General features: G+C 64.8%; 47 protein-coding genes, 2 tRNA genes and 3 pseudogenes (1 of these 52 running past the window's edge). 11 read left to right on the top strand and 41 right to left on the bottom strand.

Annotation, left to right across the window (positions count from 1 at the left end):
- From fsrB to ACIPUD_RS19720, 7 genes are all read right to left on the bottom strand, one after another.
- On the bottom strand, nt 1-626 hold the 5' end (the start) of the coding sequence (fsrB, locus tag ACIPUD_RS19750) for a siderophore utilization protein FsrB (protein WP_247390664.1). It extends 667 nt beyond the left edge of the window; the window shows 626 of its 1,293 coding nt (coding positions 1-626); its start codon is at nt 624-626; its stop codon lies beyond the left edge, outside the window.
- 51 nt (nt 627-677) lie between these two features.
- Nucleotides 678-2,666, bottom strand: a complete 1,989-nt coding sequence (locus tag ACIPUD_RS19745; protein WP_446481379.1) for a TonB-dependent siderophore receptor — start codon at nt 2,664-2,666, stop codon at nt 678-680.
- Between the two features lie 518 nt (nt 2,667-3,184).
- Nucleotides 3,185-3,850 (bottom strand): methionine ABC transporter permease, encoded by a 666-nt coding sequence (locus ACIPUD_RS19740; RefSeq protein ID WP_018457839.1) that lies wholly within the window; start codon nt 3,848-3,850, stop codon nt 3,185-3,187.
- On the bottom strand, nt 3,840-5,006 hold the full coding sequence (locus ACIPUD_RS19735) for a methionine ABC transporter ATP-binding protein (RefSeq protein WP_446481378.1): 1,167 nt from the start codon (nt 5,004-5,006) through the stop codon (nt 3,840-3,842). The genes ACIPUD_RS19740 and ACIPUD_RS19735 overlap by 11 nt, the downstream gene beginning before the upstream one ends.
- A 226-nt stretch (nt 5,007-5,232) precedes the next feature.
- Entirely contained in the window at nt 5,233-6,705 is a 1,473-nt protein-coding gene (locus tag ACIPUD_RS19730; protein ID WP_018457837.1) for a DASS family sodium-coupled anion symporter, read from the bottom strand.
- A gap of 116 nt (nt 6,706-6,821) precedes the next feature.
- Entirely contained in the window at nt 6,822-7,628 is an 807-nt protein-coding gene (locus ACIPUD_RS19725) for an enoyl-CoA hydratase/isomerase family protein (protein ID WP_085349814.1), read from the bottom strand.
- 33 nt (nt 7,629-7,661) lie between these two features.
- The gene (locus ACIPUD_RS19720) at nt 7,662-8,420 is read right to left on the bottom strand and encodes a hypothetical protein (RefSeq protein WP_247390645.1); all 759 of its coding nucleotides are present in this window, start codon (nt 8,418-8,420) and stop codon (nt 7,662-7,664) included.
- Between the two features lie 62 nt (nt 8,421-8,482).
- Between ACIPUD_RS19720 and nthA the strand changes: the two genes are divergently transcribed.
- The 3 genes from nthA to ACIPUD_RS19705 are packed head-to-tail and all read left to right on the top strand — an operon-like array spanning nt 8,483 to nt 10,142.
- Nucleotides 8,483-9,106, top strand: a complete 624-nt coding sequence (gene nthA, locus ACIPUD_RS19715) for a nitrile hydratase subunit alpha (RefSeq protein ID WP_446481377.1) — start codon at nt 8,483-8,485, stop codon at nt 9,104-9,106.
- Nucleotides 9,103-9,762, top strand: a complete 660-nt coding sequence (nthB, locus tag ACIPUD_RS19710) for a nitrile hydratase subunit beta (protein ID WP_377790848.1) — start codon at nt 9,103-9,105, stop codon at nt 9,760-9,762. Before nthA ends, nthB begins: the two co-directional genes overlap by 4 nt.
- The gene (locus tag ACIPUD_RS19705) at nt 9,762-10,142 is read left to right on the top strand and encodes a nitrile hydratase accessory protein (protein ID WP_018457832.1); all 381 of its coding nucleotides are present in this window, start codon (nt 9,762-9,764) and stop codon (nt 10,140-10,142) included. The genes nthB and ACIPUD_RS19705 overlap by 1 nt, the downstream gene beginning before the upstream one ends.
- Nucleotides 10,143-10,300: 158 nt before the next feature.
- Here the strand turns inward: ACIPUD_RS19705 and queC are convergent, their stop codons facing one another.
- On the bottom strand, nt 10,301-11,014 hold the full coding sequence (queC, locus tag ACIPUD_RS19700) for a 7-cyano-7-deazaguanine synthase QueC (RefSeq protein WP_247368375.1): 714 nt from the start codon (nt 11,012-11,014) through the stop codon (nt 10,301-10,303).
- Between the two features lie 139 nt (nt 11,015-11,153).
- Between queC and mazG the strand changes: the two genes are divergently transcribed.
- Nucleotides 11,154-12,008, top strand: a complete 855-nt coding sequence (mazG, locus tag ACIPUD_RS19695; RefSeq protein WP_446481376.1) for a nucleoside triphosphate pyrophosphohydrolase — start codon at nt 11,154-11,156, stop codon at nt 12,006-12,008.
- Nucleotides 12,009-12,028: 20 nt separating this feature from the next.
- On the opposite strand, the gene hflX is transcribed toward mazG, so the two are convergent.
- The 4 genes from hflX to ACIPUD_RS19675 form a co-directional block, all read right to left on the bottom strand.
- On the bottom strand, nt 12,029-13,411 hold the full coding sequence (gene hflX, locus ACIPUD_RS19690; protein WP_446481375.1) for a GTPase HflX: 1,383 nt from the start codon (nt 13,409-13,411) through the stop codon (nt 12,029-12,031).
- 11 nt (nt 13,412-13,422) lie between these two features.
- Complete coding sequence (hfq, locus tag ACIPUD_RS19685; protein ID WP_007591126.1) at nt 13,423-13,671, bottom strand: RNA chaperone Hfq; 249 nt, start codon at nt 13,669-13,671, stop codon at nt 13,423-13,425.
- A 237-nt stretch (nt 13,672-13,908) separates the two neighbouring features.
- Nucleotides 13,909-15,279: a nitrogen assimilation response regulator NtrX gene (ntrX, locus tag ACIPUD_RS19680; protein WP_007591127.1), complete on the bottom strand. Its 1,371-nt coding sequence runs from the start codon at nt 15,277-15,279 to the stop codon at nt 13,909-13,911.
- Nucleotides 15,280-15,294: 15 nt separating this feature from the next.
- Entirely contained in the window at nt 15,295-17,688 is a 2,394-nt protein-coding gene (locus tag ACIPUD_RS19675) for an ATP-binding protein (RefSeq protein WP_446481374.1), read from the bottom strand.
- A 173-nt stretch (nt 17,689-17,861) separates the two neighbouring features.
- On the opposite strand from ACIPUD_RS19675, the gene ACIPUD_RS19670 reads away from it, so the two are divergent.
- Nucleotides 17,862-18,008: a hypothetical protein gene (locus ACIPUD_RS19670; RefSeq protein ID WP_018457826.1), complete on the top strand. Its 147-nt coding sequence runs from the start codon at nt 17,862-17,864 to the stop codon at nt 18,006-18,008.
- Between the two features lie 166 nt (nt 18,009-18,174).
- Here the strand turns inward: ACIPUD_RS19670 and ntrC are convergent, their stop codons facing one another.
- The 3 genes from ntrC to dusB are packed head-to-tail and all read right to left on the bottom strand — an operon-like array spanning nt 18,175 to nt 21,800.
- Nucleotides 18,175-19,617: a nitrogen regulation protein NR(I) gene (ntrC, locus tag ACIPUD_RS19665; protein ID WP_007610301.1), complete on the bottom strand. Its 1,443-nt coding sequence runs from the start codon at nt 19,615-19,617 to the stop codon at nt 18,175-18,177.
- Nucleotides 19,618-19,626: 9 nt separating this feature from the next.
- Nucleotides 19,627-20,802: a two-component system sensor histidine kinase NtrB gene (locus ACIPUD_RS19660; RefSeq protein ID WP_026233448.1), complete on the bottom strand. Its 1,176-nt coding sequence runs from the start codon at nt 20,800-20,802 to the stop codon at nt 19,627-19,629.
- Nucleotides 20,799-21,800: a tRNA dihydrouridine synthase DusB gene (dusB, locus tag ACIPUD_RS19655; protein ID WP_018457824.1), complete on the bottom strand. Its 1,002-nt coding sequence runs from the start codon at nt 21,798-21,800 to the stop codon at nt 20,799-20,801. The genes ACIPUD_RS19660 and dusB overlap by 4 nt, the downstream gene beginning before the upstream one ends.
- Nucleotides 21,801-22,081: 281 nt before the next feature.
- Between dusB and ACIPUD_RS19650 the strand changes: the two genes are divergently transcribed.
- Together ACIPUD_RS19650 and ACIPUD_RS19645 are read left to right on the top strand one after the other, a co-directional pair.
- Complete coding sequence (locus ACIPUD_RS19650) at nt 22,082-23,263, top strand: bifunctional 2-C-methyl-D-erythritol 4-phosphate cytidylyltransferase/2-C-methyl-D-erythritol 2,4-cyclodiphosphate synthase (protein ID WP_446481373.1); 1,182 nt, start codon at nt 22,082-22,084, stop codon at nt 23,261-23,263.
- Between the two features lie 3 nt (nt 23,264-23,266).
- The gene (locus tag ACIPUD_RS19645) at nt 23,267-23,866 is read left to right on the top strand and encodes a CinA family protein (protein WP_446481372.1); all 600 of its coding nucleotides are present in this window, start codon (nt 23,267-23,269) and stop codon (nt 23,864-23,866) included.
- A gap of 153 nt (nt 23,867-24,019) precedes the next feature.
- On the opposite strand, the pseudogene ACIPUD_RS19640 reads toward ACIPUD_RS19645, so the two are convergent.
- Nucleotides 24,020-24,113: pseudogene (locus tag ACIPUD_RS19640) on the bottom strand (mechanosensitive ion channel family protein); the annotation flags it as partial.
- Between ACIPUD_RS19640 and ACIPUD_RS19635 the strand changes: the two are divergent.
- Nucleotides 24,095-24,208: pseudogene (locus tag ACIPUD_RS19635) on the top strand (c-type cytochrome); the annotation flags it as partial. The pseudogenes ACIPUD_RS19640 and ACIPUD_RS19635 overlap by 19 nt on opposite strands.
- Nucleotides 24,209-24,349: 141 nt before the next feature.
- Here ACIPUD_RS19635 and ACIPUD_RS19630 read toward each other — a convergent pair.
- Together ACIPUD_RS19630 and lipA are read right to left on the bottom strand one after the other, a co-directional pair.
- Nucleotides 24,350-24,820, bottom strand: coding sequence for a type II toxin-antitoxin system RatA family toxin (locus ACIPUD_RS19630; protein WP_018457820.1), 471 nt, complete (start codon nt 24,818-24,820; stop codon nt 24,350-24,352).
- A gap of 6 nt (nt 24,821-24,826) precedes the next feature.
- The gene (gene lipA / locus ACIPUD_RS19625; protein ID WP_018457819.1) at nt 24,827-25,783 is read right to left on the bottom strand and encodes a lipoyl synthase; all 957 of its coding nucleotides are present in this window, start codon (nt 25,781-25,783) and stop codon (nt 24,827-24,829) included.
- Nucleotides 25,784-25,913: 130 nt separating this feature from the next.
- Between lipA and ACIPUD_RS19620 the strand changes: the two genes are divergently transcribed.
- Nucleotides 25,914-26,516, top strand: a complete 603-nt coding sequence (locus ACIPUD_RS19620; protein ID WP_446481371.1) for a DNA-3-methyladenine glycosylase — start codon at nt 25,914-25,916, stop codon at nt 26,514-26,516.
- Nucleotides 26,517-26,518: 2 nt separating this feature from the next.
- Here ACIPUD_RS19620 and ACIPUD_RS19615 read toward each other — a convergent pair whose 3' ends face one another.
- The 13 genes and pseudogenes from ACIPUD_RS19615 to ACIPUD_RS19555 form a co-directional block, all read right to left on the bottom strand.
- Entirely contained in the window at nt 26,519-29,395 is a 2,877-nt protein-coding gene (locus ACIPUD_RS19615; protein ID WP_085349819.1) for a valine--tRNA ligase, read from the bottom strand.
- 139 nt (nt 29,396-29,534) lie between these two features.
- Nucleotides 29,535-30,308 (bottom strand): PopZ family protein, encoded by a 774-nt coding sequence (locus tag ACIPUD_RS19610; RefSeq protein WP_446481370.1) that lies wholly within the window; start codon nt 30,306-30,308, stop codon nt 29,535-29,537.
- Nucleotides 30,309-30,613: 305 nt separating this feature from the next.
- Nucleotides 30,614-32,005, bottom strand: coding sequence for a TolC family outer membrane protein (locus ACIPUD_RS19605; RefSeq protein WP_018457815.1), 1,392 nt, complete (start codon nt 32,003-32,005; stop codon nt 30,614-30,616).
- A 203-nt stretch (nt 32,006-32,208) separates the two neighbouring features.
- Nucleotides 32,209-32,871 carry a protein-L-isoaspartate O-methyltransferase family protein gene (locus ACIPUD_RS19600; RefSeq protein WP_018457814.1) on the bottom strand — a complete coding sequence of 221 codons (663 nt, stop codon included), beginning with the start codon at nt 32,869-32,871 and terminating at the stop codon, nt 32,209-32,211.
- A 136-nt stretch (nt 32,872-33,007) separates the two neighbouring features.
- Nucleotides 33,008-33,187, bottom strand: coding sequence for a hypothetical protein (locus tag ACIPUD_RS19595; RefSeq protein WP_026233446.1), 180 nt, complete (start codon nt 33,185-33,187; stop codon nt 33,008-33,010).
- 176 nt (nt 33,188-33,363) lie between these two features.
- Nucleotides 33,364-33,438 (bottom strand) — tRNA-Asn (locus ACIPUD_RS19590).
- Nucleotides 33,439-33,572: 134 nt separating this feature from the next.
- The gene (locus ACIPUD_RS19585; RefSeq protein WP_018457812.1) at nt 33,573-33,941 is read right to left on the bottom strand and encodes a hypothetical protein; all 369 of its coding nucleotides are present in this window, start codon (nt 33,939-33,941) and stop codon (nt 33,573-33,575) included.
- 975 nt (nt 33,942-34,916) lie between these two features.
- On the bottom strand, nt 34,917-35,300 hold the full coding sequence (locus ACIPUD_RS19580; protein WP_026233445.1) for a RidA family protein: 384 nt from the start codon (nt 35,298-35,300) through the stop codon (nt 34,917-34,919).
- 16 nt (nt 35,301-35,316) lie between these two features.
- Nucleotides 35,317-37,650: an acetamidase/formamidase family protein gene (locus ACIPUD_RS19575; RefSeq protein ID WP_018457810.1), complete on the bottom strand. Its 2,334-nt coding sequence runs from the start codon at nt 37,648-37,650 to the stop codon at nt 35,317-35,319.
- 259 nt (nt 37,651-37,909) lie between these two features.
- Nucleotides 37,910-39,151 (bottom strand): acetamidase/formamidase family protein, encoded by a 1,242-nt coding sequence (locus tag ACIPUD_RS19570; protein ID WP_204511177.1) that lies wholly within the window; start codon nt 39,149-39,151, stop codon nt 37,910-37,912.
- A gap of 49 nt (nt 39,152-39,200) precedes the next feature.
- Entirely contained in the window at nt 39,201-40,823 is a 1,623-nt protein-coding gene (locus ACIPUD_RS19565) for an amino acid ABC transporter permease/ATP-binding protein (protein ID WP_204511176.1), read from the bottom strand.
- Complete coding sequence (locus ACIPUD_RS19560; protein WP_026233444.1) at nt 40,823-41,740, bottom strand: ABC transporter substrate-binding protein; 918 nt, start codon at nt 41,738-41,740, stop codon at nt 40,823-40,825. Before ACIPUD_RS19560 ends, ACIPUD_RS19565 begins: the two co-directional genes overlap by 1 nt.
- Nucleotides 41,741-42,172: 432 nt before the next feature.
- A pseudogene (locus tag ACIPUD_RS19555) lies at nt 42,173-42,435 on the bottom strand (hypothetical protein).
- Between the two features lie 256 nt (nt 42,436-42,691).
- On the opposite strand from ACIPUD_RS19555, the gene ACIPUD_RS19550 reads away from it, so the two are divergent.
- Nucleotides 42,692-42,904 (top strand): hypothetical protein, encoded by a 213-nt coding sequence (locus tag ACIPUD_RS19550; protein ID WP_085349828.1) that lies wholly within the window; start codon nt 42,692-42,694, stop codon nt 42,902-42,904.
- A gap of 87 nt (nt 42,905-42,991) precedes the next feature.
- Here the strand turns inward: ACIPUD_RS19550 and ACIPUD_RS19545 are convergent, their stop codons facing one another.
- From ACIPUD_RS19545 to ACIPUD_RS19505, 9 genes are all read right to left on the bottom strand, one after another.
- Entirely contained in the window at nt 42,992-43,138 is a 147-nt protein-coding gene (locus ACIPUD_RS19545) for a hypothetical protein (protein ID WP_247296782.1), read from the bottom strand.
- Between the two features lie 188 nt (nt 43,139-43,326).
- Nucleotides 43,327-43,400: transfer RNA gene (locus tag ACIPUD_RS19540), tRNA-Cys, on the bottom strand.
- A 58-nt stretch (nt 43,401-43,458) separates the two neighbouring features.
- On the bottom strand, nt 43,459-44,211 hold the full coding sequence (locus ACIPUD_RS19535) for an ABC transporter ATP-binding protein (RefSeq protein ID WP_085349829.1): 753 nt from the start codon (nt 44,209-44,211) through the stop codon (nt 43,459-43,461).
- Nucleotides 44,212-44,221: 10 nt separating this feature from the next.
- The gene (locus ACIPUD_RS19530; RefSeq protein WP_085385242.1) at nt 44,222-44,938 is read right to left on the bottom strand and encodes an ABC transporter permease; all 717 of its coding nucleotides are present in this window, start codon (nt 44,936-44,938) and stop codon (nt 44,222-44,224) included.
- Nucleotides 44,939-45,135: 197 nt separating this feature from the next.
- Complete coding sequence (locus ACIPUD_RS19525) at nt 45,136-45,870, bottom strand: tRNA-uridine aminocarboxypropyltransferase (protein WP_018457801.1); 735 nt, start codon at nt 45,868-45,870, stop codon at nt 45,136-45,138.
- Nucleotides 45,871-45,911: 41 nt separating this feature from the next.
- Entirely contained in the window at nt 45,912-49,016 is a 3,105-nt protein-coding gene (locus ACIPUD_RS19520) for an efflux RND transporter permease subunit (protein ID WP_446481369.1), read from the bottom strand.
- Nucleotides 49,016-52,165, bottom strand: a complete 3,150-nt coding sequence (locus tag ACIPUD_RS19515) for an efflux RND transporter permease subunit (protein WP_085349831.1) — start codon at nt 52,163-52,165, stop codon at nt 49,016-49,018. Before ACIPUD_RS19515 ends, ACIPUD_RS19520 begins: the two co-directional genes overlap by 1 nt.
- A 36-nt stretch (nt 52,166-52,201) precedes the next feature.
- Entirely contained in the window at nt 52,202-53,611 is a 1,410-nt protein-coding gene (locus ACIPUD_RS19510; protein ID WP_247338011.1) for an efflux RND transporter periplasmic adaptor subunit, read from the bottom strand.
- Complete coding sequence (locus ACIPUD_RS19505) at nt 53,601-55,085, bottom strand: efflux transporter outer membrane subunit (RefSeq protein WP_026233443.1); 1,485 nt, start codon at nt 55,083-55,085, stop codon at nt 53,601-53,603. Before ACIPUD_RS19505 ends, ACIPUD_RS19510 begins: the two co-directional genes overlap by 11 nt.
- 723 nt (nt 55,086-55,808) lie before the next feature.
- Here ACIPUD_RS19505 and ACIPUD_RS19500 point away from each other — a divergent pair.
- Nucleotides 55,809-56,843, top strand: coding sequence for a cysteine synthase A (locus ACIPUD_RS19500; protein ID WP_204511168.1), 1,035 nt, complete (start codon nt 55,809-55,811; stop codon nt 56,841-56,843).
- A gap of 21 nt (nt 56,844-56,864) precedes the next feature.
- On the opposite strand, the gene ACIPUD_RS19495 is transcribed toward ACIPUD_RS19500, so the two are convergent.
- On the bottom strand, nt 56,865-57,398 hold the full coding sequence (locus ACIPUD_RS19495) for a DUF805 domain-containing protein (protein ID WP_018457795.1): 534 nt from the start codon (nt 57,396-57,398) through the stop codon (nt 56,865-56,867).
- Nucleotides 57,399-57,671: the final 273 nt, after the last annotated feature.

Here is a 57,671-nt window from a genome sequence, read left to right as displayed (position 1 = left end):
GCCGGCGCCCAGCGCGCCCAGAAGCCGCGTTCGAGCTGGCGCGTGACCTGGGGTGCCCGCGCCGCCCGGGCGCGCCGGCGCGAGGGCAGCGTCAGGTAGAAGCCGACGAAGCAATCGATGGTCCAGATGATGGCGATCACGCCGAGCAGGCGCATGCCCCAGCGGTCGCTGCCCCAGAATTCCGGGATGTGCATGGTGTAGTGCAGCTTGTACAGGAACGAGACGAAGTTTTCGCGCGTCACCGGCCACACCGCGCCCCAATAGCGCCGGCCGAGCTCCGCGCCGGTGTTGGGATCGAGGAAGATCTGATTGTAGTCGAGCGCGTAGCGCTTGCCGGTCGCGGGATCAATCCGCGGCATGACGAAGAACCACAGCGAGTGGCCCTTCTCCGGCGTCATGAACAGGTAGACAACGCGCGCACGGGGATCACGCTGCTCGATCATCTTCGCGAGATCGATCGAGGGAATCGCCGGGCCCTTGCTGCTGACATCGAACAGATGGCTGTTCAGGACCTCGTCGATCTCGTGATCCCAGGAGATGATCGCCCCGGTGATGCCGGAGAAGAACAGGAATCCGGCCGTGAGCAGTCCCGCCCAGCGATGCAGCTTGCCGAATATCGCTCTCATCGTCTTCTCTCATCAAGCGGGCCCGGCCGCCATTGCCGACCGTTCTAGACCTCACCACCGATACGTCAGCTTGCCGATGGCCTTGCGTCCCTCCGCGTAGAAGCAGCCCGACAGGCTGTAGCAGGCGGCGACATAGCGGGTGTCGGCGAGATTGGTGACGTTCAGCGACAGGCGCCAATTGTCCCTGGTGTAGGCGAGCAGCGCGTCCAGCACGGTCGCGGATCCGACCTTGAATGTATTGGCGTCATCGCCCCAGGTCGCGCCGACATAGCGGACGCCGCCGCCGAACTGCAGGCCCGCGAGCGGCCCGGTCTGAAGCGTGTAGTCGTTCCACAGCGAGGCGCGGTTGAGCGGCACGGTGACCGGCGCCTTGCCGACATTCACCGGATCCTGCGTGACTGTTGCGTCGACATAGGCATAGGCCGCGCGCAGGTTCCACCCGCCGGCGAGCGACATCGTGCCTTCGAGCTCGAGGCCGCGCGATTTCACTTGACCGGTCTGCTCGGCAATGTTGAGCGGAGGCGCAAAGGTGACGACGTTGTCGCGCGTCAGGTCGAAGGCGGCGAAGGTGAACAGCGCGTTCCATCCGAGCGGCTGGTACTTGACGCCCACCTCGTACTGCACGCCGGTCTCGGGATTGAGCAGCTGTCCGCTCGGGCCGGTGGCGAGCACCGGCAGGAACGATTCCGAGTAGCTGAAATAGGGCGCGATGCCGTTGTCGAAATTGTACATCATTGCGGCGCGGCCGGTGAAGGCCGACGCATCCTTCGCGACCGACGTATTGAAGATGCCGCTGTCGACCTGCGTCGTTACAAAATCCTGGCGGCCACCGAGCTGGAACGAGAGCCGGCCGAGCTTGATCTGGTCCTGCGCGTAGAGGCCGACCTGCGACTGCTTGACCCCGGTGTCGTCGCTCATGGCGCCCATGGTCCAGTCGTAGCTGTAGACCGGGCTGAAGACGTTGATCTCGGGCGCGGACGTCGTGACGCCAAAGGCGGTGTCGCGGAATCTGGTGTTGCGATAGTCGATCCCGACCAGCGTGGTGTGGCTGAGGAAGCCGGTGGTGAATTTGCCCTGGAGCTGGTTGTCCACGGCGAAGGAGTCGATGTAGGAGTTGCTGTAGCTGCCGAAACGGGCGAGCTGTCCCGCGGCCTCGTCGGTATAGCCTCCGCCGAAAAACACCTTCTCCTCGTTGTGCTGGTAGGCGTAGCGCAAATTCTGCCGGAATGTGATGTTGTCGGTGAAATTGTGCGAGAGCTGGTAGCCGGCGGTCGCGATCTCGGTGTTGAACGCGTTGAAGCTCGGCACGCCCGCGAAGAACGAGACCGGGATGGTGCGGCCGTTGTTTGGCCACACCGTGCCCGAGGCCGGCAAGAACTGGAGGCCCCACCCTGCCCGGTCGCGCTGGTAGTTGGCGAGGATCGTGATGGTGGTGTCATCGTTCGGCTTGAACGTGACGGCGGGCGCGACGAAGACGCGGTTGTCCTTGGTGAAGTCGACCTGGGTTTCGCCGTCGCGCACCACGCCGGTCAGGCGCCACAGCACGGTGCCGTCCTTGTTGGCGGGACCGCCCATGTCGAACTGGCCCTGATAGCGGTTGAAGCTGCCGCCCGAGATCGAGACCTCGCCGAACTGCTGGGCCGTCGGCAGCTTGGTCACGTAGTTGAGGATGCCGCCGGTGCCGCTGCCGCCATACATCGCCGAGGATGGGCCCTTGAGAACCTCGAGACGCTCGGCGCCATAGGGATCGAGGCCGTTGAAGTGCACGTAATTGCTGGAGGGAATCCGCAAACCGTCGACATAGAGGCCCGACATGGTGGTGTCGAAGCCGCGGATCTGGAGGGCGCCGAAGCGCGTGTCCGAGCCGCCGTTGACGTCGCCGCTGACGCCGGCGGTGTAGCGCAACGCCTCGCCGATCGAGACCGCGCCCTGGTTCCTGACCTGGTCGGTCGTGACGACGGAGACGGACTGCGGGGTTTCGATCAGCGGCGTATCCGTCTTGGTCGCGGTGCCGCTGCGCGTCGCAACGAAACCGCGCACCGGACCATTGGAGCGTTCACCGGTGGCGTCGTTCGAGGATGCCGACTGGGTTGGCGCAGCTTGCTGCGACGGAGAGCGACGATTGGCGCGCGCGGTGCGTGTCGCCGCTGACTGTCGCGTTGAGGCGACCGCTGCAGGCCGGGCGCGCTGAGCCGGGGCTTCGACGGTGACGGCGGGGATCTGCGTTTGCGCCTCCACGGCACCGAAGGGAACGACGAGAGCAAATGTGCTGGCCGCTCCGAGGAAGAGAGTCTGTATCTGTCGACGACGCGTGTCGGCACGCGAAGCAAGTTGGAAATCGGTCACGTTTGTCGAGGCCCCACGCACTGCCGGCTTCGCCGGTATCGTTTTTGATGCCTCGCCCTAACGCAGGCGATTTCGGAGTGCGATAGGAACTGCGTTAGAATTTCTCCAAACGCGTGCGCAACGCGTGCGACGAATGCACTCAGTCGTGTCTCGAAGTTTGGAATGCTTCCAGACCGACAAGAACCTGCTTGTTCGAAATGTCTTAAACGGCGTCAGCGATGTCGCAGCCGGCGATTAACCCGGCGCGCGAGATAATCGCCGGCGCTCTGCACGAGCTGCACCAGCGCGATCAGCACCACGACGACAGCCAGCATCATCTCCGGCATGAAGCGCTGATAGCCGTAGCGGATGCCGAGATCGCCCAGGCCTCCGCCTCCGACGGCGCCGACCATGGCGGAATAGCCGAGCAGGCTGACAACCGCGAGCGTCAGCGCCAGCAGAAGACCCGGCAGCGCTTCGGGGATCAGCACCTTGAGCACGATCTGCATCGGCGAGGCCCCGAACGAGGACGCCGTCTCGATCAGGCCGCCATCGACCTCGCGGATCGCGGCCTCGACCAGGCGCGCGATGAACGGCGCCGATGCGATCGTCAACGGTACGATCGCGGCCGTCGATCCGATCGAGGTGCCGGCCACCAACCGCGTGAACGGGATAATGGCGACGACCAGGATGATGAAAGGCGTGGATCGCGTCGCGTTGACGACGGCACCGAGCACGCGATTGACGATGGGCGCCGCGAACAGCTCGCCTTTCCGGCTGGTCGCGAGAAAGACGCCGAGCGGCAGGCCGAAGGCGGTGCCGATCAGCGCGGCGAGCCCGACCATGTACAGGCTCTCGCCGGTCGCCTGGATGATCAGGTTGATGAGTTCAGGCGACATAGCCGAGACGCTCCGCGGGGAATTGATATTGTGAAAGCCAGGCCAGCGTGCGCGTCGTCGCGTCCTCGCCGCCGGACATGCCGAGAGGGATACCAAGCGTCAGCGAGCCCACATGCTGGCCGCCGATCTCGTCGATGCGGGCCGACAGCAGCGACACGTCGAGGCCGAGCTCGCGCGCCAGCCGCGCCACCATCGTGTCGCCGGCCCCTGCCCCGCGCACCTTGACGCGGATCACGGCCTGTCCGGCCGGAGGCTGCTCCGAAACGATCCGGCTCGCCAGCGACACCGGCAGGCTGTCTCCGATTACTTCGGCCAGGAAGGATTGCGTGATCGGATGCTTGGGGTAGGTGAAGATGTTGGCGACATGGCCGCTCTCGACGACGCGGCCGGCATCGAGCACCACGACATCCCCCGCAAGTTGGCGCACCACGGACATCTCATGGGTGATCAGTACGATGGTCACGCCCAGCTCGCGGTTGATGTTCGCGAGCAGATCGAGGATCGCCCGCGTGGTCTGCGGATCGAGCGCCGAGGTCGCCTCATCCGACAGCAGCACGCTCGGCCGCGTCGCGAGCGCACGGGCAATGCCGACGCGCTGCTTCTGGCCGCCGGAGAGTTCTGACGGGTAGCGATCGTGCTTGTCTGCGATGCCCACCAGCGCAAGCAGCTCGGCCACGCGCGCGCGGATATCGGCCTTGGCCCAGCCGGCGATCTCCAGCGGCAGCGCGATGTTGGCGGCAGCGGTGCGGGAGGACAGCAGATTGAAGTGCTGGAAGATCATGCCGATCGAGCGCTGCGCCAGCCGCAAGTCGCGGCCCGAGAGCGCCGAGATATCTCTGTTATCGACGACGACGCGGCCCGTGGTCGGCCTCTCCAGGCCGTTGATGAGCCGGACCAGGCTCGATTTGCCGGCGCCGGAGCGGCCGATGATTCCGGTGATCGAACCGCGCGGGATGGCGAAGTCGATGTTTTGCAGGGCATTGACGCCGGGCTTGCCGCGATAGGCCGGAGAGGTTTTCGAGATGCCTTCGAAGCGGACCATCGCGTCGGACGCAGTCGCGGCAGGTGAGATCGCGTGAGCTGAGATCGCGTCAAACTTTTCGATCGGCTGTCCGATCGCGAGCGACGGGTGGACGTTCATGGAGGCGGCCTTCATGCACAATAGTTCCCTTGCCCCTGGGCATCCGGGAACGGTCGCATCAAGCGACGGAGAGTGAAACCGCGATGAGGACTCGGCTGGAGCGCGCTGCACCGCAGCACGCACAATCGCCCTTTCGGGTCGCTCTGGCAATGTCAGATATTTGCGGGGAGTTGGACGAAGTTTTTCAAATGTCTTCCCGCTGAAGAAAATTCATCTGCCGCCGCATTGCCTCCCGCCCGACTCAGTGGACCTGCAACCAGGGCCATACGATCAGCAGGAGCCCCGCGAAATAGAGCATCCCAAAGATCAGCCCAAAACCCCAGAACTGACCCTTGCCGATATAGCCGCTCCCGAAATACATCGGCGCCGGCCCGGTCGCGTAAGGCGAGATCACCCCCATCAGGCCGAGCGAATACATGCAGAGCATGGCGAGCGTCGTGACTGGTAGGTCGGGGATGCCGGATCCGACCGCGAGCACCACGGGCAGCACGGCGGCGGCATGCGAGGTGATGCTCGAGAAGAAATAGTGGATCCAGAAGAACAGCGCGACCAGCAGGAGCATTGCGGTCGACGGCGACAGCCCGGCGAGCGGCTTTGCGTATTCGGTCGCGAACCATTTGATGAAGCCGATCTCGTTGAGGCCCGAGGCCAGCGTCAGCAGCGAGGTGAAATAGAAGAACACCTCCCAGGCGCCCTTCTCGGCGACGATGTCGGCAAACTCGATCACGCCCGTCACCAGCATCAGCGAGATCACGATGAACACGACGGTGGTGGCGTTGACGAAATTCGAGCCCAGAAGCGGCACGCGGATGTCCGGGCTCGAGCCCGCGATCCACAGGAACATCGCGAGCAAGATCAGCGCCAGCATGATCCATTCATTGCGCGACATCGGGCCCATCTCCGCGAGCTCCTTCGATGCCCATTCGGAAATTTCCGGGCTGCTCTTCACCTCGGGGCGGCAGACCGCGTAGCTGAGCAGCGGGACCAGCACCATCAGGAGCAGGCCGAGCGGCGCAAAGCCGATGAACCACTGCGCCCAGCTGACGTCGATTCCGGCGGTCTTCTTGGCGATGGCGAGCGCCGCTGCATTGGGCGCCAGCGCGGTGAAGAACAATGAGCTGGTGACGGCGGTCGACGCGAACGCGGTCCACATCACGTAGGTGCCGATCTTGCCGGCAGTCGGTCCTGGCTCGGAGCCGTAGATGCGCGGGATGTTGCTGATGATGGGATAGACGATGCCGCCGCTGCGCGCGGTGTTGGACGGTGTCGCCGGCGCCAGCAAGAAGTCCGACATCGCCACCGCATAGCCGAGACCTAGCGTGTTGGTGCCGAGCTTTTGCACCAACACGAGCGCAATACGCCGGCCCAGCTGGCTCTTGCGGTACCCGATCGAGAACACGAAGGCGCCGACGATCAGCCACACCGTGCTCTCGGCAAAGCCCGCCAGCATCCAGCGCAGCGATTTGGTCGGATCGGGATCGATATAACCGCCGACGCCGGCAACCGTCAGCCCGATCAGGCCGACCGCGCCGACCGGCATCGATTCCAGGATGAGCCCGGTGATGACGGCCGCGAAGATCGCAAAATAGTGCCACTGATTGGCGTTGAGCCCTGCGGGCACCGGCCACAGATAGATCAGCAGCCATACCGCGAGCGGCGCGATCAGCTTCCAGCGAAACCCTTTCGCCTCGGGTGCCTGCGTGCCAGTGGTCATGGGCCCTCCCCCTCGATCGTCATTGTCGTCTGCCGGCCCGTTGATCGGACGTATTGTTTTTGTCCCACGCGGCGTATACGGATTGTCCGCGGCGCAATCAATGGCCGGGCCGGCTTCTACCGCCCTCTGAACTTCGGTTTGCGTCGCGTCAGGAACGCCTCGACGCCCTCCTTATGGTCCTCGCTAAGGCTTGCCAGGGCGAACTGGTCGACGTCCATGTGGCTGGCGAGATTATCCAGCGCATGCGCCAGCCGGTTGACCGTGAGTTTCGTCATGGCAACGGAGAGCGGCGGCTGCGCTGCCACCTTGCGCGCAAGCTCCATCGCGGCATCGAACGCATGGCCGGGATCGACCACCTGCTCGACCAGGCCCCACTCATAGGCCTCATCCGCGCTGATGCGCTGATCGGCCAGGACCACCGCCTGCTTGGTGCGCGCCGGGCCGATCAGATGCAGCATGCGCGGAATGCTCTGCCAGCTCATGTTCATGCCGAGGCCGATCTCGGGCACGCGCAGATGGGCATCGCGTCCCATGACGCGGAAGTCGAGCGCGACGGCCAGCGCCACGCCGCCGCCGACGCAAAACCCCTCGATGGCGGCGATCGTGATCTGCTCCATCTCCTGCCAGGCGTGGGTCAGGCGCGGTCCGAGCTTGAGATGCCGCCGCAGCGTGCCGAGGTCCATGTCCTTGCGCGCGCGGCCTTCGGCATCCTTGAGGTCGAAGCCGGCGCTGAACGCAGCCGCGCTGCCTGTCAGCACCACGGCAGAGGTTGCGGCGTCATCCTCAAAACTGCGCGCGGCCGCGGTGAGCTGGCGTAAAGCCTCTGGCGATAGCGCATTGATGCCGTCGCCGCGGTCGAACCGCACCACCGCAATCCGTCCCTCCGGCCCGAGGCCCTTCTCGATCTTGACATAGTCAGGCAACGCAAACTCCCCTGGTCTTGGTCTTCCTGGCGCTCACAGATGCCCGGTGCGCCGATGTTCGGGTTCGCTTCCATGGACCGGAAACCGGATCGTGGTCCCGATGGTGATCCAGTTGGCATTTTCGCCGGTGATGTTGCGGCCGTAGATCAGATCGACGGAGAATATCTCGTTCGGTCGGTAGCGGACACCGGTCTGGAAACGCGGCTGCACGATGCTTGCGACCTCGGCGGCGCCGGCCTGCCCGTACGCCTCGATCGTCCATTGCAGCGTGTCGGTGAATTTCCAATCGAAGCCGATGCCGTAGGTCAGGTAATGGCGATCCACCGTCCGATCCCAGAGCCAGCCGCCGTTGACGTTGATGCGCATGGTCTCCGACAGGCGGAAGGTCGCGGGGATGACGGCAAAGGCGGATAGCGCCTCGCCGGTCGCCGCGTCGAACGATCCTCCGCCATAGGCCGACAATCCCCACCGGCCGATTCCGGTCGGGACGAAATTCGTCTTGGCTTTTGGCGCGATTGTCGTGCTCCAGTCGCCGCCGCTCCGGGCCCGGATGGTCTGCAGGCTCAGCTCGATCGGCCTGAAGGGATCGACGACACACGAGGGATTGGCGACCGCCGAAAAATCCGTGTTGGAAGCCGCCGACAGCCAACTTTCCACCTTGCAGGAGCCCACATCGGAAATGTCGGCGGCATCGACCGCATAGGCGCCATTCGCGGCGCGCGCATCCTGCGCCGCGAATGCGCCAAGAGCCGCGATTGCGACGGTTATTCCGGTTCTTGCAGCCCAGCCCATGGTGCGATGTTAGCAGAGTCTTCGCCTCGACAACGCCCGGATTCTGGGACTATCTTCGCCCCATGAGCGACCATCATCACCACGATCACGACCATTCCGAGCTGTCGGAGACCGAGCTGCGCGTGCGCGCGCTCGAGACGATCCTGACCGAAAAAGGCTATGTCGAGCCGGCCGCGCTCGACGCCATCATCCAGGCCTATGAGACCCGGATCGGCCCCCATAACGGCGCGCGCGTTGTCGCCAAGGCCTGGAGCGATCCGGCGTTCAAGACGGCGCTGCTGGAGGACGGCTCGAAGGCGATCGGCACGCTCGGCCATGTCAGCCGCGTCGGCGACCACCTCGTCGTGGTCGAGAACACGCCGCAACGTCACAACATGGTCGTGTGCACCCTGTGCTCCTGCTACCCCTGGGAAATGCTGGGGCTGCCGCCGGTCTGGTACAAGGCCGCGCCCTATCGCTCCCGCGCGGTGAAGGACCCGCGCGGCGTGCTCGCCGATTTCGGCGTGCAAGTCGCCAAGGACGTTGAAATCCGGGTATGGGATTCGACCGCCGAAACGCGCTTTCTGGTGCTGCCGATGCGCCCCGCGGGGACCGAAGGCTGGAGCGAGGAGCAGCTCGCCGAGCTGGTCACGCGCGATTCCATGATCGGCACCTGCTTTCCCAAGGCGCCGGGGGCGCCGTCATGAACGGCGTGCACGACATGGGCGGCATGGACGGCTTCGGCAAGGTCGAGCCGGAGCTGAACGAGCCGGTGTTCCACGAGGAATGGGAATCGCGTGTTCTCGCCATGGTGCGCGCGATGGGCGCCGCCGGCGCCTTCAACATCGACACCTCGCGCTTCTATCGCGAGACGATTCCGCCGCATGTCTATCTCTCGAGCTCCTATTACAAGAAATGGTTTCTCGGGCTCGAGGAGATGCTGATCGAGAAAGGCTATCTCACCCGGGAGGAAGTCGCCGCCGGCCACGCGATGCAGCCGGCCAAGGCGCTCAAGCACGGCAGGTTCGATCTCGGCCAGGTCGAGCGCATCATGGTGCGCGGCAAGTTCGCCCGCCCCGCCCCGGCGCCGGCGAAATTCAAGATCGGTGACAAGGTCCGCGCGAAGAACATTCACCCGGCGACCCACACCCGCCTGCCGCGCTACGTGCGCGGTCATGTCGGAATCGTCGAGCTGAACCATGGCTGCCACGTGTTTCCGGACTCGGCGGCGATGGAGCTTGGCGAAAATCCGCAATGGCTCTACACCGTCGTGTTCGAGGGCCGCGATCTCTGGGGTGCGGACGGCGATCCGACCTCGAAAGTCTCGATCGATGCGTTCGAGCCGTATCTGGACCCGGCGTGATGAGCAGCACGGCTGCTGCTGCCGCGACGGCAGCGATCCCGAGCATTCCGCGCGATGATGACGGCCCGGTGTTCCGCGCGCCCTGGGAGGCGCACGCCTTCGCGATGGCGCTGACGCTGCACGAGCGCGGCGTGTTCACCTGGCCCGAATGGGCGGCAGCCCTGGCCTCCGAGATCAAGCGCGCGCAGGCGGCCGGCGATCCCGATACGGGCGAGACCTACTATCTCCATTGGCTCGCCACGCTTGAGGGGCTGGTCGCGCGCAAGGGCGTTGCGTCTGCGGAGACCTTGCATCGCTACCGCGACGCCTGGGACCACGCCGCGGATCGCACCCCGCACGGCAAGCCGATTGAGCTGAAGGCGGAGGATTTTGCGCCGTAGTCGCTTTGCGCGTTGCTTGGGTACACTCTAACCCCAACCAACACTGTCATTCCCCGCGAAGGCGGGAAATCCAGTACGCCGCGACCTGTCGATTATCGCTACCTTCTCGGAGTACTGGATCACCCGCTTTCGCGGGTGATGACACCGAGTCTATGGTATCACCGCCCCGCCACATACTCCCGCCACCCCTTCGCCCGCAGGCTGCAGGCCGGGCACTCGCCGCAGCCGTAGCCCCAATCATGGGGCGTGCCGCGTTCGCCGAGATAGCAGGTGTGCGACTGCTCGCGGATGAGGTCGACCAGCCCGTCGCCGCCGAGGTCATGGGCGAGCTTCCACGTCGCGGCCTTGTCGATCCACATCAGCGGGGTATGCAGCTCGAACTTGCGGGCCATGCCGAGCGACAGCGCGGCCTGCATCGCGCGGATGGTGTCGTCGCGGCAATCGGGATAACCGGAATAGTCGGTCTCGCACATGCCGCCGACGATGTGACTGATGCCGCGCCGGTAGGCCAGCGCCGCGGCAAAACTCAAGAACACCAGATTGCGGCCGGGCACGAACGTGTTCGGCAGGCCGTCGGCGCCCATCGCAATCGCGACGTCGCGCGTCAGCGCCGTCTCGGACACGGCCGCCAGCGTCGGGATCGACAGCGTGTGGCTCTCCCCGAGCCTGGAAACCCAGTCCGTGCGCAGGCCCCTGATGCCGTCGAACAGCCGGTCGCGGCAGGCCAGCTCGATGGCGTGGCGCTGGCCGTAATCGAAGCCCAGCGTCTCCACGCGCGCAAAGCGATTCAGCGCCCAGGCGAGGCAGGTGGTGGAATCCTGGCCGCCGGAGAACAGCACCAGCGCGGTTTCGGATGAAGATGCGTCAGTCATGGCCCGCGCTTTAGCACTGCGCACGCGGCTCGCCAATCTGGCCCGCCAACCGGTGGAAATCACCCTGTTCCGCCGCGCTGCGCTGGGAACGGGGGCTCGCTTTTGGCATAAGGCATGGGAGCCAGGAGACTGCCCCGCAATGACCCCTTCCCGCGACATTTCCCGCCTGATCGAAATCATGGCGGCGCTGCGCACGCCGGTGACCGGCTGCCCCTGGGACCTCGAGCAGAATTTTGCGACCATCGCGCCCTATACGATCGAGGAAGCCTATGAGGTGGTCGACGCCATCAGCCGCGGCGATCTCGACGACCTCTGCGAGGAGCTCGGCGACCTCCTGCTGCAGGTGGTGTTCCATGCTCAGATGGCCGAGGAGCAGAACGCCTTTGCCTTCGGCGATGTCGTCGAGGCCATCACCCGCAAGATGATCCGGCGCCATCCGCACGTCTTCGCCGACAAGGACGGCGATCTCGCCTCCTCCCACGTCAAGGAAGTCTGGGACCGCATCAAGGCCGAAGAGAAAGCCGAGCGCGCCGCGCGCCGGCCACCCCAGGAAGCGCCATCCCACAAATCGCTGCTGTCAGGCGTGAAGGCCGGCCAGCCCGCCCTGACGCGCGCCATGGAGCTGCAGCGCAAGGCCTCCACTGTCGGCTTCGACTGGAACGATCCGCGCGCGGTGCTGGCAAAAATCCGCGAAGAAGCCGACGAGATCGAGGCCGCACTCGATCGCAACGACAGCGAGGGGTTGGCGGAAGAGACCGGCGACCTGATGTTCGCGCTGGTCAACCTCGCCCGCCATGTCGATGCCGATCCGGAAGCCGCGCTGCGGGCGACCAACACGAAGTTCGAGCGGCGGTTTGCCTATATCGAACGGGCGCTGGAGGAGCAGGGGCGGACCCTCGAGCAGGCGTCGCTGGCGGAGATGGACGCGTTGTGGAATGAGGCGAAGAGTGCGAAGCAGTCGTCACCAGAGGAGCGCAAGCAAGCCGGCCGCTAACTCGGCCGGGACGACACTAACTACGCGGACAGTCGCGGCACGGCATCGAACCGGTTCACCACGATGTCCCGCTTGGTCTCGTCCACCCGCACCGTCATGTCGAAGCGGCCGTCGTGCAGCTCTTTCGCCAGCACTTCGGAATTCCGATGCAGCCAGCTGATGCCGGCGCCGTCGGAGGCATCGATGGAGAGGTCGAGCGTGATGCGCTTGGCGGCCAGGCGCTCCTCGATCGCGGCGAGCAGCGCGTCGACCCCTTCGCCCGACACGGCCGACACCAGCATCGCGGGATGATCCTCCGGCCTGCGCGCGGCGATGTTCAAGAGTTCTTCGCGCTGTTCAGGACCATAGCGGTCGATCTTGTTCCAGACCTCGATGATGCGGCCTGAATCATCGGGATTGATGCCGAGCTGGCGCAGCACCGCGTCGACGTCGCTCTGCTGCGCCTCGGCGTCGTCGTGCGAGATGTCGCGCACATGCAGGATGACGTTGGCTTCCAGCACCTCCTCCAGCGTGGCGCGGAACGCGGCGACGAGCTGCGTCGGCAAATTAGAGATGAAACCGACGGTGTCCGACAGTATCGCCTTGCCGCCATGCGGTAGGGTGAGCGCGCGCAAGGTCGGATCCAGCGTGGCGAACAGCATGTCGGCGGCCTGCACGTCGGCGCGGGTCAGGCGGTTGAACAGCGTCGACTTGCCGGCATTGGTGTAGCCGACCAGCGCCACGACGCGGTACGGCACGCGCTGGCGGCCTGCGCGATGCAGGCGGCGTGTGGCCTGCACCTTCTTCAGTTCGCCCTCGAGCTTGGAGATGCGCTCCTGTATCAGGCGGCGGTCGGCTTCGATCTGCGTCTCGCCGGGACCGCCCATGAATCCAAAGCCGCCGCGCTGGCGCTCGAGATGGGTCCATGAGCGCACCAGGCGCGAACGTTGATAGTTGAGATGCGCGAGCTCGACCTGGAGCGAGCCTTCCTTGGTCTTGGCGCGGCGGCCGAAGATTTCCAGGATGAGACCGGTGCGGTCGAGCACCTTTGCCTGCAACTCCTTCTCGAGGTTGCGCTGCTGGATCGGCGCAAGCGCGCAATCCATCACCACGAGTTCGACGTCGAGGCTCTTGGCGAGCGCGGCGATCTCCTCGACCTTACCCTTGCCGATATAGGTCGCAGGGCGGATCTGGCTGATCGGCGCGATGATGGCGTCGGCAACGACGAGATCGATCGCGCGCGCGAGGCCGGCGGCTTCGTCGAGCCGGGCTTCCGCGTCACGCACGACATGAGCTTCCGATTGCGCGTCGGCACTGCCTGCGCGCACCCGCAAATAGGGACCGATGACAAGCACCCGCCCCGTCTGCGTACCCCCTGCCGACCGCGGACGGTCGGCATCCCCGTCGAAATTCCGGGGTTCCAATCAGATCACTCTCAAGCCGGCTGATCCTCGCCGCCTTCGAACAGCTGGATCGGAGCGCCCGGCATGATGGTCGAGATCGCATGCTTGTAGACGAGCTGCGAGTGACCGTCGCGCCGAAGCAGCAAACAGAAATTGTCGAACCAGGTCACGATGCCCTGGAGCTTCACTCCGTTGACCAGAAAGATCGTCAGTGGCGTTTTGGTTTTGCGAACGTGATTAAGGAAGGTGTCCTGCAGGTTTTGTGCGCGGTCTGCCGCCATTGTTTTTTTCTCGCTTTGAGTTTCTTTTTATTGCGCCGGTTGCGGCCCTCTTTTGAAACTCGGGGTCCTCGTCCGGTTGCCGTCCCTCATGAGATCCCCCTCGGGGGGACAGCGGTTCAATTAGAGGACAGGTAGGCTTATTAGGCAAGCCGCTTCACGCGGCAGCCCATGCCGTATTGCCCCGAAAAACTACGGAAATCGATGATTTTCCTCGCCTATTCCAACGACGTCGCAGCGTTAGCCGACGCCGAGCGCCTTCAACTTCCGGTGCAGCGCCGAGCGTTCCATGCCAACAAACTCGGCCGTGCGAGAAATATTTCCTGAAAAACGGCTGATCTGTGCAATCAAATAGTCGCGCTCGAACACTTCGCGCGCTTCGCGCAGCGGCAGGCCCATGATGTGCTCGCCATTGTTGCTGGTCGGCATCGCGGGCACCATGGAGCCGACATCCTGCGGCAGCATGTCGGCAGTGATGATGACTTCCGGCCCGCCAGCGGCGAGAATCATGACTCTCTCAACGTTGTTGCGGAGCTGGCGCACATTGCCCGGCCAGACATGCGACTGCAGTACCGCCATCGCGTCCTGGCCGATCTGCCGCTTGGGCAGGCCGCTGCCCGCGGAGATCTGCTCCATGAAATAGTCGATCAATTCCGGAATGTCTTCACGCCGCTCCGACAATGCGGGCACGCGGATCGGCACCACCGAGAGCCGGTGATAGAGGTCCTCGCGGAAATGACCGGCCGCGATTTCCTCTTCGAGGTTGCGCGCGGTGGAGGAGATGATGCGGACGTCGACCTGCACCTTGCCGTTGCCGCCGACGCGCTGGAACGACTGCTCGACCAGCACGCGCAAGATCTTGTTCTGGGTCTCGCGCGGCATGTCCGCGATCTCGTCGATGAACAGCGTGCCGCCATGAGCCTCTTCGAGTGCGCCGGGCTTGCGCGCGTGCTCGCCGTTGGACTGCTCGATGCCGAACAGCTCGTGCTCCATCCGCTCGGGCGTGATCGCAGCGGCGTTGATGACGACGAAGGGGCCGTCGGCGCGGCCCGAGGCCGTGTGCAACGTGCGGGCGGTCAGTTCCTTGCCGGCGCCCGCGGGGCCGACGATCAGGATGCGGCTGTTGGCCTTGGCCGCACGCTCGATGGTCTGGCGCAGCTGGTTCATGCTGGGCGAGCGGCCGACCAGCGAGCTTGCGCTCGGCGCGAGCTGCTTCAGCTCCTTGACCTCGCGCTTGAGCCGCGAGTTCTCCAGTGCACGGTTGGCGACCAGGATCAGCCGGTCGGTCTTGAACGGCTTCTCGATGAAGTCGTAGGCGCCACGCTTGATCGCGGCGACCGCAGTCTCGATGTTGCCGTGGCCGGAGATCATCACGACCGGCAGATCGGGGTTGTCCTTCTTGACCTGCTCCAAGAGCTGCAAGCCGTCGAGCTTGGAGCCCTGCAGCCAGATGTCGAGGAACACCAGATGCGGCCTGCGGTTGGCGATCTCGGCGAGCGCCGTATCGCTGTCGCGCGCGGTCCGGGTCACGAAACCCTCGTCTTCGAGGATGCCCGCAACGAGATCCCGAATATCGGCCTCATCATCGACAATCAGAATTTCACTTGCCATGGATCGCCTGTTTTCTCAGCTGCCTGTTGAGGCTTTGATCTTCGTTGAATCATTGGTCTTTTCAGCCGGCTTTTTGGTTTCGACGGCCGCCTCTTTTGTTTCCGGATCCTTGAGGGATTGCGTGGCCGTTTCGCCGCTTTCCGGCTTGGTCGTTGCCGCGGCTGCCGGTTCGGCCCCCTCGCTTTTCGCGGGAGCGCCGGCGATCGCAAAACGCATCCGCATCCAGGCGCCGCGCTGGCCCTCGCGGAAGTCCGAGGCATCCTTCAGCTCGATGCGCCCGCCATGGTCTTCCAGCACGCGACCGACGATCGCGAGCCCAAGGCCGGTGCCTTTGGCGCGTGTCGTCACATAGGGCTCGAGCAGGCGCGAGCGCGCCACCTTGGGCAGGCCGATGCCGTTGTCGACGACGTCGATCAGCACGTCCTCGCCCTCGCGCGAGACCACGACGTCGATCCGGCCTTTGCCGAGCTCCTCCAGGGGGACCTGCTCGATCGCCTCGGTGGCGTTCTTGACGATGTTGGTGACGGCCTGCGAGATCAGCCGCCGGTCGAACTGAGCGCGCAGCGGGTCTTCCTTGAACTCGGCCTCGATATCGATCTCGGGGTGGGCGACCTTCATCAGGAACACCGCCTGCCGCACTGTGTCGGCGACGTCCTCACCCTCCATGACCGGCTTAGGCATTCGCGCAAAGCGCGAGAACTCGTCGACCATGCGGCGGATGTCGTCGACCTGACGCACGATGGTGTCGGTGCACTGTTCGAAGATCTGCTTGTCCTTGCCCTCCGTGATGTCCTTGCCGAATTTGCGGCGAATGCGTTCGGCGGAGAGCTGGATCGGGGTCAGCGGATTCTTGATCTCATGCGCGATGCGGCGCGCGACGTCGCCCCAGGCCGAGGTGCGTTGCGCCGAGACCAGTTCGGTGATGTCGTCGAGCGTGATGATGTAGCTGTCGTGCGGCTGGCTGGTCTTCTCGGCGCTGACGCGGACCGACAGATTGCGTTCCTGCCCGTCGCGCGTGATCGTGATCTGCCCCTGCACCAGGCGCTGGGTCCCTTCCCGCGCCGTCTTCATCATCTCTTCGAGCTCGGGCAGCACGTCGGAGAGCGGATGGCCGAGCGTCTCGGCTTCGGAGTGACCGATCAGCTTTTCGGCGGAACGGTTGAGAATGCCGACGCTGCCTGAGGTATCCACGCCGATGATGCCGGCGCTGGCGGACGACAGCACCGCCTCGATGAAGCGGCGGCGGCTGTCGATGAGCTCGCTGGCGTTGACGAGCTCGTCGCGCTGGCTACGCAACTCCTCCGTCATCTTGTTGAAGGTCTCACCCAGCTGGGCGAGGTCGCCTTCCGACTGGTGCACCGGCACTTTCACATGGAGATCGCCCGTCGAGACCGTCTGGGCCGCGTTCATCAGCCGCCGGATCGGCGAGACCAGCGAGTTGGCGAAGTTGAGGCCGATCAGCACCGAGGCCATCAGGATGGTCAGCGCGATCACAGCGAACATCAGCGCGAACGCGACCTGGATGCCGAGCCGGCGCGACTCGATCTGGGCGTATTCGGCGACGCTGACCTCGGTCTGCTTGAGCTGGTTGACGACATTCGGATCGAGCGGCCGTGCGACGTAGAGGAATGTGTCACTGAAGGCGCGCAAGCGGACCACCGCGGCGACGAAGCTCGCATCGGGCAGCACCGCGATCTCGGGTTCGGATTCGTTGACGTTGCTGAGGAAGTCCGGTGCCGGCGGCGAATAGGCCAGCCGCATGCCGGTGTCGGCGGATTCGAGAATGTTGGTGTTCTTGTCGATGATCATCGCGCCCGGCAAATTGCGCGAGGCGGCGCTGGACGTCAGCAATTCGCGAAACGAGCGGCGATCCTGGTCGTAGAGCGGCCGCGCGTGGGCGATGTCGTTGGCCATGCCGAGAATGTCGCCCCGGATCAGCTGCGCATGGTCCTGCATGTAAGCCCGCGCGATCGTCAGTGAATTCTGGATCACCTCCTTGGTCGGGCCGGAGAACAGGCGGTCGAGGCCGCGCTCGATGGTGACGTTGGCGACGACGGCGACCAGCACCGCCGGCAGCACCGCCACGATCGAGAACAGGCTGACGATCTGGACATGGAGGCGCGCCGCCGCCCTGCCCCGCCGTCGCGCCAGGATCAGCTGCCAGAGCTCGCGGATGATGATGCCGACCAGCAGCAGGATGGTGGCTGCGTTGCTCAGATAGAACGAACGGACAACTTGCGGCGTCAGTTCGATGCTGGTGAGGCCGGTCAGGACCAGGAAGGTGAGCAAGGCCGACAGCAGCGCCAGCGCCACGGCGAACGGCGCCAGCCAGCGTCGCGCCGACCAACGCCGGGGCTCTTCTGCTGGGGCCGTGTCAAAGGATGCGGCCGAGGTGTCTGCGCTGGTCATTCCGGCAATGGGTGCTGAAACGGGGGGCCGCGGCGGGCGGCTACTGATGTATTCGTACCACATTGTTGCCGAATTGCGACAATTCCGCGGCGTCACCGCCGCGACCGACCCGCGCATCCACAGCGACATGCCGGAGGGCGGGAACGGATTCCAGCCCCGGCGGCTTGACCAGCATGCACAGGTTCTTTCTCGCAATGATGGTATCGGCCGTGCTGCTGCTGATCGTGGCGGCGGACCTGCTGGTCAATGGTCTCGGGGTGCAGGAGCCCAATGCGAACGTCGCCAGCGCAATACAGGTCTCAGGCCGGTTTGTCAGATAGGTGTGAGGCCGCGTCCCGCGGCTGAAATCACCTTTTGAATGTTCCTGCGGAACATTTCAGTCCGATCGGGACTTCTGCTCACCGCGTCAGCCACGACGGCCAACGCGATCGGACAGGCTCAGCTCCGCTTGGTAGGGGGAGCTGAGCCACCGGCCGTTGCGGGGGGCTAGCCGCCGCTCCGATACACCTGGATATCGAGATCCCGGATCTTCTTCCGCAGCGTGTTGCGGTTGAGGCCGAGCAGATCGGCGGCGCGGATCTGGTTGCCGCGGGTGGCCGCGAGCGCGGCCGTGAGCAGTGGCACCTCGATCTCCTTCAAGATGCGGTGATAGAGGCCCGGCGGCGGCACGCCGTTCGGGAAGCCCTGGAAGTGCGAAGAGAGATACGCCTCCACGGCGCCGCCGAGATTGTCGACGCCATGCTGGACGGCGGCACCCGGGCTGACCGTGGGTGGCGCCAGTTCGCCGTCGATGACGGAGCCGGTGATCACGTCCTGCGGATAGAGCGCGGCGAGGCGACGGGCGAGGTTCTCGAGCTCGCGCACATTGCCCGGCCAGCGGTGCTGCTTCATCCGCTCCAGCGCCAGCGTGTCGAGCTTCTTCGGCGGCAGGCCGTCCTTCTCCGCCAGCGCGAAGAAATGACGGATGAGATCGGGCAGATCCTCGATGCGCTCGCGCAACGGCGGCAGGCGCAACGGCACGACGTTGAGGCGGAAGAACAGATCCTCGCGGAACAGGCCTTGCTGGATCAGGACGCGCAGATCCTTGTTGGAGGCCGCGACGATGCGCACGTCGGTCTTGATCGGGGTGCGACCGCCGACCGTGGTGTATTCGCCCTGCTGAAGCACGCGCAGCAGACGGGTCTGCGCCTCCATCGGCATGTCGCCGATCTCGTCCAGGAACAGCGTGCCGCCCTCGGCCTGCTCGAACCGGCCGGAGGCGCGGGTGTTGGCGCCGGTGAAGGCGCCGCGCTCATGGCCGAACAGCTCCGACTCGATCAGGTCGCGCGGGATCGCCGCCATGTTGACCGCGACGAACGGGCCATTGCGGCGCTTGCCGTAATCGTGCAACGCGCGCGCCACCAGCTCCTTGCCGGTACCGGACTCGCCCGTGATCATCACGGTGAGGTCGGTCTGCATCAGGCGCGCCAGCACGCGATAGATTTCCTGCATCGCCGGCGAGCGGCCGACCAGCGGGATCGCCTCCATCTCGGCGTCCTCGTTCGGCGTCGAGACCCGCTCCTTCGGCTCGGCCAGCGCGCGGCCGACGATGGCGATCAGCTCCTTCAGATCGAAGGGCTTCGGCAGATATTCATAGGCGCCGCGCTCGGAGGCCCGGATCGCCGTCATGAAGGTGTTTTGCGCGCTCATGACGATAACAGGCAAATTCGGCCGCATCTTCTTGATCCGCGGCAACAGGTCGAACGCGTTCTCGTCGGGCATCACCACGTCGGTGATGACGAGATCGCCCTCCCCCTGGCTGACCCAGCGCCACAGCGTCGCGGCATTGCCGGTCAGCCGCACTTCGTAGCCGGCGCGCGATAGTGCCTGATTGAGAACCGTGCGGATGGCGGTGTCGTCATCAGCAACGAGAATGCTACCTGCGGGCATCGTTAATCCTCATTTCGCCCCCTGTGACGCAGACGACGACTTCCCGGCAGAGCCGTCGTGACTGCTTTGATCGGCATGTTTCACCGATGTGGAATACATCGGCATCAGCACGCGGAAGGTTGTCTTGCGCGGCTGAGATTCGCATTCGATGATGCCCCCGTGATCCCCGATAATCTTTGCGACCAGCGCGAGGCCCAGACCCGAGCCGGTCTGTTTGGTGGTGACGAAGGGATCGAACAGGTTTGGCAGAAGATCGTCCGGCACGCCTGGTCCGTTGTCCTTCACGCAGAATTCGAGCGGCAGGGATACACGGGATTTTTGACCGGGGACTGACAGGCGGACGCCGGGGCGAAACGCGGTGGTGAGCTGGATTTCACCGTCGGGAACGTCGATCAGCGCTTCGGCGGCGTTCTTCACCAGGTTGAGGAACACCTGGATGAGCTGGTCCTGGTTCGCCAGCACCGGGGGCAGCGAGGGATCGTAGTCCTCGACGAAGCGGATGTTGCGGGCAAAGCCGGACTGCGCCAGCCGTTTGACGTGATCGAGCACCGAATGGATGTTGACGGGGCCGCGCACCACGGGGCGCTCGTCGCCGAACACCTCCATGCGGTCGACCAGCGTCACGATGCGGTCGGCCTCGTCGCAGATCAGCCGCGTCAGCATGCGGTCTTCCGAGGAGGCCTGCTGCTCCAGGAGCTGCGCCGCGCCGCGGATGCCCGAGAGCGGGTTCTTGATCTCGTGCGCCAGCATCGCGGCGAGCGCGATCACCGAGCGCGCGGCGCTGCGATGGGTGAGCTGGCGGTCCATCTTGTCGGCGATGGAGCGCTCCTGGAGCATCACCACGATATGGCCGGGCCGTTCCGTGACGGGGGCAACGTGCAGATCGACCTGGCGGTCCCCGCCCATGCGCGGCGTGCCCAGATCGACCTTGTACTCGTTGACAGGTGCATTCGACGAACGCACCTGGTCGATCAGCGCCAGCAAGGGGCTGCCAAACGGCACCAGCTCTTTCAGCGACTGCCGCTTCAAGAACTGCGTCGAGATATCGAAGAAGGCTTCGGTTGCGATGTTGGCGGCGACGATTTTGCCGTCCGGCCCGATCATCAGCACGGGATTGGGAAGTGCGTCCAGGATGGCATCGCTGTCGGACGGAAACGGCCGACGATGTTCAGCAACTGAGCTCATGCAGCGGCGCTCCATGCGAAGTCGTCGAAGGCATCTTGCAGTGACCGGTGAACGAGGTGCGGATCCTCCGAGGTGAGGATTTTCTGGCGCCAGGATTTCAGCTTCTCGGCCGGCGCACGGCTCACATCGGCCGCGACGTCGAGCGCCCAGCCCAGATGTTTTCGCGCGTGCCGCAGCCCGATGCGCAGGCCGTAGAGCGCGCAGACGCCTTCATAAAGCGTGCGCACATAATGCAGCTGCGTCTCGAGCGGCGGCGTGGCTTCCACCGCCCCACCCTTGAGGCGGCGGCCGATCTGGCCGGGCAGCCAGGGCTGGCCCTGCGCGCCGCGGCCGATCATCACGGCATCGGCGCCGGAGGCCTTTAACGCCGCGAGGGCCTTCTCGTAAGTGGTGATGTCGCCATTGACGACGAGCGGAATGGAGATGGCCTCGCGTACGGCGCGGATCGCATCCCAATCGGCCTCGCCCTTGTAGAACTGGCAGCGGGTGCGGCCGTGCACGGTGACGAGCTTGATGCCTGATGCCTGTGCGCGCCGCGCCAGTTCCGGTGCGTTGCGGGTGCGGTCGTCCCAGCCGAGCCGCATCTTCAACGTCACTGGCACCTTCACCGCCGCGATCGTCGCTTCGATCAGGCTGACGGCGTGGTCGAGGTCGCGCATCAAGGCGGAACCGGACTGGCCGCCGGTGACGTGACGAGCCGGACAGCCCATGTTGATGTCGATGATATCGGCGCCTTCGGCTTCAGCGATCCGGGCGCCCTCCGCCATCCAATGCGTCTCGCACCCGGCGAGCTGGACCACGTGGGGACCGATCCCCGTGGCTTCGCAGCGCAACCGGGACATATGATGGCCATTGGCGAGTTCGTCGCTGGCCGTCATTTCGGACACCACCAGACCGGCCCCCAACTCCGCGGCAAGCCGGCGGACGGGCGAGTCAGTCACCCCCGACATCGGTGCCAGGAAGACCGGGGTGGCGACATCAATATCGCCTATCTTCAATGGCTTAGAGCCTGATACTACCGAGCCGGTCACAGGGGTCTCGTTGCGTTGGCAGCGCCTCATCGCGCCTGCCATGACCTATCTTGCGCACAATTCTTGTGCAGTCAAGCGTCATGCCTACAGTTTAGACAGTTCTGCAAATCTTTCAAGTGCAGTGCAGCAAAATGCTGTTTCCCACAATCCGGGGAAACCCCCTTTTATTGCGGGCCTGCCGTGCTAGAGGCATGCGGCGATCACCCCACCCCCGACTCTCTTCATCACCAAATGAGTATTTGAGTCCTATGGCGAAATCACAGCGCACCGCAGTCGTCCTCGTCGCTGCCGGACGCGGCCTGCGCGCAGGCGCCGGTGGCCCCAAGCAATATCGCGAGATCGGCGGCGTGCCGGTGATCTATCGCGCCATGGAGGCCTTCAGCCGTCATGCGGACGTGTTCGCAGTTCAGCCAGTCGTGAACCCGGACGACAGCGCCATGTTCACGGCGGCGGTCGCAGGGCTCGGCCACGAGGCGCCGGTCAATGGCGGCGCGACCCGGCAGGCCTCGGTGCTCGCCGGTCTCGAAGCGCTCGCCAGGCACAAGCCCGACATCGTCCTGATCCACGACGCCGCGCGACCCTTCGTTTCGGAAGGCGTGATCACCCGCGCGATCGATGCGGCCAGCCGCACCGGCGCGGCGATCCCCGTCGTTCCCGTCACCGACACCATCAAGATCACCGGCGAGAATGACAATGTCGAGGACACGCCGGACCGGGCGCGGTTGCGAATTGCGCAGACGCCGCAATCCTTTCGTTTCGACGTCATCCTCGAAGCGCATCGTCGCGCGGCCAAGGACAGGCGCAGCGATTTCACCGACGATGCCGCGATTGCCGAATGGGCGGGATTGACGGTTGCAACCTTTGAAGGCGATGTTGCCAATATGAAGCTCACCACTCCCGAGGATTTCGTGCGCGAGGAAGCGCGGCTGGCTAGCCTGCTCGGCGACATCAGGACCGGCACGGGCTACGACGTCCACGCCTTCGGCGAGGGCGACCATCTCATGATATGCGGCGTGCGCGTGCCGCACACCAAAGGCTTCCTGGCCCATTCCGACGGCGATGTCGGCCTGCATGCGCTGGTCGACGCCATCCTGGGCGCGCTCGCTGACGGCGACATCGGATCGCACTTTCCGCCCAGCGACGCGAAGTGGAAAGGCGCCTCCTCCGACCAGTTTTTGCAATACGCCATCGAGCGCGTCACCCAGCGCGGCGGCCGCATCGCCAATCTCGAGGTGACCATGGTCTGCGAGCGGCCGAAGATCGGCCCTTTGCGCGAGACCATGCGCGCGCGCATCGCCGAGATTTCCGGCGTCGACATCTCCCGCGTCGCGGTCAAGGCGACCACCAGCGAGCGGCTCGGCTTCACCGGCCGCGAGGAAGGCATCGCGGCCACCGCGAGCGCCACCATCCGTCTGCCCTGGAGTGTCTAGGCCATGGCCGGCAGCGACGCACGCGCCCTCTCCCGCTCGCTGCTCGATTTGTGCCGGATGCGCAAGCTGACGATCGCGACCGCGGAATCCTGCACCGGCGGCCTGGTTGCCGGTGCGCTGACCGACATCCCCGGCTCTTCCGACGTCATCGATCGCGGCTTCGTCACCTATTCCAACGACGCCAAGCGCGCGATGCTCGGCGTCGAGGTAAGCACGCTCAGCAATTTCGGCGCCGTCAGCAGGGAGACGGCAACAGCCATGGCGGTCGGCGCGCTGGAGCGTGCCGGCGTCGATCTTGCAGTCGCTATCACCGGCATTGCCGGCCCCGGCGGCGCCACGCCCGGCAAGCCGGTTGGCCTCGTGCATTTCGCCGCCGCCGCGCGCGACGGACGCATCGTCCATCGCGAGCATCGCTTTGGCGCCATCGGCCGCACCGCCGTGCGTCAGCGCTCCGTGGTCGAGGCGCTGCGCATGCTGATGGATCTCGCCCGCGGCCCGCAAGTTACGGCCAAGCCGAAACGTGCCGCCGCAGTAACCCGCCTGCGCCCGCGCGTGACACGATCACCGCGCCGGCACGCGGTGAAGCGCAGGCCGCCGCGCTGACCGCGGGGGTGAGATCCCTCACGCAGCCGCGAGTTAAGCACTCACGTGATCGAGCACGCACTGCTTGATCGCGCTGTGATTGACGATGGCTGCGCCCCACACCAGCCCGTAGAGACTTGACCTTTCCCGCCATGCAGGTGACCTCGACGTCATTGCCGATGTGGAAGGGTCGAAACAGCAGCAGCATGACGCCGGCGGCGATGTTGGAGAGTGGGCCCTGTAATGCCAGACCAACGGCGAGAGATGCGCAACATTGCCCGTGCGATGACGCCGCTGGAGATCGAGCAGGCCGCTGCGTATTATGCCTCGCAGCCGCCGGATGTCGTGAAGGCGGTGGATTGAAATTTTGGCACGCCTGCCTTCCCCATCGTCATTGCGAGCGCAGCGAAGCAATCCAGAGTCTCTCCGCAGAGGGATTCTGGATTGCTTCGTCGCAAGGGCTCTTCGCAATGAAGGAGGAGAGAGCGTGCCCGTCCGCAACCACTACGACGACACCAGCTTCCGCCGTCCGTAGATCGCATCCGCCCGCTTCTCGAAGGCGATGGAAAATCGCGCGAACGCGGCGTCGAACATCGAGCCCATCAGGAGCGCCAGCATGCGGCTCTTGAACTCGTAGGCAAGGAAGAAGCCGACATCGCAAACGCTCTCGCCTTTGGGCTCGAACGTCCAACGGTTTTCCAGATTGCTGAAGGGACCTTGCAGATATTCGACCAGGATCTTCAAATTGGCGCGGTCGAGCGTCACGCGGCTGGTGAAGGATTCCCTGACCAGCTTGAACGACACCGTCATGTCCGCGACCAGCACCTCGGTGCCGTCGGGTTTCGCCATGCGCTGACGGACCTTCAGCGCACTGCACAGCGGCACGAATTCCGGGTAGCGCTCGACGTCAGCGACCAGATCAAACATCTCGGACGCGCTGTGATCGACACGACGCTTGCTCGAAAAATTGGGCATGGCGATTCAGCGGGCGCTTGCTGCCCGCGCGGCCTTCAGTTTCGCAAAATCCTCGCCGGCATGATGCGACGAACGGGTGAGCGGGGTCGCAGACACCATCAGGAAACCCTTGGTGTAGGCGACCTTCTCGTAGGACGAAAACTCGTCCGGCGGCACGTAGCGCATCACGGCGTGATGCTTGCGGGTCGGCTGGAGATATTGCCCGATGGTCAGGAAATCGACGTCGGCGGAACGCAGATCGTCCATCACCTGCTGCACCTCGTGGCGCTCCTCGCCGAGGCCGACCATGATGCCGGACTTGGTGAAGATGGTGGGATCGAGCTCCTTGACCCGCTGCAACAGCCGGATCGAATGGAAATAGCGCGCGCCCGGCCGCACCGTGAGATAGCACGACGGCACGGTCTCGAGATTGTGGTTGAACACGTCGGGCTTCGCCGCGACGACGACCTCCAGCGCCCCCTCCTTGCGCAGGAAGTCGGGCGTCAGGATCTCGATCGTGGTCGAGGGGCACGCGGCGCGGATCGCGCGGATGGTCTGGGCGAAATGCTCGGCGCCGCCGTCAGTGAGATCGTCGCGGTCCACGGAGGTGATGACGACATGGGCAAGGCCGAGCTTGGCCACAGCCTCGCCGACGTTCTGCGGCTCGGCCGCGTCAAGTGCATTCGGCATGCCGGTCTTGACGTTGCAGAAGGCACAGGCGCGGGTGCAGGTGTCGCCCATGATCATGAAGGTCGCGTGCTTCTTGTCCCAGCACTCGCCGATATTCGGGCAGCCCGCCTCCTCGCACACCGTATGCAGGCCGTTGGCGCGCACGATGTTGCGCGTGTCGGCATAGCCGCGGGTGTTGGGCGCGCGTACGCGGATCCAGTCCGGCTTCGGCGGCGAAGCGGAATCGGGCCGGTTCACCTTTTCGGGGTGACGTGGGCGCAGCGGGTTCGAGATGGTATCGACGATAACGACCATGGGGTGTCCGGTCTGACCAAGTCCTACCTAGTCGGTCTGGCCGGGCATCGCAACCCGGCTCGCACCGCTTCAGGGAACATGGCAGATATGGGCAATATCCTGCTCTGTTCTCTGGCGATTCTCACCTCGAATGGCTCCAGTCTCGAAGACCTCTACTCCTCGGCTCGGCAAAGCCCTGAAGCGTAGCTTTTTCGCGCGCAGCGTCCACGAGGTCGCGCCCGATCTGATCGGTGCGACCATGCTGGTCAACGGCGTTGGCGGGATCATCGTCGAGGTCGAGGCCTATCATCATACCGAGCCGGCGGCGCACTCCTACAATGGCCCGACGCCGCGGAACCAGGTGATGTTCGGCCCGCCCGGCTTTGCCTATGTCTACCGCTCCTACGGCATCCACTGGTGTGTGAACTTCGTCTGCGAGGAAGAAGGCTCGGCCAGCGCCGTGCTGATCCGCGCGCTGGAGCCGACCCACGGAATCGCCGCGATGCGGCGGCGCCGCCATCTCCAGGATTTGCACACGTTGTGCTCGGGCCCGGGCAAGCTGACCGAAGCGCTCGGCATCACCATCGCGCACAATGCCTTGCCGCTCGACCGTCCGCCGATCGCGCTGCATGCGCGGACGGAGGACGTCGAGGTGGCGGCCGGCATCCGGATCGGCATCACCAAGGCGGTCGAGCTGCCCTGGCGCTATGGTGTCAGGGGCTCGAAATTCCTCAGCAAGCCGTTTCCGAAATAAGCTTACGACGCCTGCTTGAGCCGCTCCAGCGCCTCGAGCAGCTTGGCCTTGCGGGCGAGCGCGGCCTCGCGCTTCTCGCGCTCCTCCTCGACGACCTCCTCGGCCGCGTTGGCCACGAATTTCTCGTTGGCCAGTTTGGACTCGGCACGCTTGATGTCGGCGTCGGCCTTCCCGATCTCCTTGTCCAGACGCGTGCGCTCGGCGACGACGTCAATCACGCCCTTCAGCGGCAGCGCGGCCACCTCGCCGCGCACCAGGAGCTGGACCGCGCCGTCGGGCGCACGGTCGGCGAAGGAGATGTCCGACAGCCGCGCCATGCGCTTGATGACGTCGCTCCAGCGCGGCGCGCGCTCCTTCGTCTCGGCCGAGGCGCCTGCGAGCACCAGCGCCGTGAGGGTCGCCGGCGGGATGTTCATCTCGGCGCGCACCGAACGGATCTGCGTGACAAGGTCAATGACCCAGCCGATCTCGGCCTCGGCCGCGGGATCGGTGAAGTCGGCATGGTCGAAGATCGGCAGCACCCAAACCGGCGAGACGAGCGCGTCGGTCGGCCCCGTCGTCGCCGCGAGCATCGCAAGCTGCTCCGGCGTCGGCCCGGCCGGCTTCAGCGGCCACGGTGCCAGCGCGAGCAGACCGTCGCGCTTGGCCGTCACCTCCCACAGCTCCTCGGTGATGAAGGGCATGAAGGGGTGCAGCAGTTTCAGGATCTCGTCGCGCGCCCATGCCACCATGGCGCGGGTCTCGGCCTTGGCAGGGCTGTCGGGGCCGAGTAGCACGGGTTTTGCGAGCTCGAGATACCAGTCGCAATAGACGTTCCACACGAAGCGGTAGATGCTGCCGGCGGCGTCATTGAAGCGATAGGCCTCGATCGCCTCGGTCACCTCGCGCGTGGTGTGCGCACTCTCATGTGCGATCCAGCGGTTCAGCGTCTCTTTGACCTTCGCCGGCTCGAAGCCTTCGGGCACGGCGCAATGGTTCATCTCCGCAAAGCGCGACGCATTCCAGAGCTTGGTCGCGAAATTGCGATAGCCCTCGACGCGGCTGGTGGCGAGCTTGATGTCGCGCCCCTGCGCGGCCATCGCGGCCAGCGTGAAGCGCAGCGCGTCCGCACCATATTGGTCGATCAGGCTGAGCGGATCGATGACGTTGCCCTTCGACTTCGACATCTTGGCGCCCTTCTCGTCGCGGACGAGGGCGTGGATGTAGATCGTCGAGAACGGCACCTCCTTCATGAAGTGCAGCCCCATCATCATCATGCGGGCGACCCAGAAGAAGATGATGTCGAAGCCCGTCACCAGTGCGTTGGTCGGGTAGTAGCGCTGCACTTCCGGCGCGTCTGCGGGCCAGCCGAGGGTCGAGAATGGCCACAGCGCCGAGGAGAACCAGGTGTCGAGCACGTCCTCGTCGCGCGTGATGAAGCCGTCACGCTTGTTGCGGTCGAGCGCCATCTCGCGGCCCTGCTCGACCGTGATGACTTCCTGCTCGACGTAATAGCCGAGGGCGTGGCTGACGGCCTCCTCCTCGGTCTCGGCGACGAACACCTTGCCATCAGGACCGTACCAGGCCGGGATCTGGTGGCCCCACCAGAGCTGGCGCGAGATGCACCAGGGCTGGATGTTCTCCATCCACTCGAAATAGGTTTTTTCCCAGTTCTTTGGCACGAAGGTGGTTTCGCCCGAACGCACGGCGGCCATCGCGGGCTTCGCCAGCGTCTTGGCGTCGACATACCATTGGTCGGTCAGATAGGGCTCGATCACCGTGCCGGAGCGGTCGCCATGCGGCACCATGTGGGTGTGAGGTTCGATCCGCTCGACGAAACCGAACGATTCCAGTCGCTCGACGATGCGCTTGCGCGCTGCAAAGCGATCGAGCTTGTTGAACTCCTCGGCGAACTGCGAGGCACCTTCCGGCAGGTCGCGCAGATAATCCTCGTTGTCGAGGAGATCGAGGCAACCTTCCTTGTCGATGACGCTGATTCGGGCGAGGCCGTGGCGATTGCCGACCTCGAAATCGTTGAAGTCGTGCGCCGGCGTCACCTTGACCGCGCCCGAGCCCTTCTCCGGATCGGAATAATCGTCGGCGACGATCTGGATCTTGCGGCCGACCAGCGGCAGGATCACGTTCTTGCCGACCAGCTTCTGATAGCGCTCGTCGTCGGGATGCACGGCCACCCCGGTATCGCCGAGCATGGTCTCCGGGCGCGTGGTGGCAACGACGATGAAGCTCGAGGGATCCTCGGGGCTGAAGATCTTGCCCTCGATCGGATAGCGCAGGTACCAGAGGCTACCCTTGACCTCGGTCTGCTGCACTTCGAGATCGGAGATCGCGGTGAGCAGCTTGGTGTCCCAGTTCACCAGCCGCTTGTCCTTGTAGATCAGGCCGTCGCGGTGCAGCTCGACGAACACCTTGACCACGGCCTTGGACAGGCCCTCGTCCATGGTGAAGCGTTCGCGCGACCAGTCGCAGGAGGCGCCGAGCCGCTTGAGTTGGTTGATGATGGTGTCGCCGCTCTCGGCCTTCCACTGCCAGACCCGCTCCAGAAACTTCTCGCGGCCCATCTCGCGACGGCTGGGCTGCTGGCGCTCCATCAACTGCCGCTCCACCACCATCTGGGTGGCGATGCCGGCATGGTCGGTGCCGGGCTGCCACAGCACGTCGCGACCGCGCATGCGCTCGAACCGGCACAGGATGTCCTGGAGCGTGTTGTTGAGGGCGTGGCCCATGTGCAGCGAGCCCGTCACGTTCGGCGGCGGGATCACGATGGTAAAGGGCACAGCGTCGCGGCGGTCTGGGCGGCCGGCCTTGAAGGCAAGGCTGTCCTCCCACACGACGGACATGCGGGCTTCGATATCGGCGGGCTGGTAATTTTTCTCGATCATGGCGCTGTTAGAAAGCCGCGCACGGGGTCCAAGTCAACGGAAAGGTCAAAGGAAAGCCAGGCGGCAACAGGCTTTCCGGTCCGGTCGGGAGACAGAATATGACCCACAAGCAGGGCTTTATGAGGGCTCTGCGGCCGATCTACCTGCCGCCGCGCGATACCCGCTCGATTTCGGCCTTCACGATGCGTTCGACCAGGCCCGGCAAATTGTCGTCCAGCCAGGATTTCAGCATCGGACGCAGCATCTCCTTGACCAAATCCTCCAGCGTTCGCGCATTGCTGCTGAGCACCGTGTGGGCCAGGGAATTGAAGGCGGATTCGACCGCGGAGACCGTCGATTGCGCCAGCATCGGCTGTTGGGGCGGCAGCGGCGGCGCATCGAAGTCCACGGGCGCATAGGATGCCGGCGTCGGACGCGGCGGCGGCGATTCGGCGAATTCGAGATCGTCGCGCGGCTCGACCTTGCGGAAGCTCGGCGGCGGCGGAGGCGGCGTCGGCTCCATCGCCAGCGCCATATCGTCGGTCAATTCCAGCACGTCGGGCTCAGGTTCGGGCTCCGGCTCGGGAGCACGGATTTCCGGCGCGGGCGTGGCTGCGTCGAGCCCCGCCAGCAGCGCGTCGATATCGTCCTGATTGTTGGATGCATCCACCTCGGGTGCGGCGGCCGGCGGCGCTGCCGGCTTTGCGGCCGGAGCCGGTGCCGGCTTTTCGGCGGCCGGTTTGGGCGGCGCGACCTTGGATGGCGGAATATCGTTGATCGCCTGCGGCTTCGGTGACGCGGCGGGGGCGGCAGCTTTCTCGGGCTTAGCGGCATCCGCCGGCGGCGGCTTGGCCTCATCGTCGGCAATGATGCGCCGGATCGAGGCCAGAATCTCCTCCATCGAGGGTTCTGTGACCTTTGCAGGCTGCGTCATCTCCGACTCCACATCATCAACGCCCTCGCATGCGTTGTTTTACACCAAGCACGACAGGATTGGCCGGTTCCGGATGGGTGGCCCGACATTTTCGTCACGGCAGCCCGACTTGTCCCCAGATGACAGCTCAACGTGCAGCGGTGCGCCCCTGCCCTCGGCACTCATGCTTTACGCACACGGCATCGGATGCAGAGCGAATCGACCCGCATCTTCTTGGCAAGGCTATGTCAGGGATTTTGCTGATTGCAAGCAAAGCACCGGTCGGCTTCGGCTATTTGCGAGGCCGACCGGATGATTACGGGACTCTAGCGTCCGTCTGGCGTGCGTACGCCGGCCCAGCTGTCGCGGACCTGATGGTAGTGCACGCTGGGATCGTAGACAGTGGTGTTGAGGCCGAGGACTTGCGGCGCGAGACGACCGACCGCGTTGAGCACCGAATAGGACGCCACCACGCGGTCATGCTGGGCAGTGACGAGCGCCACGCGCGCGTTGACCAGCGCCTGCTGCGCGTTGAGCACGTCCAGCGTGGTGCGCTGGCCGGCCTTGGCTTCCTCGCGCACACCGTTCAGCGCGATCTCGGAGGCCGTAACCTGCGCCTGCGCAGACTGCACCTGCGCCTTGCCGGCTTCCAACTGGCCCCAGGCCTGCACGACGTTGGCGCGGGTCTGATCGCGTGTGGTTTCAAGATTCAGGCGCTGCTGCGCCAAGTTCTCTTTCGATTGGCGGATCAGCGCATATTCAGCGCCGCCCTGATAGATCGGCACCGAGGCGGTCGCGATGGCGGAAGCGGTCGTCGTTCGGAAGACCGTCAGGGTCTGCTGGTACGACTGGGTGATGCCAGCCTGAACCGTGAGGGTCGGCAGCAGCGCGCCTTCGTTGATCTTGACCTGGAGATAATTGACGTCGATGCCGAACATCGATGCCGTGACGTTGGGGTTCTCCACTAGGCTGAGACCGACGGCGGAGGCGAGCGTCCCGGGCAGGAAACGATCGACCGGCGAGCCCGGCGCAAGGTTCGTCGGCTCGTTGCCGATGATCCGGCGGAAATTGGCACGCGTCGTCGTGAGATTCGATTCGGCCGTCAGGGCCTGGGTCCTGCCCGCCGCGAGCTGCGCTTCGGATTGCGCCACGTCCGTGCGCGTCACCTCGCCGACATTGAAGCGATCGCGCGTTTGCTTGAGCGTCTGTTCGAGGACGCGCACATTGCTGCGCTGAACTTCGAGTGTGGCGGAGTCACGAAGATAATCCATGTAGCTGGTGGCAGCCTGCAGCAGGACCGTCTGCTCGAGCACACGCAACGCCTCGCGGGATCCCGAGACCTGGCTTTCCGCCACGCGCGTCCTGTTGGCGGTCTGATTGCCGTTATAGAGCGTCTGGTTGATGGTCAGGCTGGCGCTATTGGGCTGAAGGGGCGGGTCGCTATGGATCGGCACAGCCTTCTGCGTCTGCTGAATATCCTGATATTGATAGCCGGTGCTGAGGTTGATCCCGACCTTGGGGCGATAGCCCGACAGCGCTTGCGGCACGTTCTCGTCAGTCGAGCGCACCTGGGCGCGCTGCGCGTTGAGCTGCGGATTGTTCTGATAAGCGCGCACCAGCGCAGCCTCGATCGTATCCGCCAAGGCAGGCGTCGGCGCGGCAAGCGCCAGCAGCAGGACCGAAACCGCTGCTCCGGTGAAGAGCTTCACCCCATGCATCCAAAAATTCCGTTCATTCTAACGCCCGGCTCGTGCCCGCGAGCTGGGTTACCGTCTACGAGTGGAGTCGTTGCCCCGCCGCAACATAGGACGCGGTCAAGCGCGACGGAACTACCTGAGGGGTGTTCTCGGTGGAAACTCTTCACGTGCAGCATCCCGGCCACACTTCTGATTCAGAACGGGATTTTAACGGGCCAAAGCCGTCAGAAGACGAAGGCGGCGGCCCGTTCCAGCCCCGGAAGGACCGGGGCTGCGGCATCGAACAGCGCCCGATGGCCGAATTCGCCGTGGGTATGGGTCACGATCATGGCTCGCGGCGGCCTGGATTCGGCCGAGACCCCCACCAGGCGCCCCCCCTCCTTGAGCTGCCCGAGCAGCCCTGCCGGGGTCACCTCGGTGGCGCCGTTGAGGACGATCACATCATAGGGACCTGCGGCGGCATCACCCTCGGTGCAGGCCGCGGCCTTGCAGGCCACGTTGGCCAACCCGAGGGCGGCGAAGGCGTCGTTGGCCTTTGCCGCCAGGCCCGAATCGCATTCCGTCGCGATGACTTTGCGCGCGAGCTTGGCGGTCAGCGCAGCGAGATAGCCCGTGGCGCAGCCGACGACCAGCACGTCGTCATCCTCGCCGATCTCGGCGGCCTGGAGCAGCTTGCCGGTCAGCTGCGGCTTGATCAGGAACCGCTTGGCGCCTCCCTCGCTGACGTCGAGATCGAGGTCGAGATACGCCAACGCCTGCCGGCTGGCGGGCACGAAAGCCTCGCGCGGAACCGTGAGCATGGCGTCGAGAACACGACGGTCGGTGACGTCACTGGTGCGCACCTGGCCATCGACCATTTTTAGGCGCGCCGTCGAGAAAACGGACATTTGCGGACCCTGCAAGGCGGACGATGCCGCGGACGAAAGTTGGCGGCATCTTTGGAACAGGCCCTGCGAAAACGCAACATGGCTTTGGCCCGCAAACCGGGCCCTTCCGCAACTCGCAACGTCGAGGGTGAGCCGCCTATTCGATCGTGACCGCGAGGCGGCCGATCAATGCGGCGACTTCGTCCAGCCGTGCCGAATCGTGGGTCTCGACCGCCCGCGCCAGACAGGCGAGGCATTCGTCGTCGCTGAGTTCGGGGATGTCCGCCGGCAGAATGGAGGGGGCCAACGGGAAACGGTCGACCTGGATGTCTCGCATGGGAATCAGCTCCGTAAAGGACCGGCCTCTGGAAGCTCGATTTCAATTGAGTCGTTTTGGCGTCACCGCGGAGGATGCGGGCTCGCCGCGGTACACATCTAGTTGAGGATCTGCTGCAACGAGATCGCACGCCAGATCAGAGTCTGGGCGCAAGTTGCTGAAAATGAAGCGGAATTTGGCTCCCCGGGCTGGATTCGAACCAGCGACCATCCGATTAACAGTCGGATGCTCTACCGCTGAGCTACCGAGGAAAAGGGCGAACCTGTCGTTCGCGCGCGGCTGCGTATAACAAAGCCGCTTGCGCTTGCAAAGGACGAATTCGCTATCTGGCACATTGCGGCGAGGAAGGGCACGCGGCCCCTCCTCCGCCTGGCCTCAGGTCAAGTTACTCGGCGACGAACGAAGTGGTCTTGGTGCCGGAATCGTAGCGCAGCCGGAGTGCCGTGAACTTGCAGAGGTTGACGTTCTTCCAGAGCACGGTCTCGTCATAGTTCTGCCAGTCGACGCGGACGTTCCAGACGCATCCTTCGTCGTCATCGTCGAACTCGACATAGGTGCTCGCCTGGTTCTGCAAAACCTTGTCCAGCTCGTTGTCCCATTCGTCCATGCCATCGTCCGGGGCGTTGAAGCCCAGGAATTTGATGGCATAGCCGGTCTCGTTGACGACAGTGACGTTGCGGGCGTCAGTCGCGTACGACGGCGCGGCGGCAATCGATAGACCGACCGCGATCAGTGCAGACAGAAAATACTTCATATGAAATTCCCCCGATCGAAACGGGCTTTCGGTGCCTGACGTCGATCGGCGCAGGCGCCGCGGCAACCAATGGCGTTGCCTCGAAGGATTCGTCGGAGGCGCAATCGAAAGGTGCAAGACGCGATCGATCCGCCTCCGGCTCTCTGCACGACGCGAGACGCGCAGCGAGCCAATTCTTATCGATTCGAATTCTCCGCAGCAATGAACCGGCATTCATCGATCGCGGGGTTTGTTGTCTCCGGGGCGGGCGCCCGGCACCGCGCGAATATGATTCTTGTCGCAGACACAGCTTCGCGCCCTCGCGGCTTGGCTCGCCCGAGCTTTGCTTTGTTTCGTACACCCTCCTCGTCAGAGGGCGCAGGGAAGACCGGGTGCCGGCTGGCACCCACGGTCCACTGTGCGAAGGTTGCGCTACAAGAGGCTGCACAGCGGCATACAGGTGAAGCCCAACACACGGCCTTCCCTGCGCAGTGGTTTGACGGCTTATGCCGAGCTCTCCCCGGGGAGCGATGCACTATTGCCCCCGTCGCCTTGCGGATGGCTGATGCTGCGTGCCCGGTCGGGCAGCGACATCACCACAAGACTTGACGCACAGACCCCGGGCGTCAGGACGACACGGTTTTGCCGTACGCTAATAGCACCGGTCGTGTGCGCGACGCCTTCGCTCACGGTTGCCCGCCCTGCAAAGCCCTTCGCGCCGATGTGACTAGCGTCCACCGCAGCTCACCCCGCGTTCGTGACGATCGCGATACGCCCCGCTGACAGGGATGAGGTGGCGACTGAATACGCCAGAGTCGAATTTCGGTAAAGTAGAATCTTTTCGCGCGAGCGGATTGACCCGTCGTTTGGGTGTTTTGCCCGTCGGGCAACGCAAGGGCTTGTAGCCCGGATGGAGCGAAGCGTAATCCGGGGCCCTGTATCCGTTAAACGAATCCCGGATTGCGCTTCGCTCCATCCGGGCTACGGATCATCTCCTCACGGCCGGCGGCAGACCAGGTCGATCTCGATCAGCGCGTCGTAGGCAAGCCCGGTGACACCGACGCAGGTGCGGGCCGGCAGGCGGTCGGGCGGAAAGAACGCGCGATAAGTCTCGTTCATCGCGGTGTAGTCTTCCTTGAAACGCGTGAGATAGATGCGTGTCATCACGACGTGCTCGAAACCGAGATCGAGGCCCGCCAACACCACCTTCAAATTCTCCATCACCGCCCTCGTCTGCGCCACGATGCCCTCCGGCAGCACGCCCGGGATTTGCGGCGTGTCCGGCATCTGGCCGGTGACAAAGACAAAACCGTCGGTCTCCACCGCGTGGCTGAAGGGCGCGACCGGCTTGGGTCCGCCGCTGATCATGTGGAATTTCACTGGAGTATCCTTCGGTTTAAGGCGCGTCCAGAAACAGGCGCTTGCTGATGATCGCGTGCACGCCCCAATTGCCGTCGACCACCTGCGTGACGCCGAAGTCGACGGCGGCCGACATCAGCGCGATCGCCTCGTCCTCGCTCAACCCCTTCACGTTCATCAGGAAGCGTCGCATCTTGCGAAACGCATCTTTCATGGCGAGATCGAGCGAGGACTTTGCGTAAACCTCGCTCTGGCCCTGAGCGCCGAACTCGGCGAGGTAGTTGGGATGGCTGAATCCGGTCAGGACCCAATCAGATTCGGTTTCGATCAGGGGATAAGAGAGATCGGCGAAGGGTTGGCCGGAGAGGTCGGCCTTCTTGTGCAGGATCACCTCGAAGGTTCCGGTCATCGAGCATTCAATCGCGGTGCCGCTCAATTCGCCGTCGCCTTGCGTGGCATGGGGATCGCCGACCGATAACAATGCGCCGGGAACGGAGACCGGAAGATAGACGGTCGCCCCCTTCCCCAAGCGCCAATTGTCGAGATTGCCGCCGAAATAGGACGGCGGCACGGAGTCGATGAAATCGACCTCGCGCGGCGCCACCGCGATCACGCCGAAATGCGGGCGCAAGGGAATGCGGATGCCGTCGAGCACGGCGTGGCGGCGCTTCACGGTGCCGGGCAAGACCGGAACGCCGGGATAGTCGTAGGTGGCGTGCACCACGCCAAACGGGTCGGTCTGCGGCTCCCAGCGGTAGGAATACAGCGCGCGGGCATGCGGCGCATCGGTATCGTCCAGGATTTCGTAGATCGTCACGACCTCGCGCGGCTTCGGTCCTGAAAGAAATTCGTCGTAATGATAGCCCCACCAGGCCGCGACCGAGGAGCCGAACACGCGCCCTGAATGTTTCGGATGACGACTTGTGCGCGGTACGATGTCGAGGATCCGGACTTCCAGCACGTCGCCGGGCTGGGCGTCCTTCACCGACACGGGCCCCGTGCAGATGTGCACGCCAAAGCCTTCGCCGGCGCCGCGCCCGAATATGCTGGCATCCATCGGACCCGCGCCGCGGCGATCCACGTTCTTCCTCGCCTTGGTCCAACCGAATACACTTTCGGCGGCGGTATCGCCCGCGATCATCAGCTCAGGATCATCGGAGGCATGCTGCGTTAGCGTTTCGATCGTGATCGTATCACCCGAATTGATCTCGAGCTGCGGCTGTAACGCGCGACTGAAATATCCCCAATGAACACGGTGGGCTTCGATCGGAAGATGATGATGCTTGCGTTCGGCCGTTCTCGGCTCGTCGATGTCGGTTCGGGCGAGATTGCCGCGCGCCTCGGCGCTCGCCGGGTGCACGCGAAGCTGCGCCAGCGCATCCTGCGGCCAGCCGCGCTGACCGGCTATCCCCTGCTGGGTCGTCGCCCGCTCCGCTTCCTGCTGGCGAAACTCGCGCGGCGGCAGCCCGAAGCGATGGCGGAAGGCGCGGCTGAAATGCGCGGAATCGCCAAACCCATAGGCGTAGGCGATCTCCGAGATTGAGCGATGCGCCTCGGACGGATTGGACAGATCGGCCCAGGCGCGCTGCAGCCGCCGCTCGCGAACGTAATGAGTAAAGTTGTCGCCGACCGTCTCGAACAGCTTTTGCAGATAGCGCTCGGAAATCCCTTCGGCCTGCGCGACGCGCGCCGGCACCAGTCCGGGATCGTCGAGGCGGCGTTCGATGGTCTGGCAGATCCGGTGCAGGAGTGCCGACTGCGTCGCGCTCGATCCGGCGTCGGACGTCGAAGCCGCCAATTGATGGGCGAGTGTCAGCAGCAGATCGACGAGCGACTGCGTGACCGCATTCCATTCGGCATCGCTCAGCGTGTCGAGCGTGCGCGCGGTCGCGTCCATCAAGCGCGCGAAGACATCGGCAAAGCCGCTGGGCGGAACGACCCTGGGTTCGCCGAGCCGCGGCCTGCCCGAGAGGCGGCCGTGCAGCGCCTCCGAGGTCACCGACAGCACGACGGCGCGCATGTCGCGCTGGAATACGATGCTCCAGTCCCCGCTCCGCGGCAGCAGCACGAGATGGCCCACCGGAACGATGCGATGGCCGGCGGCGCTCTTGAGCACCATGCCGTCCTCGACCGGCATCAGCGCAATCGGCAGGTCTTCGTTGGCCTGCGGACGCGGACCGATGGTCTGGGCGCCGGCCGCCATGCGCGTCAGCGCAACGCCTGCAGCGTGGCGATGTGACGCCGTTGCGTGCCCATCCAGGAAGCAATGGCCTGCCGCCGGCTGCAGGCCGACCGCGGCGAGCACGTCCCGCCAGGCTTCGGGGCGGTCGTCTTGAGCGTAGGACTCGCTCGTGAAAGGACGGAAGCTCATCGGATCGACCCAGATTGCAGTGGATCGAAGCAACCTCTGTGCCAGACGAACGTGGTCATCCGTCGCAGAGAGGGGCCGCAAATGACGGTCTTTTGTCACGTCCTCATCCTGGAAATGAGCTGTTCTTCAAAGTGTTGGAGCGCGATGTCAACGTCGAGCACGATGTGTAGCCTGGATGGAGCGAAGCGTAATCCGGGGGCCTTTTGAGTCCGGCGTGACAAACCCGGATTGCGTTGCGCTCCATCCGGGCTACGGCCCATCAGTCGCACCGAAAGATGTTTTTGCGGATCGTGCCGTGAACTCCCCAATTGGCATCGACCACCTGGGTGACGCCGAAATCGGCGCCGACCGATAGCAGCGAAATCGCCTCGTCCTCGCTCAAACCGTGCACGGTCATCAGGAACCTCCTGAGCTTGCGGAACGCATCGCGCATCGCACGGTCGAGACTCGAGTGGTTGGCAATCTCGGTCTGTGCGTCGGCGCCGAGCGCGGCGAGGTAGTTCGGATAGGTGAAGCCGTAGAACGACCACGCCTGATCGGTCTCCAGCATCGGATGATCGAGACCTTCGAGGCTGGTGCCGGCGAGATCGGCCTTCTTGTGCAGGACGAACTCGAAATCGCCGGTCAGCGAGGTCTCGATCGCGGTGCCGCCAAGCTCGCTGTCGCCTTGCGCGGCGTGGGGATCGCCGACCGAGAAATAGGCGCCGGGGATCGCGACCGGATAGAACATCCGCGCCCCCTTGCCGATGCGCCAGTCGTCGATGTTGCCGCCGGTATAGCTCGGCGGGATCGAGCTGACGAAATCGGCCTCCGACGGCGCGAGCCCCATGGTGCCAAAATGCAGCCGTGCCGGCACCCTGACGCTTGTGAGGATGTTCTCGCGCTTCTTGATGGTGGCGTGATCGACGCGCACGCCGGGATAATCGATGGTCGGATGCACGATGCCGTCAGGGTCGGTCTGCGGCGTCCAGACGTAGTTGTAGACCGCCTTGGCGCAGGGCTCGCCTGACGTGTCGAGCTCGAAGATTGTGACGACCTCGCGCGGCTTCGGCTCCTCGATCAGATCGTGATAGTGAAACCCCCAGCTCGCAGCGACGTTGGAGCCGAAGCAACGGCCGGCATGACAGGCGCTGCAGCTCGGCCGCGGCCTGATATCGAGGATGCGCACTTCAAGGATATCGCCGGGCTCGGCGCCTTCGATCGCGACCGGACCGGTGAGGAGATGCACGCCGATCCCCTCGCCTGCGCCGCGGATGAACGGGCCTTCGGTCGGGCCCGAACCGCGCCGCGCGACTGCCTTGTGCTCGCGCGTCCACTGGAACACGCTCTCGGCGCCGGGATCGCCCTGGATCATGCGCTCGTAATCGTCGTTGGCGTGGTGGGTCAGCGTCTCGATGGTGGCGCGATCGCCCGAGCGCAGGGTCAGGGCCGGCGCGACCTTCTTGGAGAAATAACCCCAGTGGACGGTCTTAGGCGAAACCGGCAGCGTCAGATGCTTCATGAGGTGGCCTCTTCTGGAAACGCGGTCTTGAACGTCGTGGGTGCGGTTCTCATCGCACCGCCTCCGGAGTCTTGTCGGCTTCCATCACGCTGAGGAAACGCGCGGTCAGCGGATTGCGAGGGTTGGAGAGCACGTCGTGCGCGGGCCCCTCCTCGATGATCGTGCCGCCGCTCAGGAATGCGACGCGGTCGGCGACCTCGTCGGCGAAGCGGATCTGGTGCGTCGAGATGATCATGGTGAGGCCGTCATCGACGGCGAGACGCCGGATCACTTCCAGCACCTCGCTCACGAGCTCGGGATCCAGCGCCGAGGTCGGCTCGTCCAAGAGTAGCACGCTGGGGTTCGGTGCGAGCGCTCGGGCGATCGCGACGCGCTGCTGCTGACCGCCGGAGAGATGCCGCGGCAGCGCGTCGGCTCGGTGCGACAGCCCGACCCGGTCGAGCAGCTCGGCGGCGCGGCGATCGGCATCGATGCGGGTCATGCCGTGCACCCAGCGCAAGGGCCCGGCGATGTTCTCCTTGGCCGAGAGGTGGGCGAACAAATTGAATTGCTGGAACACCATGCCGACGCCCACGCTTGCCCGCTCATTGGCGATCGCGCGGGGCGGCAGCAGCTTGCCGTCGTCGCCAAAACCGAGGCGGCGGCCGCCGACACGCACCGTGCCTCCGTCCCAGCTTTCGAGATGATTGATGCAGCGGAGCAGCGTGCTCTTGCCGGAGCCGCTGGGCCCGAGCAGCGCGACGACCTCGCCGACGCGCACCGTAAGATCGAGGCCGCCAAGCACCTTTTGCGCGCCGTAGCTCTTGGTGAGGTCCTTGGTCTCGACCGCGATGTTGTTGCGTGAAATCGTCGCCGCGCGCCGGGTGCGTTCCTCGCGGGTCAAGGCCGGCGGCGGCGTGTCGGTGAGATCAGCCTGTCCAGGCACTTGGACGTCGACGGTCGCTGCGGCAAGTTCGAGCTTGGTGGCGAGGTCGACGCGACGCCAGGGCAGGTAATCGGCGAGCCTGCGCTGGCGGCCCTTGGTACGATCGAGATCGAGCAACCATTCGACGAAAAGCTGGATGATGCTGATGGCAAAGGTCAGCACCAGGTATAGCAGGCCCGAGGCGAAGAAGATCGAGAAGAAGTCGAAGGTCGAGGACGCAAGCTGGGTCGAGCGCAGGGTCAGCTCCTGGACCGCGACCACGGAGGCGAGCGACGAATTCTTCAGCGCACTCACGGCCTCGTTGCCGAAGGCCGGGATCATGGTGCGGATCGCCTGGGGCGCGATCACCCGCCACATCAGGATCCGCGGCGTCATGCCGAGCGCCTGGCCGGCCGTCACCTGCCCGCGGTCGACACCGAGCACGCCGGCGCGCAGCATCTCGGCGATGAACGGCGCCTCGTTGCAGGCCAGCGCAAGGCCGGCGGCCAGCACCGCCGGCAGCTTGATCCCGATATGCGGCAACGCGTCGTAGGCGAACACCATTTGCAGGATCAGCGGCGTGCCGCGGAAGATCACGGTGTAGGCCCTGGCGATCGCCGCCAGCAGCCAGAAGCGGGAGAGCTGCATGCCGGCGAGGATCAATCCAAGGATCAATCCGCCGCCGAGCCCGAGGGCAGTCACCTCGAGGGTGAGCTCGATGCCCTCGAGCAGATACGGCATGCTCAGGTAATGGAGGAATAGCGACATCAGTCGGCCGTCAGAATGTCAGGCTCCTTGAAGTTGTTCACGTCGAGCCCATGCTTCTTCAGAAGCTCCATATGCGTGCCGGCCTTCTGCACCTCGATCAGGGCTGCGAGCACGGCGTCGCGGAATTTAGGCTTGTCCTTCGGGACGGCGATGCCGACCGAATACGGGATCGTCACCGCGGTCGCCTTCTCCAGCTTGTCCGGATAGGCCTTCACCGCGCTGTCGACGGTGTTGACGTCGTTGACATAGGTGTCGGCACGACCGGCGAGGATCGCCTGGATGCAGTTGGCGTTGTTGTCGTAGAGCTGGACGGTCGGCTCGGCCTTGCCGGCCTTCTTGCACTCAGGCATCAGCGTCTGGATCAGCGGCACCTCGACATAGCCGGTGTTTTCAGCGGCAGCGGCGCCGCACATCGACATGTTGATGCCGTTGATGCCCTTCGGATTGCCCTTGGCGACCAGCACGCCGTCGAACACTTTCGAATAGGTGATGAAGTCGGCGGCCTTGGCGCGCTCCTTGGTGGCGTAGATGTCGGAAATCACGATGTCGGCTTGTCCCGCGGCCAGCGTCGTCAGGAGCGCCGCGAACGTCACCGGCTTGTAGGTCAACTTGAAGCCGAGGCATTCGCCGATGGCTTCGCCGAGATCGATGTCGAAGCCGATATACTTGCTCGGATCCTTCGGATCGATGGTCTCATAGCCCGGCGTGTGCGGGTTGATGGCGTTGACGAGGGTCTTGCCCTTCCAGTCCGGATATTTGTCCTGGAGCGCGGCGCAGGCCGCAGGCGCCGCAGCCTGCGCGCTCAGGGGCGCGGCTGCCAGCGCGCCGAAAGTGACCGCGGCGCCGAGCGCGGCCTTGTGCCAAGACAGCGATGCACGTGCGTTCCCCCGCGCCTGGGGCAATACGGGTCTCTCCATCTCCAGCTCCTTCGAATTGTCATGGCAATGGCCATGTTCCAGATCGCGGAAGCGAGCCTAGGAGGAGAGCGGACCGGAAAGCTTGTCCGCGGGCGTACAAAAAATTGGATGGAGGGAGCCCGCCATTTGGGCAGGCAGCTGCTCAAAAACTGTTCGTGAATGCGGGACGCTGTAGCGCGCAATTGCGAATTCGGGGAAACCACATGATCTTGCGTGACGCCGCGATCTGCACGATCAGCGAATCATGCGGTGAGGTCATTTGACAGAGATATGACAATCAAAGGACGCATCTGCGGCCGACATCCGAAGCACATCCCCCGCCGTCCCCAGCCTGTCCGCAGCATACCCACAGGTGTATCCACAGGACGACTATGCCGGATTCGCCTGCCCGCGCGAGCCACTTACTGCGCACAAACCCACAGGGCCGGTATGTCAGCCGCCGGCCTGATCGAACACGATGCGGCAAGCCTCACTCAAGCTTGGCCTGTTACGGCGCAGGCAGGCCGTGATGGCGCGGACGTTGGGGATTTCGCCGGCGCAGAGCCGGTAGACGTCGGGGGTACAGGCCCGGCGCTGCTCGGGTGTTCCCTGCTGCGCATGGGCGGCGGAGGCAAACAGCGTCAGGAACAGCCCGACCGTCGAGGCCGGCGCGCCCGGCTTTTCACGCCCGCAAATCGCAAGAACCGCGCCTTCATGACCAGTCTCCCGTCTGCTTTGCCCGACCGGCCTGTATTGGCCGGTGTGCAAAGGGGTAGGAGAAATAAACAGCGAAAGATGGGACATCCTTCACACTGCGGGCACCCCGGCAGGAACCTAAGTTTCCCAACGCGATTTCATCAATCGCTAACCAATCGGGACCCGATTGGCGGATCGTTAAAATGCGATCGATCGGCTCAACCGGGAAACAAACCGGCTTTGCGATATTGCGCCATCCGCGGTCCGGAGGGTGTGATGAGCGAAGCCGAATTCAACTTGCTGCTGGATGCCGTCCAGGACGCCATGGTCCATGAAGATCTGGCGTTCGTGCCGGGGGAGGATTTCGTGCCGCGCTCGTGGACGTATTACGCGAAGCCCAACGCCTCCGCGAAGCCCAAGGCCGCCAATGACAATGAGGGCGCCTGGCCCCTGGTGCCTTTCCCGGACGGCTGGTACGCGGCCTGCTGAAGCCAATTTCACCGTGAGCCGACGCGCCCGCGCTCCGCGGGCGTTTTGCTATGGCAGCTACGCGGTGAAAATCCCGCGTGATCGCGATCAGGTCTTGACCCGCTCCCCGCCGTCCTGCTGCGCCTGGTCGGGTGCGGCCGGCGGAAAGATGCTGTCATAGATCGCACGGGCCTCGCGAATGAGGCGGGCCCGCTCCAGCTCGGATTTCGGGACAAATCGGACGATTTCGCTCACGTGCTCTCCAGCGCTCGATCGTTGGGATGCATCATTTCGCAGATGCGAAGACTATGCCAGCGGGCTGAATGGCGGTTTTCCCCCGGGCCCCGGGCGAACCCGGTGTGCACTGCCAGCATGCATCGCCCGCGCGGGCCGATGGCAGCCGCGATACGATCGAATATTGCTGAAATATCAGGAGGTTGAGATGGAGGCCACGTCGGGACTCGAACCCGAGTAAACGGTTTTGCAGACCGGCGCGTAACCACTCCGCCACGTGGCCCCAACGAGGGCGGAGCAATATAGGGGATCACAGGTTTAGGCAACCCCGACCGGACCAGCTACGCCTTCGCGCCGCCGAGATATTGGCCGAGAATTTCATCGGTCGCGCCGGCGGCCACAATCCGCCCCTCCTCCAGCAGGATCGCGCGGTTGCAGGTGCTCTTGATCAACTCGATGTCGTGCGAGGCGAGCACCAGAATGCCGGCGCGTACAACGATCTCGTCGAGCCGCTGCCGCGCCTTCTTGCGGAACTGCTGGTCGCCGACGCCGATCCATTCGTCGAGCAGCACGATCTCGCCCTCGACGGCGGTTGCGACTGCAAAGATCAGGCGCAGCATCATGCCGCTGGAATAGGTGCGCAGCGGCAGGTCGAGCCGGTCGCCCAGTTCGGTGAATGCGGCGATCTCCCCCCGCTTGGCGTCGATCTCGGAGCGCCGTGCGCCGATCACGAGGCCACGCCGCATGATGTTCTCGTAGCCGGTCGCTTCCTCGTCGAATCCGGCCGAGAGATCGAACAGCGGCAGACAGCGGCCCAGCACGTCCACGCTGCCCGACGTCGGATGGTAGATGCCGGCGAGCACCCGCAGCAGCGTGGTCTTGCCGGCGCCATTGGCGCCGATGATGGCGACGCGATCGCCGGCACGGATGTCGAGGTTGACGTCATTCAACGCGGAGACGATGTGCGGGGTCGCCGTGGTCCGCCGCAGTGTCATCGCGTTGACGAACCGGCTGCGCAGCGAGCGGTCGCGGAACGACAGCACCGGAAACCTCACCGAGACGTTGCGAAGCGCGATATGAGCTGCGGGGGTCATATCTCGTGCCTCACAGCCAATACGCCACACGATGGCGGTATTTCGCGTAGCAGCCGAGGCCGATGACGGCCACGACGGTCGCATAGATGACCCCGAGGAGCCATTGCTCCGCATCGGTCGACTGCGACAGTAGCGGCCTGCGCACCAGATCGAGCAGCGTCGCGAACGGATTGGCGCGGATCAGCCAATAAAACGCGGTGCCGCGCGCGCTGTCTTCGGTCCAGATGATCGGCGTCAGGAAGAAGACGAATTGCAGGCCGCTGACGATCGCCGAGCCGATGTCACGAAACCGCGCGCAGAGCATACCGAGCGCGACCGAGCCACCCAGCAGCACAGTGAGCAGGATCGCGAAGCCCGGTACCGCGAGCAGCATGCTCCCATGCAGCGGCCACGGCATCAGGAGATAGAGCAGGACGACGATCACCAGATGATGCGCGAAGATGAGGACGTTGCGCGCCATCATCTGGAGCACGTGCACGATCAGCGGCGCCGGCACCGCCTTGATCAAATGGCCTGATGCCACGAAGATGTGGGAACCTTCCTGGAGCGTCGTCGCGATCAGCGTCCAGACGATCAGGCCGACGGCAAAGTGCGGCAGAAAGCTCGTGATGTCCTGTCTGAACAGTGCCGCATAGACCGTGCCGACGCTGGCAATGGTCGCCGCGAGCGTCAGTGTGATCCAGAGCGGGCCGATCACGGTACGCCGATAGCGCAGCGAAACGTCCATCAGGGCAAGCGTGCCCCAACGATCGAACCGCGCCGCCTGGGCAAGGATCTCCTTGGCTGCAAGCTGAATGCGACGGCCCCTTCGTTTCCGGCGTTCCGATCGTGCGAGAGCATAGCAGATAGCGGCCTATTGGCCGACGGTCCCTATCCGCCCGCCTCTCGCGGGACAATCGGCCGTACGGATGATCCGGACCGGAGTCAGGCTCGCTTGACCCGCCGGACACCGCGCCGGCGGTCCTTCACCGGCGGCTTTGGCGCCAATTCGGGCATCTCGGTCTGGACCTCGCGGTAGCGGGTTAACATCCGTTCAAAGCTGGCATTCAGCGTCTCGGCGATGTCCGGGCGCTTCTCCAGAGCGGAGAGGATTGTCGCCGCAGCCTCGATGGTCGACAGTCCGTCCTTCCGAGGCTCCTTGCGCAGGCGCCCGTACCGCGATGGGGTGGTCGGGTTCAGGATGACGCGCTGGCATTTCAGCATCCACGGGTTGCGCCACCACAGGGCCTTGGCTTGGCTCCAGGTGCCGTCGAGCAGCACCACACCTTCGAGCTTGCCGAGGCGCGCGCGCTGGTTGTCCGCGACCTCGCTCTTGCGGTTGAGAGCCAGGATTTCGCCCTCGGCCTCGAGATCGGTGGCGTGCGCCGAGCCGAGATAGAGCACCGCCCAGTGCGAGGCGTTCTCGATGGGTTGCCCCAGCGCTTTCGACAGGCTCGGCCAGGACAGGCCGACCCGCAGCGTGGCACCGGCGAAATGCTTCGCAAGCAGCCGCGCAGTGCCGAGCGCCCTGTCCTGCTCCTGCGGATGCTGAAGGATCAGGAGCGAGAGCCGGTTCTTGATGGGCGTGACGCTGTCGCAGATGCACAACGGCATCGGCTTCTGGCAGTGCGGGCATTCGGGGATCGGATCGGCCGGCGCGGCGGCGGTGGGGTTCGACATAGTCGCCGCTATACGCTCTGCACGGCGGTTCAACAACCCGCCTATTCCGCCGGCGCGGCCAGCGGGCGCGGTTCGGAGCGGCGGCGCAGGCGGTCGACCAGCAGGTAGATCACGGGCGTGGTGTAGAGCGTCAGGATCTGCGAGACGAACAGCCCGCCGATGATGGTGATGCCGAGCGGACGGCGGAGTTCCGTGCCGGGCCCGGTCGCGACCACCAGCGGAATGCCGGCGAACAGCGCCGCCATCGTCGTCATCAGGATCGGCCGGAAGCGCGCCTGGCAGGCCTCGAAGATCGCCTCCGCCGACGACAGGCCGCGCTGGCGCTCGGCATCGAGCGCGAAATCCACCATCATGATGCCATTCTTCTTGACGATGCCGATCAACAGGATGATGCCAACGAAGGCGATCACGGTCAGTGGCGTGTTGGTGAGCTGCAAGGCCAGCAGCGCGCCAAGTCCCGCCGAGGGTAGCGTCGAGATGATCGTGAGCGGATGGGCGAGGCTCTCGTAGAGCACGCCGAGCACGATATACATCGCCACCAGCGCGCCGAGGATCAGGAGCGGCTGGCGGCCGCTGGTCTTGGCGAAATCGCCAGCATTGCCATCAAAACTGCCGCGAATGCCTTCCGGCATGTGCAGCTCCTCGACCGCGCGCTGGATGTTCTGCGTTGCGGCCTGGATCTGCACGTCCGGCAACAGGTTGAACGACACCGTGGTCGATGGGAACGACTGCGAATGATAGACCGCGAGGGCGGCGAGCCCGCGCGTCGCATGCACCACGGCCGACAGCGGCACCTGCGCGTCGCCCGCGCCGGCGACATAGATGCGATCGAGGTTGGAGGGGTCGACCTGGAATTTCGGGTCGATCTCCAGCACGGTCATGTACTGGTTGCGCTGGGTGTAGATGATCCCGATCTGCCGCTGCGAGAACGCGTTGTTGAGCGCGTTGTCGATATCCTGGACGCGGACGCCGAGTGCGGAGGCCTTCTGGCGGTCGATCGACAAGGTCAATTGAAGCCCGCCGGGATCGCGGTCGCTGGAGATGTCGGTGATGCCTTCGACGCTCTCCATGCGCTTGGCCACGATCGGCGCCCACTTTTGCAACAGGCCGAGGTCGGTGCTGGTCAGCGTGTATTGGTAGTCGGAATCGCTCTGCCGTCCGCCGGCGCGCACGTCCTGGGCGGCGAACATGAACAGGCGGATGCCGGGCACCGGGTATAACGCCCGCCTGAGACGGTCGATCACCACCTGGGTCGAGACGTGGTCGCGCTCCTCCGGCGGCTTCAGGCTGATGAACATGGTGCCGCGATTGGAGGTCGCGCCGCCCGGTCCGCCGCCGCTGCCGACGGTGGAGCCGATGCCGGCCACTGCCGGATCCTGCATCACGATGTCGGCGAGCCGCTGCTGCAGGCTGAGCATGGACTGGAACGAGATGTCGGCCGAGGCGCGCGTCGCCCCGATGACGAAGCCGGAATCGTCGGTCGGGAAATAGCCCTTAGGGATCTTGATGTAGAGCGTAATTGTTAGGCCGATGGTGGCGAAGAACACCAGCAGCGTCAGCAGCGGATATTCCAGCACGGTGCGCAAGGTGCGGGTGTAGAACGCGACGATGCGCGACAGCGAGCCCTCGATGATCCGGTCGAACAGGGTCGCCGTGCCAGACGTGGTCTGGCGGATGTAATGGGCGCAGATCATCGGCGTCACCGTCAGCGACACCAGGGTCGAGACCAGGATGGCGAAGGTCAATGTCAGGGAGAACTCGCGCAGCAGCCGGCCGACGACGCCATCCATGAAGATCAGCGGCGTGAAGGCCGCGATCAGCGACAGGCTGATCGACACGACGGTGAAGCCGATCTGCCGGGCGCCGTCCAATGCCGCCTGGAGCGGGCGCATGCCGTGCTCGAGATTGCGGTACATGTTCTCGATCATGACGATGGCGTCGTCGACCACGAAGCCAACGGAGATCGCCAGCGCCATGAGCGAAAGATTGTCGATCGAGAAGCCCGCGACCCACATGCCGGCGCAGGTTCCGGCCAGCGCCAGCGGCACCGAGATTCCGGCTGCGATCGTCGCCGTGAGCCGTCGCAGGAATACGAACACGACGACCATCACGAGAATGGCAGTCGCGAGCAAGGTCCACTGCATGTCGAGCACGCTGGCGCGGATCGTACTGGTGCGGTCGACCAAGGTGGAGATATCGACCCCGGCCGGGATCCACTGCTTCAGCGCGGGGATCAGCGCCTTCACCCGGTCGACGGTATCGATGACGTTGGCATCGCCCTGCTTGGTGATCTGGATCAGCACAGCCGGCTGCTTGTTGAACCAGGCGATGGAACGGGCGTTACGGACGGAGTCCTCGATGTCGGCAACATCGGAGAGCCGGACGAAATTGCCCTTCGCGCTCTTGATGACGATGTCGCGGAACTCTTTCGCCGTCCGCATCTGCTTGTTGAGCGACAGCGTCTCGCTCTGGCGCTCGCCGTTGAAGATGCCGACCGGACCGAGCGGGTTGGCGTTGATAATCGCAGTTCGCACGTCGTCGGTGGCGATGCCGGCATTGGACAGCGCGACAGGATTGAGCTGAATCCTGACCGCCGGCTGGTCGGCACCCGAGATCGTCACATTGCCCACCCCAGGCACCTGCGAGATGCGCTGCGCCAGCACGGTGTCGGCGACGTCGTAGACCGCGCTGGCGGACAGCGTCTTCGAGGTCAGCGCCAGCACGAAGACCGGCGCGCCTGCGGTGTTCGCCTTGCGGAAGCGCGGCAGCGTCGGCAAATCGCTCGGCAGGTCGACCAGCGACGCATTGATTGCCGCCTGCACGTCGCGGGCGGCTTTGTCGACGTTGCGGCCGATGTCGAACTGGAGCTGGATGCTGGTCGTGCCGAGTGACGAAGTCGAGGTGATCTGGTTGATGCCCGCGATCTCGCCGAGCCGCCGCTCCAGCGGCGAGGCAACCGTCGCGGCCATGACGGACGGGTCGGCGCCAGGACGGCTGGCCGAGACGAAGATGGCGGGAAAATCGATGTTCGGAACCGAGGCAACGGGGAGGAACTCGTAAGCCACGATACCCAGCAGGAACAACCCGATCGACAGCAGCGTGGTCGCGACCGGGCGGCGGATGAAGGGCTCCGAGATCGATGCCATCACTGCATCCCCTCGGTCGCGCCCGCGACGGGCGGACCGCCGGATTCGGCCGGCGGCAGCGCCTGCTCGAGGCGGCGGTTGATGCGGTCGAGGGCGAGATAGATCACCGGCGTGGTGTAGAGCGTGAGCAATTGGCTGAGCAGCAGGCCGCCGATAATGGAGATGCCGAGTGGGAAGCGCAGCTCGGCGCCGGTGCCGCTCTCGATCGCCAGCGGCAGCGCACCGAACAGGGCGGCCAGCGTCGTCATCATGATCGGACGGAAGCGCAGCAGACAAGCCTGTACGATCGCCTCGTTCGGCGACATCCCCTGCCCGCGCTCGGCCTCGAGCGCGAAGTCGATCATCATGATCGCGTTCTTCTTGACGATGCCCATCAACAGGATGATGCCGATCAGCCCGATCACCGAGAGATCCTGCCCGCACAGCATCAGCGCCAGGATCGCGCCGACGCCGGCGGACGGCAGCGTCGAGAGGATCGTGATCGGATGGATGTAGCTCTCGTAGAGCACGCCGAGCACGATATAGATCGTGATCACCGCGGCCAGCAGCAGCCAGGGCTGGCCGGCGAGTGCCTTGGCGAATTCGGCGGCGTCGCCGGCATAGACGCCGACGATGCTGTTGGGCATCTCGATCCGGGTCTCGATGGTCTTCACGGCCTCGACGGCATCGCCAAGCGCCGCGCCCGGCGCGAGGTTGAAGCTGAGCGAGATCGACGGGAATTGCGCCTGGTGCGAAATCGCGAGCGGCGCGGTGGTGCGCGTCAGCGTCGCCACGGCGGAGAGCGGCACCTGCGCGTTGGGCGCACCGGCGGTCGCGCTCGCCGCGCCCGGCAGATAAAGCTTCGACAGGATCGAGGGATCGCGCTGGTACATCGGCAGCGCTTCCAGCACCACGCGGTACTGGTTGGCCTGGCCGTAGATGGTCGAGATCTGGCGCTGCGCGAAGGCGTCGTTGAGCGTGTCGGTGATGCCCTGGAGGCTGACGCCGAGCTGGCCGGCGCGGGTGCGGTCGACCGTGAGCTGCGCCCGCAGACCGCCTTCCTGCGCTTCCGAGGAGACGTCGCGGAACAGCGGATCGCGCCGCATTTCGGCAACCAGCTTGCGCGCCCATTCCGACACCAAAGCGGCGTCGGTGCCGGTCAGCGTGTACTGGTATTGCGAACGGCTCGACTGGGTCGAGATCTGCACGTCCTGCACCGGCTGGAAATAGACGGTCATGCCGGGGATGGCGGCCACCCGCTCCTTCAGGCGGGTGATGACGACGCTGACATCGTCGCGCCGCTCGCCGCGAGGTTTCAGCGTCATGACAAGACGGCCGACATTGGTGGTCGGATTGACCGAGCCTGCACCGATCACCGAGACCACGCCGGTCACATCGGGATCGGCCTTGATGGCGTCGGCCGCCTCGGCCTGCCGCTTCTGCATCTCCGCAAACGAGACGTCGGGACCGGCTTCGGTCACCGCCGTGATCGAGGCGGTGTCCTGCAGCGGCAGGAAGCCCTTTGGCGCGACGACATAGAGCGCCAGGGTCGCGATCAGCGTGGCGAAAGTCACGACCAGTGTCGCGCGCTGGCGCTCCAGCACCCAGAGCAGCGTGCGGTGATAGAACCCGACGGTGCGGTCGATGAAGCGGCTGACCGCGGCAAGACCCGGCACTGCCAGCTCTTCATGGGCATGCTTCAGCAGGCGCGAGCACATCATCGGCGTCAGCGTCAGCGACACCACGGCGGAGGTCACGACCGCGATCGTCAGGGTCAGCGCGAATTCGCGGAACATGCGGCCCACAAGGCCCGACATGAACAACAGCGGGATGAACACCGCAATCAGCGATACCGTCAGCGAAATCACGGTGAAGCCGATCTCGCTGGCGCCCTTCAGCGAAGCCTCCATCGCGCTGTCGCCGTTTTCCATGTGGCGGACGATGTTCTCGATCATCACGATGGCGTCGTCCACGACGAAGCCGGTGCCGATGGTGAGCGCCATCAGCGACAGATTGTCGAGGCTGAAGCCGGCAAAATACATGATGCCGAAGCTCGTGATCAGCGACAGCGGCAGCGCCACGCCGGCGATCAGCGTGGCGCGTAGCGAACGCAGGAACAGCAGCACCACCAGCGTCACCAGCACGACGCTGAGGATCAGCGTGAACTGCACGTCGCGCACCGAGGCACGGATGGTGACGGTGCGGTCGGAGACGATGGTGAGGTTCACGCCGGCCGGAATAGCGCGCTGGACCTTTGGGATTTCCGCCCGGATCTGGCTGACGACGTCGATCACATTGGCGCCGGGCTGACGCTGGATGTCGATGATGACGGCGGGCGAGCCCTGGTACCAGCCGCCGGTGCGGTCGTTCTCGAGCCCATCGACGATCTGGGCGACGTCGGCGATCGTGACCGGCGAGCCGTTGCGGTAGGCGATGATGACAGGCTTGTAGGCGTCGGCGGCGGCGATCTGGTCGTTGGCGGCGATGATGTAGGATTGCTGCGCGCCGTCGAGCGAGCCTTTCGGCCCGGAGACGTTGGCACTGGCGATCGCGGTGCGCAGGTCTTCCATGGCTATGCCATAGGCGGCGAGCCGCGCGAGATCCGCCTGGATGCGGACGGCTGGCTTCAGTCCGCCGAGCACAGAGACGCGCCCGACGCCGGAAATCTGGCTCAGCCGCTGCGCCAGAAGCGTATCGGCGATGTCGCTCATCGCCCGCAACGAGATTGTGTCGGAGCGCAGCGCCAACGTCATCACCGGCGCATCGGCCGGGTTCACCTTGGCGTAGGTCGGCGGATAAGGCAGCGTCTTGGGCAGCACGCCGGCCGCCGCGTTGATCGCAGCCTGGACGTCCTGGGTGGCACCGTCGATGTCGCGGTTGAGATCGAACTGCAGCGAGATCTGGCTGACGCCGAACGAGCTCGTCGAGTTCATCGCCGACAGCGACGGGATCTGGCCGAGCTGCCGCTCTAAGGGCGCGGTGATCAGCGAGGCGATCACGTCGGGGCTCGCGCCGGGCAATTGCGTCGTCACCTGCACGGTCGGGAAATCGACCTGCGGCAGCGCGGACACCGGCAGCGCGAAATAGCCGAGCAGCCCGCCAATCAGAAGCGCGATGCCGAGCAATGAGGTCGCGATCGGACGGCGGATGAAGGGTTCGGAGACGCCCATGGGATGCGCCTGCCGCTCAGGCGGCTGTTGTCGGGATCATGGCTGCTTAGCTCCACTTCCCGATGCACCCGGACTTGACGGAGGCCCTGGTGCCGGTCCGGTCTGGCCCTTCTGGTCGCCTTCGCTGCTCTTGCGCTTGGCGCGGAACTCGCCGTCCTTGTCTTGTCCGTCCTTCTGGCCGTCTTTTGCGCCGTCCTTCTTTTGACCATCCGGCCCGCGCGAGCGCTTGCGCGGCGCGAGATCGGCCGACGGGGTCTGATCGTCGCGCCCGATGACCACCTTGGAGCCGTCGGACAGATTGGCAAAGCCCGTCGTGACGACCTTGTCGGTCGCCGACAGGCCACTGGCGATGACGGCGTCATGCTCGTTCTGCTGCGTCACCGTCACCGGCTTGGCCGAGACGATGTTATCCTCGCCGATGACATAGCTGAAGGTGCCGATCGGTCCGCGCTGCACGGCCGAGGTCGGCACCACCAGTGCCTGGGTCAGGGTCTCGACCTTGAGGCGGACATTGACGAACTGGCCCGGCCAGAGCTGGTAATTGGCGTTGGGGAATTCGGCCTTGAGCCTGAGCGTGCCGGTGGTCTGGTCGACCTGGTTGTCGATGCCGGTGAGCTTTCCGGTGTCGATCACTGTGAGGCCATCATTGCCGAACACGTCGACCGCGAGCGCGCCCTTCGACGCGGCGGCATTGACCCGCATGATCTGCTGCTGGGGCAAGCTGAACCACACCGCGATCGGCTGCAATTGCGTGATCACCACGAGGCCGGTGGTGTCGGAGGCGTGGATGATGTTGCCTTGATCGACCTGGCGCAGGCCGGCGCGGCCCGAGATCGGCGCCACGATCTTGGTGTAGCTCAGCGTCGCCGCCGCATTGTCGATCGCGGCCTGATCGGCCTTGACCAGCGCCTCGGTCTGCGCGACCAGCGCGCGCTGGGTGTCGGCCTGCTGCTTGGATCCGGCGTTGGACGCGGCGAGCTGCTCGTAGCGCGTGAGGTCGATACGCTGGTTGGCGAGCTGGGCCTGGTCCTGCGCCTTCTTGGCGACCGCCTGATCGTACGTCGCCTGATAGAGCGCCGGGTCGATCTCGCCGACCACGTCGCCTTTCTTGACGTCCTGTCCCTCGGTGAAATTGACCGCGATCAGCTTGCCGTCGACCTGCGAGCGGACGGTCACGGTGTTGAGCGCGCGGATCGCACCGACGCCGTCGAGATAGACGGGAACGTCCTGGATGCGGGGCGTCGCCGCCAGCACCGGCACCGGCAGATCCGGCCGTTGATTGCGGCCGTTCGCCTGCTGCGGCTGCTGGTGCCAGGTGGTCCAGCCGTAGTAGCCGAGCCCGCCGAGGATCGCCAGCGTGATCAGGGTCATGACGAAGCCGCGCCCGCGCGACTTCTTCGCCGTTCCCTCCTTCACGCCTTGCTTGGTATCCGGCTTAAAGAGCATTGACCGGTTTCTCCATCCTCGGCTCCCAGCCGCCGCCGAGCGCCTGATACAGGCTGACGATAGCAAGAAGGCGGGCAAGTTGCGCCTGCGACAGCGCGTCTTCCGCCTGGAACAGGGTCAGTTGCGTATTGAGCACGGTGACGATGTCGGCCGTGCCCGCGCGCAACTGCTGCTCGGAGAGATCGAATGCGCGGCGGGAGGCGTTGAGGACGTCACGCTGCAATTGCAGCCTGATCGTGGTCTGCTTGATCGAAAACAGCGCGTTGTCGACATCGGCAAAGGACTGGATGATGGTCTTGCGGTAAGTCTGGAGCAATTCGTCCTGCCGCGCCTTGGCAAATTCGAAATTGCCGAGGATCTTGCCACCGTCGAAGATCGGCTGCGTCGCGCTGCCGACGAGCTGGAAGAACGCCGCATGCGGCTGGAACAGCGAGACCAGGGCCGAGCTTTGATAGCCGCCATTGCCGGTGAGCTGGATGGTCGGAAAGAACTGCGCGCGGGCATTGCCGACGTTCGCTGTCGCGGAGGCGAGCTGGGCCTCCTGCCTGCGGATGTCGGGCCGTTGCGTCAGGAGCTCCGACGGCAGTCCCGGCGTCACGCGCGGAATCGCGATCCGGTTCAGCGAGCCGCCGAGCACGCGCACGCTCTCCGGCGGCCGCGACACCAGGACTGCAAGCGCATTGACGTTCTGGTCGAGCGTCTGGCGCAGCGGCGGCACCAGTGCCTTCTGGTTTGCGAGCACGCTCTCCTGCTGGGCGACGTCGAGGTCGGTGCCGGTGCCGGCCTTGCGCCGTTCCCTGACGGCATCGAGGATGCGTTGCGCGCTCGCGATGTTGCGCTGTGAGGTCCTGATGCGATCCTGCGAGGCCAGCACCTGGAAATAGGCGTTAGCGACGCCTGCAAGCGTGGTCAGCGCAACGACGTCGCGATCGAAGCGGTTGGCATTTGCCGTCTCTTCCGCCGTTTGCAGGGCGTCGCGATTTTGGCCCCAGAAATCGAGCTGGTAGCTCGCGCTCAGCGAAGCCTGGTAGTTGACGACCTCACGGCCGCCATTGGTTAGCCCCGAGGCGGAGGAACCGGAGGTGCGCGAATAGGCCTCCTGCCCGGTGCCGGACAGGCTCGGCAGCAGCGCCGCACCCGCCTGCCGCGCCTGAGCGTCGGCCTCGACGATGCGCGAAACGGCGGCGGCGATGTCGAGGTTGACGGTGTGCGCCTCTTCCATCAGCTGTGTCAGCTCCGCGGAGCGGAAGCTGCGCCACCAATCCAGCGACGGCGGCGCATCGGCCTTCCCGGCATATTTGTATTGCGTGGGAACGTCGAGCGCGGGATCAGGAAGATCCTGCGTCAGCACACAGGCGCCCGAACCGGCGGCGAGGCAAGCGACCGCAAGCCAGCGCGCCGCACGTCGCGTCCGGGACGTCGCGCCTGGTGACCGCCGCACGGCGATCGCCGGAACACGTTGTGTCACATCCACCCCCCGCCGGGCAGATCGAACCGCCGCCGCGCGGCCGGATTAGCCGATTCGCAGCGCGGTCGTCGGGGGGCTTTGGACAACTCGTTCACAAGTGATGCTTTCAGCGAAATTGTGCGCCTCATACTAGCCGGACGCGGAACCGCGGGACAGTCCCGCAGTTGCGAGGTGCCCCCCAAAGCGCGACGATCTTAGAGCTGAGAAAATACAAAAGGGTGCTGTCCTGCAGGTGTTTCTTGAATTTCAGGGTCGTTCCTGAGTGCGTTCGAGCTTACCAAGATTTCATGTGATACTGCCGCCACACCGACGCCAACCCCCTCCAATCCGCCTGCACCGCTCGCGATGCGGCTTCAGTCCGGCCGCGAAACCGGGCCTGGCCACTTTCGCGAGGTTGTCCATTATCGGAAAACGAATAAGCGTTCGTCGTGCCGATATCTTGACCGCCTCCCGCGTACTATCCGCACTCTTCGACGGCGACGGCTGACATCCAATGGAGGGTGCGCTGGCGACGACCCTTATCTTCCATGTTTTGGCAGAAGCCGGCCACATCCTCCTACCGATATCCCGCGGCGTAGCACAGCAGCAGCGGCGATCTCTCCTTCCAAATTTTCACTGCTTACGGGATTTTCGCGGGTTTCGCCGCAGCGCAAAAGCCTTCCCCTTTGGCATTTCAAGCACTAGGTTCTGGCCAACCTAATCAACCCCTTGCCAGTGATTTCCCCTGACATGACCATCAAAAACGACGTTGTCGAAGCCATCGGCAACACCCCGCTGATCAAGCTCAAGCGCGCTTCCGAACTGACCGGCTGCACCATCCTGGGCAAGGCCGAATTCATGAATCCCGGCCAGTCGGTGAAGGATCGCGCCGGCAAATGGATGATCCTCGAGGCCGAGAAGCGCGGCCAGCTCAAGCCCGGCGGTCTCGTCGTGGAATCGACGGCCGGCAATACCGGCATCGGTCTTGCGGTCGTGGCCAGCGCCCGCGGCTACCGCACGCTGATCGTGATCCCGGAGACGCAGAGCCAGGAGAAGAAGGATTTTCTGAAGCTGTGCGGCGCCGAGCTGCTGGAATCGCCGGCCCTGCCCTATTCCAATCCGAACAATTACCAGCATGTCGGCCGCCGTCTTGCCGACGAGCTGCGCAAGACGGAGCCGAACGGCGTGCTGTTCGCCGACCAGTGGAACAACCTCGACAATGCGAAGGCGCATTACGAGTCCACAGGTCCCGAGATCTGGGAGCAGACCGGCGGCAAGATCGACGGCTTCGTCTGCTCCGTCGGCAGCGGCGGCACGCTGGCCGGCACCAGCCGCTTCCTGAAAGAGAAGAGCAAGGACGTCAGGATCGCCTGCGCCGACCCGCACGGCGCCGGCATGTATGAATATTTCAGAACGGGCGATGCCAAGGCGACGCCGGGCGGCTCGATCACCGAGGGCATCGGCCTCAACCGGGCGACCGCAATCGTCGAGAGCGCAAAGGTCGATGACGCCTATCTCATTCCCGATGCGGAAGCAGTCACGGTGATCTACGAACTGCTCCAGCACGAAGGCCTGTGCCTCGGCGGCTCGACCGGCATCAACGTTGCCGGCGCGATGCGTCTCGCAAAACAGCTCGGGCCCGGCAAGACGATCGTCACCGTGCTTTGCGATTCCGGCAGCCGTTACCAGTCGAAGCTGTTCAATGCGGACTTCATGCGCGCCAAGAGCCTTCCTGTGCCTGAATGGCTGGAGAAGCGCAGCAACATCAAGCTGCCGTTCGTCTAGAACGTTCCGGAAGCCGGCCGTCTAGCTCCAGTTCGAGCGAGACGATCCCTGCGACACCCGCGCGAGGCGCTCGTTCGATAGCGAAGGCTTGTTCGCGCGTGTGCGCGGCGGGAGGGGAGCGCCGTAGGAGCCCTCGCTGTCGCCGCTCGGCCAGAACATGAGCGCGAGCATCAGCGCGAGGTTGACGAGCGCGCCGACCGCCGTTGCCTGGTGCTCCTCCCCGATCGCCCAGGCCGGAAACCGGCCCGCGACGACATGGTCGACGATCATGAGCGCGAACCAGGCAGGCACCACGCAGACCGGATCCCAGCCGATGTCGCGGATGCGCATCGATTGCAGCGTGAGGGTCGCAACTCCGAAGAACACGATCGCGGCGATCATCGCCCAGCTCTTGGTGAGGTCTTCGGGTCGGATCGCGCCGGGCGAGGTGTTGTTCAGCACGGCCATTGCGATTGCAAAGCAGATCGCCGTCATCACGATCGCAAGCGCGACCGTCGCGAGGAAGAAATGCAATCGCCCGAGCCGGGCGTTCAAGCCGAAGACGAAACCGAGCATTGGCGCACCCTTTTGGCGCCACATGCCCAGAGATAGCTTTCGGAGCCATGAACCGGCACGGTCGCGCAGCGCCGCATGGTTTCCGGAGGACTAAGGTGGCCGGCGCAATTCGAGGCTACGCCCCAACCGGCAGGGTCAGGCGCCCCCGCTGCCTTCGACAGCCGCGGCACAATAGTCGCGCCAGAACTGGCGATAGCCCGCTTCGACCTTGCGCGTGTAGATTTCGACATTGCCGGCGGGAGACGCTGCGATCCGGGCCGGCAAGTCGCTGCG

Source organism: Bradyrhizobium sp. CAR08, assembly GCF_052871955.1.
Note: the sequence above shows the minus strand (reverse complement) of the source record. Positions and strands in the feature narration are given on the sequence as shown.

Excerpts from the sequence above, each read along its gene's own strand:
- ACIPUD_RS19740 (WP_018457839.1), bottom strand. The coding sequence starts at position 3,850 with ATGTCGCCTGAACTCATCAACCTGATCATCCAGGCGACCGGCGAGAGC.
- ACIPUD_RS19735 (WP_446481378.1), bottom strand. The coding sequence starts at position 5,006 with ATGAAGGCCGCCTCCATGAACGTCCACCCGTCGCTCGCGATCGGACAG.
- ACIPUD_RS19730 (WP_018457837.1), bottom strand. The coding sequence starts at position 6,705 with ATGACCACTGGCACGCAGGCACCCGAGGCGAAAGGGTTTCGCTGGAAG.
- ACIPUD_RS19720 (WP_247390645.1), bottom strand. The coding sequence starts at position 8,420 with ATGGGCTGGGCTGCAAGAACCGGAATAACCGTCGCAATCGCGGCTCTT.
- nthA (WP_446481377.1), top strand. The coding sequence starts at position 8,483 with ATGAGCGACCATCATCACCACGATCACGACCATTCCGAGCTGTCGGAG.
- nthB (WP_377790848.1), top strand. The coding sequence starts at position 9,103 with ATGAACGGCGTGCACGACATGGGCGGCATGGACGGCTTCGGCAAGGTC.
- ACIPUD_RS19705 (WP_018457832.1), top strand. The coding sequence starts at position 9,762 with ATGAGCAGCACGGCTGCTGCTGCCGCGACGGCAGCGATCCCGAGCATT.
- queC (WP_247368375.1), bottom strand. The coding sequence starts at position 11,014 with ATGACTGACGCATCTTCATCCGAAACCGCGCTGGTGCTGTTCTCCGGC.
- mazG (WP_446481376.1), top strand. The coding sequence starts at position 11,154 with ATGACCCCTTCCCGCGACATTTCCCGCCTGATCGAAATCATGGCGGCG.
- hfq (WP_007591126.1), bottom strand. The coding sequence starts at position 13,671 with ATGGCGGCAGACCGCGCACAAAACCTGCAGGACACCTTCCTTAATCAC.
- ntrX (WP_007591127.1), bottom strand. The coding sequence starts at position 15,279 with ATGGCAAGTGAAATTCTGATTGTCGATGATGAGGCCGATATTCGGGAT.
- ACIPUD_RS19675 (WP_446481374.1), bottom strand. The coding sequence starts at position 17,688 with ATGACCAGCGCAGACACCTCGGCCGCATCCTTTGACACGGCCCCAGCA.
- ACIPUD_RS19670 (WP_018457826.1), top strand. The coding sequence starts at position 17,862 with ATGCACAGGTTCTTTCTCGCAATGATGGTATCGGCCGTGCTGCTGCTG.
- ntrC (WP_007610301.1), bottom strand. The coding sequence starts at position 19,617 with ATGCCCGCAGGTAGCATTCTCGTTGCTGATGACGACACCGCCATCCGC.
- ACIPUD_RS19660 (WP_026233448.1), bottom strand. The coding sequence starts at position 20,802 with ATGAGCTCAGTTGCTGAACATCGTCGGCCGTTTCCGTCCGACAGCGAT.
- ACIPUD_RS19650 (WP_446481373.1), top strand. The coding sequence starts at position 22,082 with ATGGCGAAATCACAGCGCACCGCAGTCGTCCTCGTCGCTGCCGGACGC.
- ACIPUD_RS19645 (WP_446481372.1), top strand. The coding sequence starts at position 23,267 with ATGGCCGGCAGCGACGCACGCGCCCTCTCCCGCTCGCTGCTCGATTTG.
- ACIPUD_RS19630 (WP_018457820.1), bottom strand. The coding sequence starts at position 24,820 with ATGCCCAATTTTTCGAGCAAGCGTCGTGTCGATCACAGCGCGTCCGAG.
- lipA (WP_018457819.1), bottom strand. The coding sequence starts at position 25,783 with ATGGTCGTTATCGTCGATACCATCTCGAACCCGCTGCGCCCACGTCAC.
- ACIPUD_RS19620 (WP_446481371.1), top strand. The coding sequence starts at position 25,914 with ATGGCTCCAGTCTCGAAGACCTCTACTCCTCGGCTCGGCAAAGCCCTG.
- ACIPUD_RS19615 (WP_085349819.1), bottom strand. The coding sequence starts at position 29,395 with ATGATCGAGAAAAATTACCAGCCCGCCGATATCGAAGCCCGCATGTCC.
- ACIPUD_RS19610 (WP_446481370.1), bottom strand. The coding sequence starts at position 30,308 with ATGACGCAGCCTGCAAAGGTCACAGAACCCTCGATGGAGGAGATTCTG.
- ACIPUD_RS19605 (WP_018457815.1), bottom strand. The coding sequence starts at position 32,005 with ATGCATGGGGTGAAGCTCTTCACCGGAGCAGCGGTTTCGGTCCTGCTG.
- ACIPUD_RS19600 (WP_018457814.1), bottom strand. The coding sequence starts at position 32,871 with ATGTCCGTTTTCTCGACGGCGCGCCTAAAAATGGTCGATGGCCAGGTG.
- ACIPUD_RS19595 (WP_026233446.1), bottom strand. The coding sequence starts at position 33,187 with ATGCGAGACATCCAGGTCGACCGTTTCCCGTTGGCCCCCTCCATTCTG.
- ACIPUD_RS19585 (WP_018457812.1), bottom strand. The coding sequence starts at position 33,941 with ATGAAGTATTTTCTGTCTGCACTGATCGCGGTCGGTCTATCGATTGCC.
- ACIPUD_RS19575 (WP_018457810.1), bottom strand. The coding sequence starts at position 37,650 with ATGAGCTTCCGTCCTTTCACGAGCGAGTCCTACGCTCAAGACGACCGC.
- ACIPUD_RS19570 (WP_204511177.1), bottom strand. The coding sequence starts at position 39,151 with ATGAAGCATCTGACGCTGCCGGTTTCGCCTAAGACCGTCCACTGGGGT.
- ACIPUD_RS19565 (WP_204511176.1), bottom strand. The coding sequence starts at position 40,823 with ATGTCGCTATTCCTCCATTACCTGAGCATGCCGTATCTGCTCGAGGGC.
- ACIPUD_RS19560 (WP_026233444.1), bottom strand. The coding sequence starts at position 41,740 with ATGGAGAGACCCGTATTGCCCCAGGCGCGGGGGAACGCACGTGCATCG.
- ACIPUD_RS19550 (WP_085349828.1), top strand. The coding sequence starts at position 42,692 with ATGAGCGAAGCCGAATTCAACTTGCTGCTGGATGCCGTCCAGGACGCC.
- ACIPUD_RS19535 (WP_085349829.1), bottom strand. The coding sequence starts at position 44,211 with ATGACCCCCGCAGCTCATATCGCGCTTCGCAACGTCTCGGTGAGGTTT.
- ACIPUD_RS19530 (WP_085385242.1), bottom strand. The coding sequence starts at position 44,938 with ATGGACGTTTCGCTGCGCTATCGGCGTACCGTGATCGGCCCGCTCTGG.
- ACIPUD_RS19525 (WP_018457801.1), bottom strand. The coding sequence starts at position 45,870 with ATGTCGAACCCCACCGCCGCCGCGCCGGCCGATCCGATCCCCGAATGC.
- ACIPUD_RS19520 (WP_446481369.1), bottom strand. The coding sequence starts at position 49,016 with ATGGCATCGATCTCGGAGCCCTTCATCCGCCGCCCGGTCGCGACCACG.
- ACIPUD_RS19515 (WP_085349831.1), bottom strand. The coding sequence starts at position 52,165 with ATGGGCGTCTCCGAACCCTTCATCCGCCGTCCGATCGCGACCTCATTG.
- ACIPUD_RS19510 (WP_247338011.1), bottom strand. The coding sequence starts at position 53,611 with ATGCTCTTTAAGCCGGATACCAAGCAAGGCGTGAAGGAGGGAACGGCG.
- ACIPUD_RS19500 (WP_204511168.1), top strand. The coding sequence starts at position 55,809 with ATGACCATCAAAAACGACGTTGTCGAAGCCATCGGCAACACCCCGCTG.
- ACIPUD_RS19495 (WP_018457795.1), bottom strand. The coding sequence starts at position 57,398 with ATGCTCGGTTTCGTCTTCGGCTTGAACGCCCGGCTCGGGCGATTGCAT.